This window comes from Micromonospora sonchi (assembly GCF_014646235.1).
GTDB lineage: Bacteria > Actinomycetota > Actinomycetes > Mycobacteriales > Micromonosporaceae > Micromonospora > Micromonospora sonchi.
Window position 1 is genome coordinate 168,240 of sequence record NZ_BMNB01000003.1, and the last position, 52,023, is coordinate 220,262.

General features: G+C 68.8%; 84 protein-coding genes (2 of these 84 running past the window's edge). 81 read left to right on the plus strand and 3 right to left on the minus strand.

What is annotated here, in order from left to right; genetic code table 11:
* The 8 genes from IEY61_RS04595 to IEY61_RS04630 all read left to right on the plus strand — a co-directional run.
* Positions 1-154, plus strand: partial view of a hypothetical protein gene (locus tag IEY61_RS04595; protein WP_189040966.1) — the 3' portion only. Its footprint begins 50 nt before the window's first position; only the last 154 of its 204 coding nucleotides appear in the window; its start codon lies off the left edge, out of view; the stop codon is at positions 152-154.
* A complete protein-coding gene (locus IEY61_RS04600) occupies positions 151-336 on the plus strand; it encodes a hypothetical protein (RefSeq protein ID WP_189040967.1) in 186 nt (61 codons plus the stop codon). The genes IEY61_RS04595 and IEY61_RS04600 overlap by 4 nt, the downstream gene beginning before the upstream one ends.
* A gap of 217 nt (positions 337-553) precedes the next feature.
* On the plus strand, positions 554-1,093 hold the full coding sequence (locus IEY61_RS04605; protein WP_229705686.1) for an XF1762 family protein: 540 nt from the start codon (positions 554-556) through the stop codon (positions 1,091-1,093).
* Positions 1,090-1,452: a hypothetical protein gene (locus tag IEY61_RS04610; protein WP_189040968.1), complete on the plus strand. Its 363-nt coding sequence runs from the start codon at positions 1,090-1,092 to the stop codon at positions 1,450-1,452. The genes IEY61_RS04605 and IEY61_RS04610 overlap by 4 nt, the downstream gene beginning before the upstream one ends.
* Positions 1,453-1,509: 57 nt before the next feature.
* On the plus strand, positions 1,510-1,737 hold the full coding sequence (locus IEY61_RS04615) for a hypothetical protein (protein WP_189040969.1): 228 nt from the start codon (positions 1,510-1,512) through the stop codon (positions 1,735-1,737).
* An 18-nt stretch (positions 1,738-1,755) separates the two neighbouring features.
* The gene (locus IEY61_RS04620; protein ID WP_189040970.1) at positions 1,756-2,310 is read left to right on the plus strand and encodes a hypothetical protein; all 555 of its coding nucleotides are present in this window, start codon (positions 1,756-1,758) and stop codon (positions 2,308-2,310) included.
* Complete coding sequence (locus IEY61_RS04625; protein ID WP_189040971.1) at positions 2,307-2,702, plus strand: hypothetical protein; 396 nt, start codon at positions 2,307-2,309, stop codon at positions 2,700-2,702. Before IEY61_RS04620 ends, IEY61_RS04625 begins: the two co-directional genes overlap by 4 nt.
* Complete coding sequence (locus IEY61_RS04630) at positions 2,686-3,006, plus strand: hypothetical protein (protein WP_189040972.1); 321 nt, start codon at positions 2,686-2,688, stop codon at positions 3,004-3,006. Before IEY61_RS04625 ends, IEY61_RS04630 begins: the two co-directional genes overlap by 17 nt.
* 297 nt (positions 3,007-3,303) lie before the next feature.
* On the opposite strand, the gene IEY61_RS04635 is transcribed toward IEY61_RS04630, so the two are convergent.
* Positions 3,304-3,546 (minus strand): type II toxin-antitoxin system Phd/YefM family antitoxin, encoded by a 243-nt coding sequence (locus IEY61_RS04635; RefSeq protein WP_189040973.1) that lies wholly within the window; start codon positions 3,544-3,546, stop codon positions 3,304-3,306.
* A gap of 95 nt (positions 3,547-3,641) precedes the next feature.
* On the opposite strand from IEY61_RS04635, the gene IEY61_RS04640 reads away from it, so the two are divergent.
* The 27 genes from IEY61_RS04640 (at position 3,642) to IEY61_RS04770 (ending at position 18,077) form a co-directional block, all read left to right on the plus strand.
* The gene (locus tag IEY61_RS04640) at positions 3,642-4,484 is read left to right on the plus strand and encodes a BRO family protein (RefSeq protein WP_189040974.1); all 843 of its coding nucleotides are present in this window, start codon (positions 3,642-3,644) and stop codon (positions 4,482-4,484) included.
* 3 nt (positions 4,485-4,487) lie between these two features.
* Entirely contained in the window at positions 4,488-4,886 is a 399-nt protein-coding gene (locus IEY61_RS04645) for a hypothetical protein (protein ID WP_189040975.1), read from the plus strand.
* Positions 4,883-5,146, plus strand: coding sequence for a hypothetical protein (locus tag IEY61_RS04650; RefSeq protein WP_189040976.1), 264 nt, complete (start codon positions 4,883-4,885; stop codon positions 5,144-5,146). The genes IEY61_RS04645 and IEY61_RS04650 overlap by 4 nt, the downstream gene beginning before the upstream one ends.
* 109 nt (positions 5,147-5,255) lie before the next feature.
* On the plus strand, positions 5,256-5,474 hold the full coding sequence (locus IEY61_RS04655; RefSeq protein ID WP_189040977.1) for a hypothetical protein: 219 nt from the start codon (positions 5,256-5,258) through the stop codon (positions 5,472-5,474).
* Entirely contained in the window at positions 5,474-6,517 is a 1,044-nt protein-coding gene (locus IEY61_RS04660) for a hypothetical protein (protein WP_189040978.1), read from the plus strand. The genes IEY61_RS04655 and IEY61_RS04660 overlap by 1 nt, the downstream gene beginning before the upstream one ends.
* A 16-nt stretch (positions 6,518-6,533) precedes the next feature.
* Positions 6,534-7,757, plus strand: coding sequence for a recombination directionality factor (locus IEY61_RS04665; RefSeq protein WP_189040979.1), 1,224 nt, complete (start codon positions 6,534-6,536; stop codon positions 7,755-7,757).
* A complete protein-coding gene (locus IEY61_RS04670; protein ID WP_189040980.1) occupies positions 7,754-8,152 on the plus strand; it encodes a hypothetical protein in 399 nt (132 codons plus the stop codon). The genes IEY61_RS04665 and IEY61_RS04670 overlap by 4 nt, the downstream gene beginning before the upstream one ends.
* Positions 8,152-8,679: a hypothetical protein gene (locus IEY61_RS04675; protein ID WP_189040981.1), complete on the plus strand. Its 528-nt coding sequence runs from the start codon at positions 8,152-8,154 to the stop codon at positions 8,677-8,679. Before IEY61_RS04670 ends, IEY61_RS04675 begins: the two co-directional genes overlap by 1 nt.
* An 11-nt stretch (positions 8,680-8,690) precedes the next feature.
* Positions 8,691-9,023: a hypothetical protein gene (locus IEY61_RS04680; protein WP_189040982.1), complete on the plus strand. Its 333-nt coding sequence runs from the start codon at positions 8,691-8,693 to the stop codon at positions 9,021-9,023.
* Complete coding sequence (locus IEY61_RS04685) at positions 9,020-9,661, plus strand: hypothetical protein (protein ID WP_189040983.1); 642 nt, start codon at positions 9,020-9,022, stop codon at positions 9,659-9,661. Before IEY61_RS04680 ends, IEY61_RS04685 begins: the two co-directional genes overlap by 4 nt.
* Entirely contained in the window at positions 9,658-9,870 is a 213-nt protein-coding gene (locus IEY61_RS04690) for a hypothetical protein (RefSeq protein WP_189040984.1), read from the plus strand. The genes IEY61_RS04685 and IEY61_RS04690 overlap by 4 nt, the downstream gene beginning before the upstream one ends.
* Entirely contained in the window at positions 9,867-10,331 is a 465-nt protein-coding gene (locus tag IEY61_RS04695; RefSeq protein WP_189040985.1) for an ASCH domain-containing protein, read from the plus strand. Before IEY61_RS04690 ends, IEY61_RS04695 begins: the two co-directional genes overlap by 4 nt.
* Entirely contained in the window at positions 10,328-10,642 is a 315-nt protein-coding gene (locus IEY61_RS04700) for a DUF4031 domain-containing protein (RefSeq protein ID WP_189040986.1), read from the plus strand. Before IEY61_RS04695 ends, IEY61_RS04700 begins: the two co-directional genes overlap by 4 nt.
* On the plus strand, positions 10,639-11,079 hold the full coding sequence (locus IEY61_RS04705; protein WP_189040987.1) for a RusA family crossover junction endodeoxyribonuclease: 441 nt from the start codon (positions 10,639-10,641) through the stop codon (positions 11,077-11,079). Before IEY61_RS04700 ends, IEY61_RS04705 begins: the two co-directional genes overlap by 4 nt.
* A gap of 7 nt (positions 11,080-11,086) precedes the next feature.
* Positions 11,087-11,404 (plus strand): hypothetical protein, encoded by a 318-nt coding sequence (locus IEY61_RS04710; RefSeq protein ID WP_189040988.1) that lies wholly within the window; start codon positions 11,087-11,089, stop codon positions 11,402-11,404.
* Positions 11,401-11,619: a hypothetical protein gene (locus tag IEY61_RS04715; RefSeq protein ID WP_189040989.1), complete on the plus strand. Its 219-nt coding sequence runs from the start codon at positions 11,401-11,403 to the stop codon at positions 11,617-11,619. Before IEY61_RS04710 ends, IEY61_RS04715 begins: the two co-directional genes overlap by 4 nt.
* Entirely contained in the window at positions 11,612-12,538 is a 927-nt protein-coding gene (locus tag IEY61_RS04720; protein WP_189040990.1) for a DUF5131 family protein, read from the plus strand. Before IEY61_RS04715 ends, IEY61_RS04720 begins: the two co-directional genes overlap by 8 nt.
* Complete coding sequence (locus tag IEY61_RS04725; protein ID WP_189040991.1) at positions 12,535-12,891, plus strand: DUF4326 domain-containing protein; 357 nt, start codon at positions 12,535-12,537, stop codon at positions 12,889-12,891. The genes IEY61_RS04720 and IEY61_RS04725 overlap by 4 nt, the downstream gene beginning before the upstream one ends.
* A complete protein-coding gene (locus IEY61_RS04730) occupies positions 12,888-13,184 on the plus strand; it encodes a WhiB family transcriptional regulator (protein WP_189040992.1) in 297 nt (98 codons plus the stop codon). Before IEY61_RS04725 ends, IEY61_RS04730 begins: the two co-directional genes overlap by 4 nt.
* A 59-nt stretch (positions 13,185-13,243) precedes the next feature.
* A complete protein-coding gene (locus tag IEY61_RS04735) occupies positions 13,244-13,498 on the plus strand; it encodes a hypothetical protein (RefSeq protein WP_189040993.1) in 255 nt (84 codons plus the stop codon).
* Positions 13,498-14,259, plus strand: coding sequence for an FAD-dependent thymidylate synthase (thyX, locus tag IEY61_RS04740; RefSeq protein WP_189040994.1), 762 nt, complete (start codon positions 13,498-13,500; stop codon positions 14,257-14,259). The genes IEY61_RS04735 and thyX overlap by 1 nt, the downstream gene beginning before the upstream one ends.
* Entirely contained in the window at positions 14,259-14,855 is a 597-nt protein-coding gene (gene dcd, locus IEY61_RS04745; protein WP_189040995.1) for a dCTP deaminase, read from the plus strand. Before thyX ends, dcd begins: the two co-directional genes overlap by 1 nt.
* The gene (gene dnaN, locus IEY61_RS04750; RefSeq protein ID WP_189040996.1) at positions 14,852-16,027 is read left to right on the plus strand and encodes a DNA polymerase III subunit beta; all 1,176 of its coding nucleotides are present in this window, start codon (positions 14,852-14,854) and stop codon (positions 16,025-16,027) included. Before dcd ends, dnaN begins: the two co-directional genes overlap by 4 nt.
* A complete protein-coding gene (locus tag IEY61_RS04755) occupies positions 16,024-16,788 on the plus strand; it encodes a hypothetical protein (protein ID WP_189040997.1) in 765 nt (254 codons plus the stop codon). The genes dnaN and IEY61_RS04755 overlap by 4 nt, the downstream gene beginning before the upstream one ends.
* A complete protein-coding gene (gene ssb / locus IEY61_RS04760) occupies positions 16,785-17,261 on the plus strand; it encodes a single-stranded DNA-binding protein (protein ID WP_189040998.1) in 477 nt (158 codons plus the stop codon). The genes IEY61_RS04755 and ssb overlap by 4 nt, the downstream gene beginning before the upstream one ends.
* A gap of 82 nt (positions 17,262-17,343) precedes the next feature.
* Positions 17,344-17,865 (plus strand): hypothetical protein, encoded by a 522-nt coding sequence (locus IEY61_RS04765; RefSeq protein WP_189040999.1) that lies wholly within the window; start codon positions 17,344-17,346, stop codon positions 17,863-17,865.
* Positions 17,865-18,077, plus strand: a complete 213-nt coding sequence (locus IEY61_RS04770) for a hypothetical protein (protein ID WP_189041000.1) — start codon at positions 17,865-17,867, stop codon at positions 18,075-18,077. The genes IEY61_RS04765 and IEY61_RS04770 overlap by 1 nt, the downstream gene beginning before the upstream one ends.
* A gap of 41 nt (positions 18,078-18,118) precedes the next feature.
* On the opposite strand, the gene IEY61_RS04775 is transcribed toward IEY61_RS04770, so the two are convergent.
* A complete protein-coding gene (locus IEY61_RS04775) occupies positions 18,119-18,328 on the minus strand; it encodes a hypothetical protein (RefSeq protein ID WP_189041001.1) in 210 nt (69 codons plus the stop codon).
* 120 nt (positions 18,329-18,448) lie between these two features.
* Between IEY61_RS04775 and IEY61_RS04780 the strand changes: the two genes are divergently transcribed.
* From IEY61_RS04780 to IEY61_RS04985, 42 genes are all read left to right on the plus strand, one after another.
* Positions 18,449-18,646 (plus strand): hypothetical protein, encoded by a 198-nt coding sequence (locus tag IEY61_RS04780; protein WP_189041002.1) that lies wholly within the window; start codon positions 18,449-18,451, stop codon positions 18,644-18,646.
* A 77-nt stretch (positions 18,647-18,723) separates the two neighbouring features.
* The gene (locus IEY61_RS04785; protein WP_189041003.1) at positions 18,724-19,701 is read left to right on the plus strand and encodes a hypothetical protein; all 978 of its coding nucleotides are present in this window, start codon (positions 18,724-18,726) and stop codon (positions 19,699-19,701) included.
* Positions 19,702-19,712: 11 nt separating this feature from the next.
* On the plus strand, positions 19,713-20,381 hold the full coding sequence (locus tag IEY61_RS04790; protein WP_189041004.1) for an ATP-binding protein: 669 nt from the start codon (positions 19,713-19,715) through the stop codon (positions 20,379-20,381).
* On the plus strand, positions 20,378-21,754 hold the full coding sequence (locus tag IEY61_RS04795; protein WP_189041005.1) for a replicative DNA helicase: 1,377 nt from the start codon (positions 20,378-20,380) through the stop codon (positions 21,752-21,754). Before IEY61_RS04790 ends, IEY61_RS04795 begins: the two co-directional genes overlap by 4 nt.
* Positions 21,751-22,047 (plus strand): hypothetical protein, encoded by a 297-nt coding sequence (locus IEY61_RS04800; RefSeq protein WP_189041006.1) that lies wholly within the window; start codon positions 21,751-21,753, stop codon positions 22,045-22,047. Before IEY61_RS04795 ends, IEY61_RS04800 begins: the two co-directional genes overlap by 4 nt.
* The gene (locus IEY61_RS04805) at positions 22,044-22,226 is read left to right on the plus strand and encodes a hypothetical protein (protein WP_189041007.1); all 183 of its coding nucleotides are present in this window, start codon (positions 22,044-22,046) and stop codon (positions 22,224-22,226) included. The genes IEY61_RS04800 and IEY61_RS04805 overlap by 4 nt, the downstream gene beginning before the upstream one ends.
* The gene (locus tag IEY61_RS04810) at positions 22,223-22,654 is read left to right on the plus strand and encodes a hypothetical protein (RefSeq protein WP_189041008.1); all 432 of its coding nucleotides are present in this window, start codon (positions 22,223-22,225) and stop codon (positions 22,652-22,654) included. Before IEY61_RS04805 ends, IEY61_RS04810 begins: the two co-directional genes overlap by 4 nt.
* A gap of 67 nt (positions 22,655-22,721) precedes the next feature.
* Positions 22,722-22,883 carry a hypothetical protein gene (locus tag IEY61_RS04815; RefSeq protein ID WP_189041009.1) on the plus strand — a complete coding sequence of 54 codons (162 nt, stop codon included), beginning with the start codon at positions 22,722-22,724 and terminating at the stop codon, positions 22,881-22,883.
* Positions 22,880-23,224, plus strand: coding sequence for a helix-turn-helix domain-containing protein (locus IEY61_RS04820; protein ID WP_189041010.1), 345 nt, complete (start codon positions 22,880-22,882; stop codon positions 23,222-23,224). Before IEY61_RS04815 ends, IEY61_RS04820 begins: the two co-directional genes overlap by 4 nt.
* A complete protein-coding gene (locus tag IEY61_RS04825; RefSeq protein WP_189041011.1) occupies positions 23,221-24,213 on the plus strand; it encodes a hypothetical protein in 993 nt (330 codons plus the stop codon). Before IEY61_RS04820 ends, IEY61_RS04825 begins: the two co-directional genes overlap by 4 nt.
* A gap of 14 nt (positions 24,214-24,227) precedes the next feature.
* Complete coding sequence (locus IEY61_RS04830; protein WP_189041239.1) at positions 24,228-24,548, plus strand: hypothetical protein; 321 nt, start codon at positions 24,228-24,230, stop codon at positions 24,546-24,548.
* Positions 24,545-24,955, plus strand: coding sequence for a hypothetical protein (locus IEY61_RS04835; protein WP_189041012.1), 411 nt, complete (start codon positions 24,545-24,547; stop codon positions 24,953-24,955). The genes IEY61_RS04830 and IEY61_RS04835 overlap by 4 nt, the downstream gene beginning before the upstream one ends.
* Positions 24,952-25,287, plus strand: a complete 336-nt coding sequence (locus IEY61_RS04840; protein WP_189041013.1) for a hypothetical protein — start codon at positions 24,952-24,954, stop codon at positions 25,285-25,287. The genes IEY61_RS04835 and IEY61_RS04840 overlap by 4 nt, the downstream gene beginning before the upstream one ends.
* Complete coding sequence (locus IEY61_RS04845; protein ID WP_189041014.1) at positions 25,284-25,535, plus strand: hypothetical protein; 252 nt, start codon at positions 25,284-25,286, stop codon at positions 25,533-25,535. Before IEY61_RS04840 ends, IEY61_RS04845 begins: the two co-directional genes overlap by 4 nt.
* Positions 25,532-25,702: a hypothetical protein gene (locus IEY61_RS04850; RefSeq protein ID WP_189041015.1), complete on the plus strand. Its 171-nt coding sequence runs from the start codon at positions 25,532-25,534 to the stop codon at positions 25,700-25,702. The genes IEY61_RS04845 and IEY61_RS04850 overlap by 4 nt, the downstream gene beginning before the upstream one ends.
* Positions 25,699-26,007: a hypothetical protein gene (locus IEY61_RS04855; protein ID WP_189041016.1), complete on the plus strand. Its 309-nt coding sequence runs from the start codon at positions 25,699-25,701 to the stop codon at positions 26,005-26,007. The genes IEY61_RS04850 and IEY61_RS04855 overlap by 4 nt, the downstream gene beginning before the upstream one ends.
* 292 nt (positions 26,008-26,299) lie before the next feature.
* A complete protein-coding gene (locus tag IEY61_RS04860) occupies positions 26,300-26,557 on the plus strand; it encodes a hypothetical protein (RefSeq protein ID WP_189041017.1) in 258 nt (85 codons plus the stop codon).
* Positions 26,554-26,769, plus strand: coding sequence for a hypothetical protein (locus IEY61_RS04865; RefSeq protein ID WP_189041018.1), 216 nt, complete (start codon positions 26,554-26,556; stop codon positions 26,767-26,769). Before IEY61_RS04860 ends, IEY61_RS04865 begins: the two co-directional genes overlap by 4 nt.
* On the plus strand, positions 26,766-27,218 hold the full coding sequence (locus tag IEY61_RS04870; RefSeq protein WP_189041019.1) for a DUF6221 family protein: 453 nt from the start codon (positions 26,766-26,768) through the stop codon (positions 27,216-27,218). Before IEY61_RS04865 ends, IEY61_RS04870 begins: the two co-directional genes overlap by 4 nt.
* Complete coding sequence (locus tag IEY61_RS04875) at positions 27,215-27,535, plus strand: DUF6221 family protein (RefSeq protein WP_189041020.1); 321 nt, start codon at positions 27,215-27,217, stop codon at positions 27,533-27,535. The genes IEY61_RS04870 and IEY61_RS04875 overlap by 4 nt, the downstream gene beginning before the upstream one ends.
* Before the next feature lie 295 nt (positions 27,536-27,830).
* On the plus strand, positions 27,831-28,667 hold the full coding sequence (locus IEY61_RS04880; RefSeq protein WP_189041021.1) for a hypothetical protein: 837 nt from the start codon (positions 27,831-27,833) through the stop codon (positions 28,665-28,667).
* Between the two features lie 109 nt (positions 28,668-28,776).
* The gene (locus IEY61_RS04885) at positions 28,777-29,607 is read left to right on the plus strand and encodes a hypothetical protein (protein ID WP_189041022.1); all 831 of its coding nucleotides are present in this window, start codon (positions 28,777-28,779) and stop codon (positions 29,605-29,607) included.
* A gap of 129 nt (positions 29,608-29,736) precedes the next feature.
* Complete coding sequence (locus tag IEY61_RS04890) at positions 29,737-29,991, plus strand: hypothetical protein (protein WP_189041023.1); 255 nt, start codon at positions 29,737-29,739, stop codon at positions 29,989-29,991.
* Between the two features lie 22 nt (positions 29,992-30,013).
* The gene (locus IEY61_RS04895) at positions 30,014-30,649 is read left to right on the plus strand and encodes a hypothetical protein (protein WP_189041024.1); all 636 of its coding nucleotides are present in this window, start codon (positions 30,014-30,016) and stop codon (positions 30,647-30,649) included.
* 168 nt (positions 30,650-30,817) lie between these two features.
* Positions 30,818-33,397 (plus strand): hypothetical protein, encoded by a 2,580-nt coding sequence (locus IEY61_RS04900; RefSeq protein ID WP_189041025.1) that lies wholly within the window; start codon positions 30,818-30,820, stop codon positions 33,395-33,397.
* A 59-nt stretch (positions 33,398-33,456) separates the two neighbouring features.
* Positions 33,457-35,133 carry a hypothetical protein gene (locus tag IEY61_RS04905; RefSeq protein ID WP_189041026.1) on the plus strand — a complete coding sequence of 559 codons (1,677 nt, stop codon included), beginning with the start codon at positions 33,457-33,459 and terminating at the stop codon, positions 35,131-35,133.
* 67 nt (positions 35,134-35,200) lie between these two features.
* On the plus strand, positions 35,201-35,524 hold the full coding sequence (locus tag IEY61_RS04910) for a hypothetical protein (RefSeq protein WP_189041027.1): 324 nt from the start codon (positions 35,201-35,203) through the stop codon (positions 35,522-35,524).
* Between the two features lie 71 nt (positions 35,525-35,595).
* The gene (locus IEY61_RS04915; protein WP_189041028.1) at positions 35,596-36,681 is read left to right on the plus strand and encodes a putative phage head morphogenesis protein; all 1,086 of its coding nucleotides are present in this window, start codon (positions 35,596-35,598) and stop codon (positions 36,679-36,681) included.
* 16 nt (positions 36,682-36,697) lie between these two features.
* The gene (locus tag IEY61_RS04920) at positions 36,698-38,650 is read left to right on the plus strand and encodes a RodZ family helix-turn-helix domain-containing protein (RefSeq protein WP_229705687.1); all 1,953 of its coding nucleotides are present in this window, start codon (positions 36,698-36,700) and stop codon (positions 38,648-38,650) included.
* Between the two features lie 2 nt (positions 38,651-38,652).
* Positions 38,653-39,009 (plus strand): DUF2190 family protein, encoded by a 357-nt coding sequence (locus IEY61_RS04925; protein WP_189041030.1) that lies wholly within the window; start codon positions 38,653-38,655, stop codon positions 39,007-39,009.
* A gap of 15 nt (positions 39,010-39,024) precedes the next feature.
* Positions 39,025-40,263 (plus strand): phage major capsid protein, encoded by a 1,239-nt coding sequence (locus IEY61_RS04930; protein ID WP_189041031.1) that lies wholly within the window; start codon positions 39,025-39,027, stop codon positions 40,261-40,263.
* 23 nt (positions 40,264-40,286) lie between these two features.
* A complete protein-coding gene (locus tag IEY61_RS04935) occupies positions 40,287-40,709 on the plus strand; it encodes a hypothetical protein (RefSeq protein WP_189041032.1) in 423 nt (140 codons plus the stop codon).
* Positions 40,710-40,715: 6 nt separating this feature from the next.
* Complete coding sequence (locus tag IEY61_RS04940) at positions 40,716-41,099, plus strand: phage tail fiber protein (protein ID WP_229705688.1); 384 nt, start codon at positions 40,716-40,718, stop codon at positions 41,097-41,099.
* A 2-nt stretch (positions 41,100-41,101) separates the two neighbouring features.
* The gene (locus IEY61_RS04945; RefSeq protein ID WP_189041034.1) at positions 41,102-41,941 is read left to right on the plus strand and encodes a DUF4082 domain-containing protein; all 840 of its coding nucleotides are present in this window, start codon (positions 41,102-41,104) and stop codon (positions 41,939-41,941) included.
* Between the two features lie 95 nt (positions 41,942-42,036).
* Positions 42,037-42,585 carry a hypothetical protein gene (locus IEY61_RS04950; RefSeq protein ID WP_189041035.1) on the plus strand — a complete coding sequence of 183 codons (549 nt, stop codon included), beginning with the start codon at positions 42,037-42,039 and terminating at the stop codon, positions 42,583-42,585.
* Between the two features lie 3 nt (positions 42,586-42,588).
* On the plus strand, positions 42,589-43,026 hold the full coding sequence (locus tag IEY61_RS04955; protein WP_189041036.1) for a DUF6093 family protein: 438 nt from the start codon (positions 42,589-42,591) through the stop codon (positions 43,024-43,026).
* A 2-nt stretch (positions 43,027-43,028) separates the two neighbouring features.
* Positions 43,029-43,403, plus strand: coding sequence for an HK97-gp10 family putative phage morphogenesis protein (locus IEY61_RS04960; protein ID WP_189041037.1), 375 nt, complete (start codon positions 43,029-43,031; stop codon positions 43,401-43,403).
* Positions 43,404-43,427: 24 nt separating this feature from the next.
* The gene (locus IEY61_RS04965; protein WP_189041038.1) at positions 43,428-43,886 is read left to right on the plus strand and encodes a hypothetical protein; all 459 of its coding nucleotides are present in this window, start codon (positions 43,428-43,430) and stop codon (positions 43,884-43,886) included.
* A 14-nt stretch (positions 43,887-43,900) separates the two neighbouring features.
* Positions 43,901-44,233: a hypothetical protein gene (locus IEY61_RS04970; protein ID WP_189041039.1), complete on the plus strand. Its 333-nt coding sequence runs from the start codon at positions 43,901-43,903 to the stop codon at positions 44,231-44,233.
* On the plus strand, positions 44,230-44,742 hold the full coding sequence (locus IEY61_RS04975; protein ID WP_189041040.1) for a phage tail tube protein: 513 nt from the start codon (positions 44,230-44,232) through the stop codon (positions 44,740-44,742). Before IEY61_RS04970 ends, IEY61_RS04975 begins: the two co-directional genes overlap by 4 nt.
* Before the next feature lie 105 nt (positions 44,743-44,847).
* Positions 44,848-45,411 carry a hypothetical protein gene (locus IEY61_RS04980; RefSeq protein ID WP_189041041.1) on the plus strand — a complete coding sequence of 188 codons (564 nt, stop codon included), beginning with the start codon at positions 44,848-44,850 and terminating at the stop codon, positions 45,409-45,411.
* A 32-nt stretch (positions 45,412-45,443) separates the two neighbouring features.
* Positions 45,444-45,842 (plus strand): hypothetical protein, encoded by a 399-nt coding sequence (locus IEY61_RS04985; protein WP_189041042.1) that lies wholly within the window; start codon positions 45,444-45,446, stop codon positions 45,840-45,842.
* Between the two features lie 53 nt (positions 45,843-45,895).
* Here the strand turns inward: IEY61_RS04985 and IEY61_RS04990 are convergent, their stop codons facing one another.
* Positions 45,896-46,579 carry a hypothetical protein gene (locus IEY61_RS04990; RefSeq protein ID WP_189041043.1) on the minus strand — a complete coding sequence of 228 codons (684 nt, stop codon included), beginning with the start codon at positions 46,577-46,579 and terminating at the stop codon, positions 45,896-45,898.
* A gap of 1 nt (position 46,580) precedes the next feature.
* On the opposite strand from IEY61_RS04990, the gene IEY61_RS04995 reads away from it, so the two are divergent.
* The 4 genes in view from IEY61_RS04995 to IEY61_RS05010 are tightly spaced (at most 32 nt apart) and all read left to right on the plus strand, a layout consistent with a single transcriptional unit that may run on beyond the window.
* The gene (locus tag IEY61_RS04995; protein ID WP_229705689.1) at positions 46,581-49,745 is read left to right on the plus strand and encodes a hypothetical protein; all 3,165 of its coding nucleotides are present in this window, start codon (positions 46,581-46,583) and stop codon (positions 49,743-49,745) included.
* A 32-nt stretch (positions 49,746-49,777) separates the two neighbouring features.
* Positions 49,778-50,650, plus strand: coding sequence for a phage distal tail protein (locus IEY61_RS05000; RefSeq protein ID WP_189041045.1), 873 nt, complete (start codon positions 49,778-49,780; stop codon positions 50,648-50,650).
* Positions 50,651-50,653: 3 nt separating this feature from the next.
* Positions 50,654-51,841 carry a Gp37-like protein gene (locus tag IEY61_RS05005; RefSeq protein ID WP_189041046.1) on the plus strand — a complete coding sequence of 396 codons (1,188 nt, stop codon included), beginning with the start codon at positions 50,654-50,656 and terminating at the stop codon, positions 51,839-51,841.
* A gap of 13 nt (positions 51,842-51,854) precedes the next feature.
* Positions 51,855-52,023, plus strand: partial view of a hypothetical protein gene (locus IEY61_RS05010; protein WP_189041047.1) — the 5' portion only. 878 nt of this gene lie beyond the right edge of the window; 169 of the gene's 1,047 nt are visible here — the first part of the coding sequence; it begins with the start codon at positions 51,855-51,857; its stop codon lies beyond the right edge, outside the window.

Here is a 52,023-nt window from a genome sequence, read left to right on the forward strand (position 1 = left end):
CCGTGACAGCCCGGCCGAGTGGGCGCGTGTCGAGTCCCGGCACGCGTGGCTGCTGCTGGCGGTTGTCGGCCTGCTGGGTGCGCTGCTAGTGGGTGCCGGCGTGGTGGCGGTCGACCACGGCTGGCTGCCGCTGCCGTTGGGGGGTGGCCGGTGAACGGGCAGGTGTTACGTCTGGCCCCGACGTCGCCGGGCCGCCCGGTGGTGGAGGTGCCGATCGGCCCCGGTGATCTGCCGGATGCGGAGCTGCGGCTGGTCCGGTGGGCCAAGGAGTTGCCGTCGGTGAAGGCCGGTCGCCGCACGGTGGAGATCGTGCCTGTGGGCGGTGATGCGGCGTGAGGACTGTCGTCAAGGTCGCCACGTGTGGCTGTGGTGAACCGATCACCCGCCCCAACCCGCTCAACCCCGGCGAGTGGCTGCACACCGACGGGCGCACCGGATGCGTTGACTCCCTGACGCGTGAGCCGACGGGGGCTGATGCATGGCCGCGTAAGGAGTCGCCGCGTCTCGACCCGACCATCCTGTCCCGCAGCCTGCGCCGGGCGGGGGTGCGGCGGTGACCCTGCACATCGTCCCGGTCAACCGCGACCAAGCTGTCGCGTTCATCGCAGACTGGCACCGCCACCACACCCCACCCGTTGGCTACCGATTCGCTGTCGGCGTCGCATCCGCCGACCTGCTCGTTGGGGTCGCAACCGTAGGGCGTCCGGTGGCCCGCCACTACGACGACGGGCTGACCGTTGAGGTGACCCGCGTCGCCACCGACGGCACCCCGCACGCCTGCTCCGCCTTGTACGGGGCGTGTTGGCGTACCGCGAAGGCGATGGGTTACCGGCGGGCGATCACGTACACGCATGCTGACGAGTCGGGTTCGTCGCTTCGCGCGGCGGGTTGGTTACATGCGGCAACTCGGGCTGCCCGGTCTGGTTGGGACATGCCGGGTCGCCGTCGGGACAACGGTTCGTATGTGCCGGTTGAGCGGCTGCTGTGGCTTGTCGAGTCTGGTGCCGAAGCGTCTGTTCCTGTGCTGGTGTCTCGGCGTGGCAACGATGTTCAGCCGGTGGACTTGTTTACGGCGGCGGGGGTGGCGGCGTGACCGCCCGGGTCGGCCTCGCGGTCGGCGGTGGGGCGTTCGCCGTGTCGGTTGCGTTCGCGCTCGCCGACGTGTGGTTGGCCGCTGCCGCCTTGCAGATGGTGCCCGCCTACGTGGCTGGCCGGTGGGATCGCCGCCGGGACCGGAACGCCGAGTTGGTTTCCCTCGCCGCCGAGCTGAGGCGGGCGGAGGCCCGGATCGCCGCGCTCGAAGACCACATCGATGAGCAGTACGACCGCCGTGGCGCGGGCCGGTGGCTGGACGAGTCCCGGTTTGTGCCGGACGACCGTGACTGGCCCGAGCTGAACCGCAAGCCCACCCCTGCGGACGTCGCCTCACCGCGTCCGTTCTCCACCGCTTAACCACCACCCCCGAAGGGAGACACCCTCATGTCTCTGCGCTCCCGTATGCAACGCATCTTGCATCTCGCAACCCGCAACACGCCGGCTGCTGTCCGTGACGTTGCCGTCGGGCGGGCCAGCGTCCCCGCCGCCAACCTGATCCGCCTCGGTGAGTGCGACGGCGACACGGTGTGGCTGCCCCGCCCCGGCGCCGCCACCAACCCCGGCCCTTACCGGCCTCGCCGCCGCGTCGCTGACCGCAACCGCATGCCCGCCGCTTTCGCCCGCCACCGGATCGCCGCCTAGCCCTGACCTGATCGGAGCGTGACCATGTTCGAGCAGTTGACCACCGCACAGAAACTCGGCGTAGCGATCGTCGTGGTGGCCGTGATCGGCCTCCTGATTCTGCTGTTCGCGGGGGCGTGGCATGTGACCCGGATCGCGCGGGGGCCTGTCGCGGTTGGCCCGGACCCGACGTTGGAGGCGGCGCGACGCTGGCAGGCGAGTGCGGCCGGTGTGCGCCCGTGGTATCTGCCGCAGCCGCAGCAGCGGTCGGATCCGGAACCTGAGCCGCGAGAGGAGCCGCAGCCGGAGCCCGTACCCGAGGAGGAGACACGCCCGGCCCAGGTGGCCAAGGTGCCCGACGACATGAGCGCCGTGGACGCCGAGTTCGCCCAGCACTTCCGGAACCTGCGGACTCCCCCGGCCGTGCCGACACAGAAGGTGTCCACGATCGGCTGGCCCAACAACCCGCACGCCCCGGCTGTGCCGTTCCCGGTCGAGATCGACCGCCAGAACCGCGAGCTGCGGGAGCGGCTGGACGACCCGGACCGCACCGAGCTGATCCCGCCCGTCCCGTCTCGGCGAGGTGCCGCATGAGGTGGCTGCACCGTGTGGCGATTTGGTGGCGCAGCCGGTCGTGGCTGGCCGCGCGAGTCCGCGAGTTGGAAGCGCTGGAAGCCCGCCGGCTGCGCGAGCAGCGCGCCGAAACCGAACGCCGCGACGCGAAAGAGGCCGAGTTGCGGGATCGAATCATGACGCTGCTCGAAACCCAGGCGCGGCAGGAACACACCCACGTCGTGTCGGCCGCCGAGCTGCTCGCCGACTTGGAGCAGGAGCGGGTGTGGGGCAACGGCTACATCGCCCGCATCAACGCCGCCCACCAGTGGGCTGGCGTCCACCTTCCCGCCGATGTTGCGGCCGAGTTGTGTGCCGTGCTGTCCCCCACCATGCCTGACGTTGAGGAGTCGCCGAATGCCGTTGTCGTCTGACCGCCCGTACCGGCCGATTGAGGTGTACGGGATCACCGCCGCCGACTACGGGCAGGCGTTCGTGGTGATGCTCGCGCTGGTGCTGTTGGCGATGGGACTCGTGTATCTGGTGATGCGGCCCGACCTCGCGGACGGCTGCCAGGCGGACGTGGACGGGCCCGAGGCGGATTCGGTCGAGTCGGCGGAGACGGTGGAGTTGCCTCGCCGCACCGGCCCGCGTACCGGCACGGTGTGTGACCCGCGCAACCGCAGCGTCGACCCGGACGAGCTGACACGGGTGCTGGACCTGAGGTCGCTGCGGTGAGGGGCTACGTGCTCGGCGCACTGCTGATGGCGGTCGCAGTCGGGCTATCGGCGCTGCTGGTGGTGCGTGTCCGCCGGCAGCGCCGCTGGCGTCGGGACGCCGCCGTGCAGGGCCCGGTCCGGGCAGCGTTTCAGGCTGCGCCGGGCCGTTGGCATCCGTGTGATGGGCCGCAGCGGGGCTTTGCGGTGGGGCGGGCGAGGGTGCCCCGACAGCGGGACGGTCGGCGTGGCTGACCGGGTTCGCGCAGTTGGGGCCACTGTGGGGGTGGCCCCTACCCGTGTCAGGGCTGGCAGGCCGTCAGGTGTTGGGCTGGCTGCCTTCGGTGGGCTCCGGGTTGAGGTGCGCGCGCAGGATCTCGGCGGCGCGGTCGACGCCGCCGACCTGCTGGACGAGTTGCGCCAGGCCGTAGGGGATCACTGCCGCGACGGGTTCGCCGTGCCGCTCGATTGCGGTGGGCGTGTTCCGGATCAGGGCGTCGTCCACGACGGTCCGGAACTTGTCGCGGGCCGTTTGGATGCCCATCTTCGGCCACTCAGTCATGTCGTCACCTTACAACTCCCTAGACTCTGGAAGGTCTGTAAGGTAGCGTAAGGGTTGGAAGTGCTGGAAGCCAGAGCAAGCTAGGAGCGCACCCCTTGACCACCATCGAGGTGTTCCAATTCCCGGCCACCGGCCACAACATCCGCACCATCCTGCGGGGAGCCGAACCGTGGTTTGTTGGCCGCGACGCGTGCGCCGTGCTGGAAATCGCCAAGCCGGAGAACTCGCTGGCACTCCTGGATGCGGACGAAAAGGACACCCACAGTGTGGGTACCCCCGGTGGAGCGCAGAACGTCACCATCATCAGCGAATCCGGCCTCTACTCGCTGATCCTCCGCAGCCGCAAGCCGGAAGCGAAAACCTTCAAGCGGTGGATCACCCACGACGTGCTGCCGGCCATCCGCAAGACCGGCCGGTACGACGCACTCGACACCAACGACGGTCGCCACCAGATTCCGCAGTCGTTCGCCGACGCACTACAGCTCGCCGCCGACCAGGCGCGGCAAATCGAGCAGCAGCAGACCGCCATCGCCGAACTGGAACCCCGCGCCCAGCAGGCCGACCACTTTCGGGCCGCCGACGGGCTCGCCGCTATCGCCAGCTTCTGCAACGACCTTCAACTGTGGGCGCACGAACACCACGGCCTGCGGCTGCGCCATGACGAGATCCGCGACTTCCTCGGCGACATCGGCCTGATCATCCGGTCGGACAGTCTCCGCCGCAACGAACCGTACGCGGAAGCGATCAAGGCCGGGTTGGTGCGGCCGAAGCACAGCACCTACGAGACGAACACGCGCGGCGACCAGGAAACCACGTCGGCCCGGCTGACCCCGAAGGGCTGGGGCTACGCCTGGGATCGGGCGGTGCGGCGTATCGCCGAGCACGGCTCGCTTGCCCCGATGACTGCCGTCGCCCAAACCAACTCGGATCGGAGTTGACCCATGACCATCACCGCTGACACGGCTGCCGCATCCGCTGGCTTCGACCTCGTTCAGGCCCGCCGCGATACCCCCAACTGGCCGCCCCTCGACGGCGACCGGTGGGCCGACCGCCACGGCGACCAGTGGATCGCCTACATCGCCGAGCACGGCGACACTGCCACCCTCGCCTTCCTCAACGTCGGCCGGGACGCCCGCTGCCTGGCCCGCTACGCGCTAGAGAAGCACGGCCCGCTGACCCTGGTGGCGGCGGGTGCGGAGCGGCAGCGTTTCGAGCGGCTACCGGCCGACGCCCGTGAGCGGTACACCGCCTATCTGGCTGCCGCCTGCTGGCTGTGCGGTCCGGAGGGTTCGACCGGCGTGTACTGCGGCACCTGCGATGAGTCGGAGGTGCAGCCGTGACCGACGTCGACATGCTGCGTGAGGCAGCCACCCACCTTCGCGCCCTCGCCGCTGTCGTGGGCAACCCGAACCCGTACGCCCGCCCCGACCTGAACGCCGCGTTGGCGGACTGGCTGGAAGCGGAAGCCGACCACCACGAGGCGCGCGACCGGGTGGTGGACGCTGCCACCGACTCCGGCGAGTGGTACGTGCGTCTGTCCGCTTCGACGTTGCCGCAGGCCGTGGCGGTTGCCCGCGTCGTGCTCGGGGGCCAGCCGTGACCGACCCGCGCTGCACCTGCATCCCGACGCCCGAAGGTGACATCGACTCGGACGGCTGCGTCCTGGACGACTTTCCGCTGTGCGGGCTGCTGGTTGGGGAGGACGGCCAGTGACCGCCGTGCCGCTGCTCGCTGACCGTCCGCTGCCGCCGATGCCTCACCCCACCCCGGGGAACCCGTTTCCGTCGCCGATGCCGCCGCCCAGCTACCAACCGGCATGTCCGACGTGCGGCGGGCCGGTCGCCTCACTGCTGGCCGGCTGCTCGCGGCGGGCGTGCCTGATCGCCGACCTCGACTACGACGCCCGCTTCGACAACCAGGACTGGTGATGACCGACACCGCGCCGCGCACCGGCCCCACCTTCCACGGCGTCACCGAAGACGGCGACCGCCGCTTCTACATCTTCGGCGACCACCGGCTGGTGTCCTGCACCGCCGTTACCGGCGTCATCGCCAAAGACGCCCTGCTGCGGTACGCCGCCAACCAGGCCGTTGCCGCCGTGTTCGAGGAACTGCCGGCCATCGTCATCGCGTCGCGGATCAAGCCGTGCGGCAACACCAGCCACCGCTGCGACCACGACAACACCATCCGCTGCGACGCTTGCGCTTGCCGTGAATGCAAAACGTGCATCGCCAACTGGCTGGCCGAACGGCACATGGCGAACACGGCCCGCCGCGCCGACGAAGGCACCCGCGTACACGACGTGATCGAGTGGTGGGCGCTGCACGGCGAGATCAAGCCCTACGACGACGACATCGCCCCCTACGTGAAGGCGTTCCAGGCGTTCGTTGTCGAGTACGGGCTGACCCCCGATTCGTTCCTGCTGTCCGAAGCGCTGGTCGTCAACCGGGGCGCCGGATACGCCGGCACCACCGACGGCGTGATCCGCATCTACGCCGCCGCGTCGCAGGCTGCCGCGAAGCTCGTCTCCCGCGTGACCGGTGTGCCGTGGAAGAAGGCCGCCAAGCTCGGTCTGACCGTCGACCTGGTAATCGATTTCAAGACCCGTGAGGGCGAGAAGCCCCGCTTCTATCCCGAGCAGGCGTTGCAGCTCACCGGCTACCGGCATGCCCCGATCGTGCGGATCAAGAACAGCGACGAAGAGTTCCCGATGCTGCCCACCGACGGCGGCATGCTCGTCCAACTTCGGCCTGACGGTGTGACCGTCCGCCTGGCCGTGACCACTGAACGAACCTACCGGCGCGGGTTTCTGTACGCGCTCGGCTTGACGAAGTGGCTGATCGAAGAAGGCCCGGCCGCCGTCAGCGCGCACACGTTTGTGCTGCCGGAGACGATCGCCGCCCGCAAGCGGAAGGCCGCCAAGGAAGCCGCCGCCGCTGTCCCCGCCGAGCCGGCCCCGGCCGCCGCCTGACCCTGAGGAGACACCCATGCCTCTGAACGATTTGAAGGAACGCCAGAAGCAGCTTGCCGAGGTTGGGCGCATCCGCCTCGGACAGCGCGTGCCCGGCAACAACGGCCGGATGCGCCCGGAGAAGTTGCAGACGCTGCGGTTCACGTCCGCCGCCCGGCACCTCATCGAGGAGGTTGCCCGCCAGTACGGCGGCGAGGTCCGCAACTGGCAGGGATCGTCCGGCCCGGAGTTCGAGGTCATCACCAACGTCTCCCAGGTGCCCGTCTACGTAGCACGCCAGAAGATCGACCCCTGGTATGAGATGTGGGGCGGCGGGGTGATGCAGCGCCGCTGCGACGGCATCACCGAGGCCAAGCGGAACACCCCGTGCATGTGTGCGCCCGTCAAAGAGTCCGCGTACGCCGCTGGCCGTGACCTCAAGCCGGGCGAGGTGTGCAAGCCGACCGTGCGCGCGTCGGTGATGCTCGCCGACGTTCCCGGCTTCGGGGTGTGGCGGGTCGACAGCCACGGCATCAACGCCGCCACCAAGGGGTTGGGCGGGCACGTCGCGGATTGGATTGCCGCGCTGCCTGACAACGCCCGTGTTCCGGCTCAACTGATGATGGTGCCCCACAAGGAGAAGCACCTGATCATCAAGAACGGTCAGGAGAAGGTCGAAACCTACGAGTTCATGGTGCCGATGCTGTTCATCGACAGCGTCACCACCCGTCAGATTCAGGGCGGCACCGAGGCGATGTTGGAGGCGTTCCGCGCCGCCGACCGCCGCCAGGTTGCGGCCCGTCAGCTTGCCGCCATCGAGGCCACCGCCGCCGAGCATGATGGGGAGAAGCTGACCGAAGCGGACGTGATCCGGCTTGCCGACAAGGTGGAGTCGATCCCCCAGTTGCAGACCCTCTGGAATGAGGCCCGCGACGACGGGGTGTTGACGGAGGCGGCGAAGCGAAAGCTGCAAGACCGGGCCGCCGCCTTGGGTGCCACCCCGAAGCAGCCCGCGCAGGAGCGGGCCGCCGCCGACACGCCTGCCGCGCCTGCCGCCGAACCGGCGGTGGAGGCCGACGTTGACGAGCCGAACGCCGACGCGCTGTGGGTGCAGATCCAGGCCGCCGCCGGCAAGCGGAAGTGGAATTCGGCGGCACTTGAGGAGCGGATCTGCGCCCGGTTCAACAAGCCGTCGGACGAGATCAACGGCTGGCAGATGGCGACGTTCCTCGCCGAGGTCGAGAAGGGCCAGATCCAGTGAGCTACGCGTGGGAAGAAGCGGAATACGACTCCCTGTCGCTGCTGGAAGCCCAGACCTACATGCGCTGGGTGCTGCGCGCCATGCACGACACCGCCCGAAGCCTCGCCACCCTCCGCGACGCCGAGGTGGACGCCAAGAAGGAGTACGAGGCTGCCCGCCGCCGGCTGATGTTGTCGCCGGAGTGCCCCCGTGTCGAGCGGGGCGGCTACACGGTCGCTGACCGGGATGCGTGGGTGGACGAGCGGTGCGCCGATCAGCGCACCGCGTACGAGGTGGCTACGGCGGCGAGGGAGACGGCTAGCGACCAGTTGCGGACGTTGAACTCGCAGTCTGTGGTGATCACGGCCCTGTCGAAGAATGTGGCGCAGGTTCACGGCGTGCTGGGTGAGCGGTGATGGAGCGCCGTACCGGGTTGCGTCCGTTCTCGGCGAAGCGTCTTGCCGCGCTGGCCGAGCAGGGTGTGTCGCGCCCGTGGTCCACGCTGGTCAACAGCGGCGCCGGACTGTCCCGCACCGTCGCCAAGGATGTGAAGCCGAAGCCGCGCCGAGACACCGGCCCCACCCGCGCCGTCAAAAACCTCGTGGATGCCCGCTCCGGCGGCATGTGCGAGTGGCCTGCCTGCCCCCGCCCTCAGCAGGAACGCCACCACCGCCTGAACCGGAAGCAGGGCGGCCGGCATGGTGCCGCCCACGACCGGATCAACGGTGCCGCCTGGCTGTTAGGCGCCTGCCAGTTGCATCACCGTCGGGTGACAAACCCGGTCGGCGAGGCGCGCGCCGAAGCCGAGCGGATGGGCTGGATTCTCCGCGAGCACCAGGACGCCGAGACGGCGCCGGTGCTGATTCGCCGGGGTTGGGTGCTGCTGTGCCCGGACGGCGGCATGACTTCCCTCTCCCCCAACCACGACCACACCCCAGCCTGAGGAGGCAAACCATGACCAACCAGCAGACCAGCAACGACAGCCCGTGGGTCGCCTACCTGGCGTCCGTTGACGGCTGGGTGTACCAGAGCGCCGAGGACGCCGCCGATGACCTGGGCGGCGACGGTGAGGTCCGTATCGGTGTCGCCCGTGGCACCTGCGCCCCGATCGAGGACGACGGCGGACTGCGGCTGCCGGACGGCGTCCACATGGCCGGCGATCAGGTGTTCGAGTTGGAGTTATACATCGACGGCGAGGGGAACGAGGCCGAGTCGGCTGCGGTGCGGTTCGCGCAGGCGAAGGCGATGGCGGCCGGGCTGAATGCGGCGGCGGGGGTGGCGGCGTGACCGCCAACCTCGTGCACGGCGATGACTTCACCGCCCTCACCATCCACGACACCGCCGGAGCCAGCCTCAACATCGAGCGCACCGACGACGGCCACGTCAGCGCGTGGATTGCCCCGCCCGGCGGCAACGACGGCCCCTCGGTGCAGCTCGATGAGGCGGACGTGGCCGCGCTGGTGGCGTACCTGTCGGCCGGTACGCCCGGTGCGCTGGTTCCGGCCGCCGAACTGGCGGAGGTACGCGCCCAGAACGAGAAGCTGACCGCGCTCGCCGACGCCGCCAGCCGGTGGCGGGCACAGTTCAGCAAGCCCGCCAACACCAAGTTCCCGCGCATGGCCGCGCTGATCGCCGCTGTGGACGCCCTGCCGAACATGCAGGAGCCGTGCGACATCTGCTCCGGCTACGGCTGCCCTGACTGCCGGGAGCAGGAGCCGTGCTCATGGTCGGCGGTCCCGGAGCCGGACATCGACCGGGTGGTTGGCGGCACCACCGGCACCGTGTACGTCCGCACCACCTTTCCGCAGGCTCCGCCGTGCTGGTGGGCGGGTGAGCCGGGTGCGGGTGTGCCGTTGGGGTGGGCTGCGCTGCTGGCGGGCGAGGGAACCCTGACCGAGGTCGCGGACGAGCAGGTGACCGCATGAAGCATCGACTGTTCCTCTTCATCTCCGGGTTCCGCTCCCGCGTCATGTGCAAGCACTGCGGATGGAGCACGTCGGGTCGCGGTGACGCGCAGAAGGTGTTCGACCGCAGCATCGGTCACGAATGCGCGGGGGTGGAGAGCTACGCCGACATGCTGGCCCGTCACGCCGCCGAGCGTCGCCTGGCAGACGCCGAGGCGGTGAAGCCGTGAAGGCCATCACTGTCCGCGAGCCCTGGGCCTCGTGCATCGCCTCCGGCGCGAAGACGATCGAGAACCGCGCATCCGGCACCAACTACCGGGGTCCGCTGCTCGTCCACACCAGCCAGCAGATCGACACCCCCGCCATCTTCGACCCGCGCGTTCAGAAGGCCCTCAACCTTCGGCAAGGCAGCGTCTCCCACTTCGACCACGGCATGGTCATCGCCGTCGCCGACCTGGTTGACGTGCACGACGCCGACACGATCCCCACCCTCACCGGCGAGCCGGGCACCTGCTGCGAGCCGTGGGGCCAGCGGATGCACGGGGTCAGGGTCGCCAAGCATCTGGTGTTGGCGAACGTGCGCAGGCTGGCGAAGCCGGTTTCGGCGCGGGGCGCTCTCGGGTTGTGGACGCCGGACGAGCACGTTGTGGGTCAGGTGCGGCACGAACTGTCTGAGGCGGTGGCGTGGTGACCGTCTACGTCGACAACTTCCGCCGTCCCGCCCGCGTCGGACGTATCTCCGGCCGCTGGTCACACCTAACCGCCGACACCGAGCAGGAACTACACGACTTCGCCGCCAAGCTGGGTCTGCGCCGCGACTGGTTCCAGACGTGCAAGCGGCCCTGCCACTCGTTCCTGCCGTGCGTGCACTGGCACTACGACGTGGTTGACGCGAAGCGCGAAGAAGCCATCCGGCTCGGCGCGAAGGGCATCGACATTCGGGAGTTCGGGGCCATCACCTCGGGTCGCCGTCAGGCGCTGCTGGCAGGTGAGGGCCAGTGACCACCACCCGTATCGAGGTCGTCGGCATGCCCAAACCGAAAGGCAGCCTCAAACACATCGGGCGGGGCCGGCTGGTTGAGCAGGTCGCCGGCTCCGGCACGTGGCGGCAGCAGATGGCGTGGGCGGCCCGTCAGCAGCACCACGGCAACCCGCTCAACGAGCCGGCCACGGTGGCATTCGAGATCCGGGTTCCGGTGCCAGCCTCCGCACCGAAGCGGCGCATCACCTGGCCTGCCACCCGCTCGTCCGGGGACATCGACAAGCACGCCCGCAACGTGCTCGACGCGCTCGTTGACGGCGGGGTGCTCGCCGACGACTCGCGGGTGGTCGAGATCCAGGGACGTAAGCGGCACTGCCGCCCCGGTGAGCAGCCGGGCGCGACGATCGCCGTTCGGGCTGCGGGTGCTGCGGATCTGCTGGCGGCAACCCATGCCTAGCCTCGCCGTGCTGGACGTCGCCCGTGTGGCGCTGCCGTACGCCAGCCCCGTCTTCACGGTGGCGGTGGTCGACGGCGCCATCCGCCTGGACGGCATCGCGTTGCCCGCCACGGATGCCCTGGACCTGTCGATCGCGCTGCTGGCTGCTACCGATCTGTGCCGCTGGCATCGCTTGCCGTATACCAGCCGCGCCGGCCACACCGTGTCCATTTTCGCCGGCCGGATCTACCTGAACGCCCGTCCGCTCGACCGCACCGACGCGCTCGACCTTGCGTGCGCGCTCGCCCACGCCCTCAACACCACCACCGTAAGGAGCCCCCGATGAACGCCGCCACCGTCCTCAACCTCACCGACGCGCAGATCCTCACCCTCGCCGCAGCCCAGCGCGAAGCCAGCGAGAAGGCGTACCGGCGGAACACCGGCTGGATTGTGCCGCCGCTCGCCGCCGCGCACGTGTCCGCCGCCAAGCTGCGCGCCTGGCAGCTCGCCATGAACCCCAACCCGACCCCCATGCCCGTCAAGGAGTACGCCAATGGCTGACACCAGCATCGAATGGACCCAGCGGCCCGGCACCATCGGCGCCGTCTGGAACCCCACCACCGGCTGCGACAAGATCAGCGCCGGCTGCGACAACTGCTACGCCCTCGGCATGGCCCGACGCCTCAAGGCCATGGGGCAGGCCAAGTACCAGAACGACGGCCACCCCGTCACCTCCGGCCCCGGCTTCGCGCTCACCGTCCACCCCGACGAGCTGGGTACGCCGCTGTCGTGGCGCAAGCCGCGCACCGTGTTCGTCAACAGCATGTCCGATCTGTTCCACGCCCGCGTGCCGCGTGACTTCCTGGCGCAGGTGTTCGCGGTCATGGCCGCCACCCCGCAGCACGTTTTCCAGATTCTCACCAAGCGGCCCGAGCGGATGGCGCGGATCCTCACCGACCTGTGCGGCTGCGGTGCCGGGCATCGCCCCGGTGTGCACTTCAAGTCGGCGATGGAGTGGGCGACCACCCCGTATGCCCCCGCCTACGTGCCGGGTCTGAGTCGGGACATGGGCCGCCTGCCGCAGTTGTGCACCGACGAGATGCTGCCCCTTCCGAACGCGTGGTTGGGCACGAGTGTCGAGTCCGACGAGCACGTCCGCCGGGCCGACGCCCTGCGTGACACCCCGGCCGCCGTCCGGTTCATCTCCGCCGAGCCGCTGCTGGGACCGCTGCCGTCGCTCGACCTGGCCGGCATCGACTGGCTGATCATCGGTGGCGAGTCCGGTCCGGGTTCCCGCCCGATGGAGATCGGTTGGGTTGAGGATCTGATCGGCAAGGCCCGTGCCGCCGACACGGCGGTGTTCGTCAAGCAGTTGGGGAAGGTGTGGGCCGGCTCCGGTAAGGGCGGTGACTGGCTGGACTGGCCGGAGCACCTGCGGATCCGGGAGTACCCGGCCGAGCGTGTGGCGGTGGCCGCGTGAGCCCGCAGCGGATCCAACGCAAGCGTGTCGCCGGCTGGCGCAGGCCCGACAACGCCGTCATCGTGGACCGCACCAGCCGGTGGGGCAACCCGTTCACCCTCGCCGACTGCCTCGACGCCGAGGTCGCCGACAACGAAGCCGACGCCCGCAAGGTGTGCGTGACCGCCTACGACGCGTGGCTCGACGGCGACTACGCGCACGTTGAGCCGGCCCGCCGCCTGCGGATCCTCGCCGAACTGCACACGCTCGCTGGAAAGGATCTCGCCTGCCCGTGCGAGCCGGGGCTGCTCTGCCACGGCGACGTCTTAATCCGCCGGGCAGCCCGTCACAACGTTGGGGCGGTGGCGTCGTGAGCCGCTTCAACTTCACCACCGACCGCCGCAGCAGCATCCGGCCCCGCGACTGGCGGGACGACGCCGTCTGCCGTGACGAAGATCCGGGGTTGTTCTGGCCGATCGGCAGCAGCGGCCCCGCCCTCGCCCAAGCCGAGCAGGCCAAGGACGTCTGCCGCCGCTGCCCCGCCTTCTCCAAGAACGGCTGCCTCAACTACGCGATCGAGGCCGGCATCGATGACGGGATTTTCGGCGGCATGGACGCCGACGAACGCCGCGCCCACAAGGCCAGCCCCACCGAGGTTGCCGCGTGACCACCACCAGTCTGGCCCGCCCCACCATCGGGGCGGGCCCCACCCCCCAGGAACAGCCCATGGACGACATCGACCTGCACCACCTGCTCGACCTGATCCGCGACGACCGAATCCGCTTCACCAACTGGCGGCACACCGACATTGCAGGCAACGACATCGATGACCTCGTGTACGCGGCAGAAGACGGCGGCCACATCACCGTCTACCCCGGCGGCGTCCTCAAACCCACGCGCAAAGGGCAGGAGTGGCGGGCCAGCAACCACCGCCCCGGACCGGCCGTCAACATCGTGTTCCAGGATTCGGCGGTGTCCTGATGCCCGAGTTCGTTCAGCCGGCCGTCCACCTGCTCGCGTGGACCCACTTCGACGCCGACCTTGCCCGCGACCTCACCGGCTGGGAAACCGACGCCGACGGCGGACAGGCGCTATGCGAATTCGGCGGTCGCGCCTGCTACGAGGCGTGGAAGAAAGGCCGACCCGCCACCGCCACCAACGCCGGCTACCTCGCCCACATCATCGAAGTCGGCCACCTCAGCGTGCTCGAACACGGGTCGGTCAGCTTCTACTTCACCGGCGTGTCCCGGTCGTTCACTCACGAACTGATCCGCTCACGCCACCTTTCTTACTCACAGTTGTCGCAGCGGTATGTGCCGGAGCGGGACGCGGCGATGGTCGAACCCGACGTGATCGCTGCTAACCCGGAGCTACACAAGCGGTTCGCTCAGGCCGCAGCCGACGCGCAGGCCGCCTACAACGACCTGCTGGCGGGGCTGGAAGTCCACTTCACCGAGGTGGCAGACCCGACCCTGCGGCGCAAGCAGGCCCGGCAAGCCGCGCGGGCGGTGCTGCCCAACGCCACCGAGACACGGATTTTGGTGACCGGCAACTACCGGGCGGTCCGCCACTTCATCGACATCCGCGCCACCGAGCACGCCGACGTGGAGATCCGCCAGTTGGCGGTGGAGATGCTGCGGCAGGTTCGCCGGGTCGCGCCGAACGTGTTCGCCGACTACGTGATCACGCTGCTGCCGGACGGCACCGAGGTTGCGGCCAGCCGGCACGCGGAGGTGTCGTGATGCTGCTCTGCGACGAAGACTTGGCCCGCGCCATCGGCGCCCGCCGGCTCATCATCGAGCCCCACGAGCCGCAGCTACTCCAACCATCCAGCATCGACGTCCGGTTGGATCGGCATCTGCTGGCGTGGCCGCACGGCGGTGTCATCGACCCGGCCGCCGACAACCCGATGATCCCCATCGACATGGCCGACAACAACGGCACGTATCCGCTCGGTTCGGGTCAGATGGTGCTCGCTTCCACGGTCGAGCGGGTCACCCTGGACGCCACGTTGGCGGCCCGCGTGGAAGGCAAATCGAGCGTCGGGCGTCTCGGCCTCGCCACCCACGTGACCGCCGGCTTCATCGACCCCGGCTTCTCCGGACACATCACGTTGGAGCTGGTCAATCTGGCGCCGCGTCCGCTGCTGCTGCACGCCGGCATGCGCATCGGCCAGTTGTGCGTGTTCCAACTGTCCGGCCCGTCCCGCTGGCCGTACGGATCAGCCGGCCTGTCGTCGCACTACCAGGGGCAGCGCGGCCCGACCGCGTCCCGCTCCCACATCAACTGGCGCACATGGCCCACCACGACCGCTCCCACGGAAGGAGCCGCCTCATGAAGCTCACCATCGGCCGGGACGAGTTCGCAGACATCGTCGCCTGGATCGCCCGCAGCCTCCCCCAGAAAGCATCCGTGCCTGTCCTCGCCGGCATCAAACTCACGTTCGACGGCGACACGTTGACCGCAGAAGGCTTCGACTACGAGGTGTCCACCCAAGTCGCCGTTGCCATCGGCGGCGGCGGTGACCCCGGTTCGGTGCTGGCTTCCGGCAGGCTGCTAGCCGAGATCGCCAAGGCGCTGCCGGCCAAGCCCGTCGAGTTGACCACTGTCGGCGCCCTTCTGGAACTCGTGTGCGGGTCCGCCCGGTTCACGCTGCCGACGATGCCGGTGGAGGACTACCCCACCCTGCCCGACATGCCGGAGGGCGTCGGCACCATCGACGCGGCTGTGTTCGCCCAGGCCGTCGCGCAGACCGCCATCGCCGCCAGCCGGGACGACACGCTGCCGCTCATGACCGGCGTCCGCATCGAGATCGACGGCACCAAGCTGTCCATGCTCGCCACCGACCGGTACCGGCTGGCCGTCCGTGAGATCGAGTGGCAGCCCGCCGACCCGGACATCTCGACGCAGATCCTCGTGCCAGCGAAGACGCTGACCGAGGTGGCGAAAACGCTAGCCGTCGGCTCCGACCCGATCACCCTGGCCCTGTCCGCTGCCAGCGCCGGTGAGGGCATGGTCGGGTTCGAGGCGGCCGGGCGGCGCATGACCTCCCGGCTGCTCGACGGCGCCAACTATCCGCCCGTCCGCAGCCTGTTTCCCAAGGAGGTCGCCGCGTCAGCGGTCGTTCCGGCAGACGAACTGGTGCAGGTCGTCAAGCGGGTCGCGTTGGTGGCCGAGCGCACCACGCCCGTGCTGCTCACCTTCACCCCCGGCTCCGACACGCTCTTGGTGGAAGCGGGCGGCACGGAGGAGGCGCGGGCGTCCGAGTCGATGCAGATCAGCCACTACAAGGCCGGCGACCAGATCACCATCGGCTTCAACCCCGACTACCTGGTTGGCGGCCTGTCCAGCATGGGTGGCGGTCACGCCCTCATCGAAATGTTGGACGCGTTCAAGCCCGCTGTCATCTCCCCCGCCGTGACCAGCGGGCAGGCGGACGACGGAGAGCGGGACGAGCAGGACACCTACCCCCACCGGTATCTGATCATGCCCATCAGGGTGTCCCGATGACCACCCTCACCATCGTGCGGGGCGGCGCCATCCGCCGCCCCGCACGCCCCCACACCAGCAAATGCGACCAGCACCCCCGCTACACCGCAGGATGCCCCGCCTGCCAGCAACGCGGACGCATCCGCCAAGCCGCACGAGAGAAAGCCGCCATCCTCGGCGCCCTCACCGACTACTACGTGCCCGCCATCGGCACCGCACGCCGGCTCCAAGGACTCACCTACGCCGGACACAGCGCCCCCACACTCGCCCGGCACCTCGGCATCAGCATCAACCCGGTCAAAGAATGGCGAGCCCACTGCACCCAGCTGATCACCCGCCGAACCCACCACACCATCGCCCGGCTCGCCGCCCAGCTTGAGGCGACGCCCGGCACCTGCCGCAAAGCCCGCACCTACGCCATCCAGCAGGGGTGGGTGCCGCTCGCCGCGTGGGACGACATTGATGACCCGGACGGGTGGCCGGTGGAAGGCAGCCTGACCGGGCCGATACCGGAGCGGCCTGTGTCGCTGCGGTATGTGGGCTGGGCGTTGGACGGCGACATGCCGGTCGGTCGGCTCACTGCCGCCGAGCAGGCGCACCTGTACCGGGTGTGGTGTGACCGGGAGCAGGCGGCCGGGCGGGTCGCCGGTCGGAAGCCGTTCGCCCGAGAGTTCGGCATCACGGAGTGGCAGGCCCGGCAGATCGCCGCGCAGGCCGCCCAACTCGACATCAACCCCAACCACGCGGCCACCGGCCGCACCAACGAGAGGACAGCAGCATGAGCCTTCCCCCGATCTTCGGCACCGCCCGGCTCTTGGATGATCCGGAACTCAGATTCGCCCCCTCCGGTGTTGCCGTGTGCCGGGTACGTCTCGCCTTCAACAGCCGCCGCAAGAATCCCGAAACGCAGCAGTGGGAAGACGCGGACACCCTGTTCGTTGACGGCACCGTCTTCAAGCAGGAAGCGGAGAACGTCGCCGAGTCCCTGATGCGGGGCGCGGAGGTCGTCGTGTACGGCCGGCTCAAGACGGAACGCTACGAGACCCGCGAGGGTGAGAAGCGGTCCGCGATGAAGCTGATGATCGACGGCATTGGCCCTTCGCTCAAGTTCGCCACGGCGAGGCCGCAGAAGCTCGCGCGGTCGAGCAACGGCCAGGGCAACGGCGGCGGCGATGACCCGTGGTCGACGGGCGCGCCGGCTGCGAGCGGCGCCCGGTCGGGTGGCGGCAACTTCGATGAGGAACCTCCTTTCTGATCCCTGACCTGCGGAAACGGGGCGCGGACCTGCCTGCCGGTGGGCCGCGCCCCAACCCGTTCCCCGCCGTCCATCGATCGGAATGAACGTGACACGTCTCGCCGACGACACCACCCTCGTAGAGTCGCTGCGCCTCGCCGTCCCCCTGCACCTGGCCGACCTGCTGGCCCGGCCCGCCGCCGACCGGGATGTCACCGCCCGCTGGTGGGCTGCCGACGCGGCACGCGCTGTCGGTGAGCGGGGTGACCTGTTGCAGTTCGTTGACGCCAACCGCAACGGCGCCAAGCGCACGCGGGTCGCCAACACGTTCGACCAGATGGCCCGAGGATTAGCCGCGCTGGTGGTGATGCACGAGCCGGGTGTTGACGTCGCCGGCCTCCACTGGTGCCTGCGCGACAAATGCGACCGCTGCCGGCCCGCCCGCCCTCAACCGGCCGTCACGCTGGCAGACATCAACGCCCAGTTGGAGGCGTTGGACGACGACTATCGGCGTCTCGCCGGCCTGCCCCCGTACACGCCGCCGCCGGTCGAGCCGTCGCCACCCACGCCGCTGCCGGCGCCGCGCCGCCCCGTGACCGTCGTCAACCTGCCGGAGGTGGCGTGATGGGCGGGCGGCACATGCTCATGCACGTCATCCAACACCCCGACGGGTCGGTCACCACCCGCCAATGGACCCCGCTCGCCGCCGCGCATGTCGATGTGGTGGTGGGCGTGCTGGGTGAGCCGTCTCGTGTGACGTATCTGCCTGCTGAGGCGCGGGAGCGGTTGGGGCCGGTGGTGGATGCGGCGACGGTTGTGGTGGACGGTGCGCCGTGAGTGGGGGTAGCGCGAAAGCCCGACGCTGCGGGGGCGCCGGGCTAGTCGACTGTCTCTGGCTTGTCCGGGCGTCGCGCGGGGGGACGTTCGGGGAGGCGTGCGCCGGGCTGCCGCAGGTACCAGGCGATGAACTGGCGGATGATCCCGGACCGGTTGCGTTCGCCCGCGACCTTGCCGAACGGCTTCCACAGCTCGTCCTCGACCCGTATGGGTCGGTGCGGCGTGTGGGTCGGCCGGTTGGCGGGCGTCATGTGCAGAGGGTAGCGGCTGGATATCCAGCGGATCAAACGCTGGCTTGCGTGGATATCCACGGTCAACTAGTCTTTGGATATCCACGTGTACATCCACGCAATCGACCACGGGAGATCAGTGTGCCCAACAAGACCCTCTACATCCCCGACCGCGACGTGCCCCTCTGGGAAGCCGCGCAACGCGTCGCCGACCGGCAGAAAGTCAGCCTCTACCGCGTCGTCAGCGACGCCTTGGAGAACCACCTGCCGACCGCCGTCAGCGAGCCCGGCCCCCGCGACCGGTGGCGCCACATCGCCGCCGACCAGAACGCCGCCTAGCCACCCCTCAACCCCTGGAGCCAGCACGCATGGTCGCTCGCAGCGAGGCACCCGCCGATCCACGGCCCTACGTCCGCGTGTCCGTGGACCTGCCGACCAACCCCAAGCTCTACTCCATTGACGACCCGGCCGCCGGCTGGGCGTACGTGGTGGCGCTCTGCTACAGCGCCCAGTCGCTCACCGACGGGCATTTCCCGCTGCGTGGCGTGATGCGGATGGCGAACGTCGGAGAGTCGGTCGCCGAAGCGCTCATTGAACAGGGGCTGTGGCACGTCGCCGGGCACGACTGTGAACGCTGCGAGCAGCCCAAGGCGGGGCACGGTGTCGTCCACGACTACCTCCAGCACCAGCGGTCGGCGGGTGAGGTTCGCGACCTGACTGACAAGCGTCGGGCCGCAGGCAGGCGCGGCGCGCAGACCCGGTGGAGCAAGCCGGGCGGCAAGTCGAAGGGCGGGGAGCCGAAAGGGGAGGCGGAGCCCGAACCGGACCGAGAGATGGCAAGTGCCATAGCAAGTGCCATGCCAAATGCTATGGCAAGTGCCATAGCAAACGCTGAGCAAGTGCCATGGCAAAACGATGGCAAACCGATAGCAGATGAGATGAGAGGAGAGGAGATAACCCTTCCTACGGAAGGGGTCGCCCCCGGCGTAGCCGACGACGACGGACTCTTCCCCGAGCAGCCCTCCGAACGCACCCCGACGCCTCCCCGTCCTCGAAAGCCATCAAGCAGCAGCGGCGTAACCGCCAGCGACGTGATCAAGGCGTTCATCGACGCATCCCGCGAAGCCGGCCTGGACGATCCCACCTCGGGGATCCGCAACAGGGTCGGCCGAGACGCGAAACGTCTCCTCGTCGAAGACAAGGTCGATCCCGCGAAGGTGCTTCGCGCTGCCGACATCATCGGCCGCAACGGCTGGACAAGCCTCGATAACCAGATCCGCCGCTTCGACGCCGAGCGCGTGCAGCAGGGACGCATGAATGGCGGCATGAGCCCCAACCCGCGCATCTTGCGCAATAGCCACGAAAACCAAGACCGCTACGACATCAAACTCTGAGAGGAGGGCCAGTGGACATCCGCAACAACGACCTCGGCGACCTCGCCCGCGAAGTCATGGCACGACACGGCATCGACCCGACCACCGTGCCCCCACGGCCCGCGTTCAACCTCGCCGACCACCTCACCGAGCAGGCCGAAGCAACGTTGGCGATGCTGCTGCCGCCCCGCTTCCGCAAGGCGGACGCCGACCTGCCGCAGGTACGCGAATGGGTGCGCAGGTATCTCGCCAACCCGGCCGACTGTCCCGGGCTGCTGCTGCTCGGCCCCGTCGGCACCGGCAAGTCCCACGCCGCGTTCGGTGCCCTGCGGCGGGTGGTGTTGGAGTCGGCCCGCCGCTGCCGCCGCATGACCTACACGGTGACCAGCCACCCCGACTTCAACGCCGCCATGCGACCGCAGCCCGACGACCAGCACCTGCGCGCGTTGGCCGACTTTCAGACCGTGGATCTGCTCGTCTTCGATGACCTGGGGGCCGGCAAATCATCCGACTGGACCGAGGACACCCTGTACCGGCTGATCGACACCCGGTGGGCCAACCAGCTACCCACCATCGCCACCACCAACCTGGACGCCCAAACGCTTCGTGACGTGGTGGATGAGCGGGTGGTGTCTCGCCTGTCAACCAGCATGCAGATCGGGTTGAAGGGCACCGACCGCAGGCGTGGGGTCGACCAGTGACCGACGTGGAGGAGCGGCCCGCGCCGCCGGTGACCGTGTTCTACGACCACGGCGCCGAGCAGGTGGTGTTGGGGTCGATGCTGCACGACCCGCTGCTTGTCGCCGAAGTTGAGGCGATCGTGTCGGCGCGGTCGTTCCACAAGCCGTGCCACCCGATCCTGTTCGAGACGATCACCGAACTGCGGGAGAAGGGCCGCAAAACCGACCCGGTTAGTGTCGCCGGGCATCTGGCTGACAAGGAACTGTTGGGCCGGCTGCCGGGCGGTGTCGACTACCTGCGGGAGTTGCTGGCGGCGGTGCCGTTGACCGCCACCGTCGGTGAGGCCACCCACTTTGCGCGGACGGTCGCCGACAAGGCGGTGCTGCGTGACCTGGATGCGGGGTTGGCGCAGATCCGCACGGCGATCCGGTCCGGCGAGGCCACCAGCCCCGCCGAACTGCTGGAACGCACCCGCGTCATGGTCACCGATCTGGCGCAGCGGGCGGCCGGTGAGGGTGGGCCGAAGCGGTGGCGGGACATCATCCGCCCTGCCCTGGACGAGATCGAACGCATCTCGGAGGAGGGTGCGGGTCCGCCCGGTATCCCGACAGGCATCTCCGACTTGGATCGGCTGATCCACGGCCTGCAACGACAAAAGCTGATCATCATTGCGGGTATCCCCGGCGGCGGTAAAACCACCCTGGGTGCGGGTGACTTCGTCCGCTCGGCGGCGTTCAAGCACCGTCGGGCTACCGGCGTGTTCTCGCTGGAAATGACCGAGCAGGAGTTGTTCAACCGGCTGATCTGCGCTGCCGCGCAGGTGCCGTCGGACAAGGTCACCGAAGGCACCCTCGACTTGGACGACTGGACGGCGATTGCCCGCATGTGCGGCGACACCGAAGACGCGCCGCTGTGGATCGATGACAGCAAGGGTTTGACGATGGCCGACATCAGGGTCCGCGCCCGCCGGTTGAAGCAGCAGCATGACCTTGAGTTGGTGGTCATCGACTACCTGGGGTTGATCGAGTCGACGTCGTCGGCGCCCCGCAACCAGCAGATCGATGAGATTGCCCGGTCGGCGAAGAACCTGGCCGGTGAACTGGATTTGCCGGTGGTGCTGTTGGCGCAGATGAACCGCAACTACGCGCAGCGCGCCGACAAGCGGCCGATCCTGACGGACTTGAAGGAGTCGGGCGGTATCGAGGCGCACGCCGACGTGGTGATTTTCGTGCACCGCGAGGAGCAGTTCGACAAGACGAAGCGTGTCGGCGAAGCCGATCTGATCGTGGAAAAGAACCGTGGTGGGGCTCGCGGGACGGTGGAGGTGGCGGCGCAGCTGCACTTGAACCGGTTCATGTCGATGGCCCTGCCGGAGGAGGTGGGGTCAAGGTGACTGTGTCGTTTGAGATCGCCCGCGAGCACATGGACAAGTGGCCACCGTTCAGTGACGGCTGCGAAACCTGCCTGATGTCGGGGTTCACCGGCACTGTGGTGCCACACGCGACGATGACGCAGGGGGACACCCTGGTGGCGTTCTACCACCACGCCCGATGCGGCCGGCATTGGTTTACGTCGTGGAGCGCGTCGTGGGACTGGACGTGGCAGCGGATCGGCCCCGCCGGCACCCCGATGGTTGCCGGCCGCCGCGAGCTTCGCGCTCTGCCCGCCCCGGAGCGGTCGGCGTGACGGGGATGGACGAGTCGCCGACCGGCGCCGCGACGGACGCCGGAGCGCCGGAGCCGCGTCGGCTCGAACCGGACGAGCTGCACCGCTGCCGCCGCTGCCGGCGTGAGGCGTGCCGCTGCCCATCGCTGGAAGACGCACCGTACGGCAGCCTGCCCGGTGAGCCGGGGTACGTGCCGTGACCTACGACGACGCCGAGCGGTACGGGCGGGCCGGCGATCAGCCGCCGCCGCAGATGACCCGCGAAGAGTGGCGCGACTACTGGCAGCGGGCGCTAGCGGATCCGGATCGGATCTGGCCGGAGGATGTTCTCACCGAGGACGAGTGGAATCGGGGCTGGTTCGACCGGCAGGTGATCCTGGGCCGGATGCGGCCGGAGGACCTGGCCAACGTTGAGCGAGAATTCGGCGGCGACCTGGACGGGGCGACGCTCACCGATGAGCAGGTGCGTGAGCAGAATCGGCGGGCCGCGCGAGAGTCGGCCGACGCGCACCGGCGTGCTATTGCGGCTCGGGTCGCTGAGGAAGGGCCGGTCGGGCGCTGCTTCTGCCGCCCTATCTGCGGTGAGCGCGGCGGCGACATGCGCGAGGGGCTGCCCGGTGGAGTGTGACTACTGCGGCCTGGCGACGGGTGCTGTCGCCCGCTGGGAAGTGTCGGCGGGGCATCCCGGTGACGGCATGACCCGGTATGTGTGCGCCCGGCACGAGAACGCGGCCCGCGCCCAGGTGGGGATGGTCGGTGAGGTGCAGGTGATTGAGACGAATGTCGAGTATTGGCGGCGGCTCGCGCAGGTTGTGGTGTTGCCGTTGCGGCCCGAGCCGGTCGGGGAGGCGGCGTGACCGCGCCTGCGAGCAGTGGCCTGCGTGCCCCGTGGTGGGCGGACCCCGATCTGGGGTGCCGCGTGTACCGGCATCCGCGTCGCCTCGCGGTCGTGCACGACGGACCGCCGCCGGCCCGGCCCAAAACCGAACGGCATCTGTCGCTGCTGCCGCCCGGCGCGCGTCCGGCGCTGCTGCGCGAGTGGCGGATCGGGCAGCGGCTGTCGCAGGCGCAGGTGGCCGGTCTGTTGCAGGTGCCACCCGGGCGGGTGGCGTTGTGGGAGCGGGGGGATGTGGTGCCGCCGGTGGAGGTGCTGGCGGCGCTGGGGGTGGACACGGACTGGATGGAGGCAAGCAGATGAGCGACAAGTTGTACACCGACGCCGACGTGGCGATCGCCGTCGCCGCGATCGCCCGATCCTGGGGCTACGACAGCGTGGCCGCGATGGATGCCGTCCCCGACCAGGACGCGCCGATGGCCCGCGCCGAGGCCCGTGCCGTGCTGGACGCGCTAGTTGCCGACGGGTGGCGGCGGGCCGGAGCCGCCCCTGACACTGCGGCAGCCGGCACCACCGGCCCCAACTGGTCCCACGAGATCGCGTTCGACGACACCGGCGACTGGTCCATCGGACACCCCGACGGATGCCCCGGCCAAGCTGGCGGAGACTGCGACGTGCAGCGGCTCGCGTTCGGCCAGGTCGATGCGGGTTTCTTCAACCGTTACGCCGGCCACCGCTACCGCTGCGACGTCAACGACTTGCGCGACCGGTTCCTGTTTGGTGCCCGCATCGAAAACGAGCCTGCCGGGCTGGCCCCGTGGGACCGGTACGACGACTGCGGGCGGTGTGTGCTTGTGGCCGCGCTCGGCGGCCCGGTGCGCGTCACCCAAGCCGACTGCCCGACACACGGAATCAACCCGACCACCCAGCCTGAGGAGACGACCATGACCCCCATCGACCTGATCAACCAGGCCAACAAGATCGCCCCCATTCCTGCCGTCGAAAACGACGCCACCCGCACCGCATGGATCCGCCACTACGCGGCCCTCGCCCTGGCCGCGTACGCCGCACTGCGGGCCGAAACCAGCGACCTGCCCCGCAACCCGCAGCCCGGCTCGCGGCCCGACATCGGCTACCTGGCGGTGCTCGCCAACTCGGCCACCGCCGCCACTGCCGCCCTGGACGACAGTGGCGACGCACCCAACCTCATCTGGGATCTCACCCCAGAGGCCGGCGCCCTGAACGGGGAGTGGGAGGAGTGGCTTGCTGAGGTGCTGGTGAAGCGGGGCATCAACCCGGGCCACATCGACCCCGACCTGGACCCGGCCGACTTCACCCCCGCCACCGTCTGACCTGAGGAGACGCCATGCCCGACACGACCAACTGCCCGTCCCGCTACGCATCCACCGAAGGCACCACAGCGGGGGCCGTAGTCGAATGCCGCCAGACCGGACGGCACATCATCCACAGCAACCTCGCCGACCTCACACCCGACCGGGTCGTGTGGATCACCGGCGACGACGGCGAGCTGATCCGCCTCGGCTGCGACTGGTGCCGCATGCCCGGCGCGACCCACACCGCCGACGAGCATCCGTTGCCGAAGGGTCATCCCGACTACGACGCCACCGACACCGACCTCGCTGGCATGACCTCTGCCGCGCTCAACGACTTTTGGGGGAACCGATGACCGACACGACCATGCCCGCCCGGCAGCTCGCCGACCTGGTCGGCGACGACAACGCCCGCAGCGCCATCCAAGCCGGATGGGACGCCATCCGGCACCCCGAAACCGGGCGCCTCATCCCGCTGGGGTTCGAGCAGGACTACATCGCCATGATTCTCCTGGCTGCCATCCCCGGGCTGGCAGCCACCACCGGCGAGAACGCCCACACTGAGTGGGCGGTGCAGGTCACCACCCGCGACGGCCGGACCAGCCTGCGGCACGCCGACGACCCGTACACCGACCGGCAGTCCGCCGAACACTATGCGACCCACGCCCGTCTGGCGCCGCAGGTGCAGTCGGCGACGGTGGTGTCCCGGCAGGTGTGGCGCGGATCCTGGATTGGCGCCGACGGCCGGGAGGTGACCGAGTGACCGCCACAACCATGCCGCCGGTGGAGCGTTTCCGCCGCCGCCCGACCACCGTCGACACGATGTTGTGGGACGGCACCCCCGCCCGCGCCCAGCAGATCCGGGCGTGGGTTGGTGACCACCGCTTCTGGCTAGACGACGCCACCCCGACCGCAAGCGTGTGGAACGACCAAGAGCACGAGTGGTTCCCGGTGCCGGTCGGGCATCGGGTGGTGCGTGGTGTGCTGGGCGAGTTCTACGCGGTGTCCCCGGACGCCATCCAGGCCACCTACCGGCGGACGCTGGTGGGGGCTTTGGTGGCGCTGCTGCGGCGGATCTTTGGAGGCAAGCCGTGACCGACACTACGTTGCGCCGCTGGCAGGACATCGCACCCGCCGACGCCACAAAACTGGACTTGTCCAAGGATCTGACCATCACCGCACCGCTCAACGAGGAAGGCGAGAGGTGCCCGTGGCCTTGGGAGCCGCAGCTACGCGCCAGTGAGCCGATCGGGCAGTTTCACTGCGGCTACTGCGGGGCGATGGTGCTCGCCGGCATGCCGCACATCGACTACGGGGACGAGCCCGCCGAGGTGAAGCCGTGACCGGCGGCCCGTCTCTGGCTGAGGTTGTGTCGGCGGCTCGTGTGCTGCTCAACGCGCTCCTGTACCAGCCCGGCCAGACCAGCGACGTGGTGGAAGCCAGCGAGGTGTTGGGGAAGGTCGTCGACCGTCACGACCGCAGCCAACCGCCCGTCAAGGATCGCCCGTGACTGTGACCCGCCAAGGCAAGACCGGCAGCGGCGGCGGCCCGTGGGTAGAACTCGAAACGCCGAAACCACCACGCGTCCCCGACCACTACACGTACTGGGCTGAACCGCCACCCGAGTTGTCGGCCCGCTGCGTCTACTGGCTGCGGCAGATCGAACGCGGCTGGCTGCCCAACAAGTCGATCGGCGGCAAGGGGTACGACTGCACGGCGCAGTGGTTCGGCGTGTACCTGTGGGAGTACCTGAACGTCCTGTACCCGCGCATCAGCGAGGCGGAGCAGGCGCCTAGGAGGCGGGAAGTCGGATGACGTTGCCGCTGCTGCCGAGTCCTGGCCTGCCGCCCCGCTGGTGTCGGGCATGCCACCGGCCGGTGCCGAAAGGGCCGCTGGTTGGTGGGCTCGGCAGCAGTTGCGCACGTGACCACGGCCTCACCCCACCACCGCAGCCGCGCATGCCGAAGGCCGCGCCGCAGGAAGGGCCGACGCTGCTCGACTGGCAGACGGAATGTCCGAACGGAAACGACATAGAGACAGCGGGTGGCAATGGTCAACAATGAGCCGGCCCGCACTATATGCCACACGACTCACGTATGATCAAAGGGTGCCTGCCAGCGAAAACGCCACCATCGCCGCGCTACGGCGGGTCGCCGATCCGGTAGAGCGGGCAGCCGCCTGCCAAGCGTTCATCACCAACGGGCGGGAGACTTTGCGGCTGGTCATGTTGGAGCGTGACAACGCCATCCGGGTCGCACGGGCGGCAGCACATCCGGAGGCGCGCACCATCGACGGGCTCGCCGCCCGTGTCCGGGCCAAGAGGAACGTGATCGTGGACGCACTCCGAAAGCGGGGAAGCAAGTGACCGAGCCCGAAGCGGTAGTCGAGCGGCTTGGTCGATGGTGGTATCTGGTGTACGTCCGGCACGGCGCCAGCCGGTGGGCGCCGAACGGAAACGGCTGGTATGTGTTCGGAGCCGAACGTGCAGACCGGAAGGCGCGCAAGGTGCTCGCAGCCTACGTGCGCAAGTTGGAGAAGCGGGTGATTCGCACCGAGCAGAAAGGGCTAACCTCATGACCGACGAACGGCTGGCTTGGCTTCACGCCCAGATAGACGACGACGAACAGGCAGCGAACGCCGACCACGTCTTGTGGACTGTTGTGTATGGAAACTATGAGCCAGCGGAGGTGGACAGCCATCACTGGACACGTCCTGACGCCGAGCTGCGCGCCGAAGCGTTGAACACTGAAGGCGATGACGATCGGTGGAATACGGCTGCCTGGCGGCTTCCGCCGAACGCGGCGCAGCGTAGCCGGGATGTCGCCGAGGCGGGGGCCAAGCGGCGTGTTCTCGGCCGCCACACCCCGCACGCCATGGGTGACTGCCGGGTGCGCACCGCACCACATTGGGATGTTCTGGTCTGCAACCACTGCCACGGCCAGTCGTGGCCTTGCCCGGACGTACAGGATCTCATCACGCTGTACGCCGACCGCCCCGGCTATCAGGAGATGTGGGGGCAGCAGTGACCCACGAACTGGTGACCTGGCTTGTCGGGGTACTCGACCGCATCGAACAGCAGGCACCCGAGGTGCACGCCGCGAGCTGCCCCGCCGTGGACTCGTCAGGCATGTTGTACGCGGTCAGCCTCGACGCATGCTCATGCGGGTGGCCGCAACGCATACGTACGGACATCGCCGCCAAGCGGAACATCCTCGGGCTAGTCGTCGACAGCGGGCCGGGGTGGCACGACGGTTACACCGAGGCGTATCGGGACGTTGTTCGCCTGCTCGCCGCGCCGTTCGCCGCCGAGCCCGGTTACCGCGCCGAATGGGGGCCGCAGTGACCTGGCCGGCGCTACCCAGCCCGACGGCCTTTTGGCACCGGCTCACCCACCGGCACAGCGAACAACGTAAGCCCAACGCCGGCACCATCACGCTCTGCGGACAGCGGCTCACCGGCCGCATCTGCTGCGCCGTGGTTGACGTAGACGGCAAACCTCGCTGGCGCGTACGCCAACCGAGAGCCGAACAGGTTGCCCGCCTAGCCGCCGCAGCCACCGCAGCCGAGCTACGCCGGGTCGCGTGGGCCGTCTCCCTGGATATCCCGAAACCGCCTGACGGACAGATATGGAGCCGCCGGTGAGCTACATCGCCTTCCACACGGTCGAGCAGACCGGCTATATCTCCGGCGCCGAACGCGCCCACGTCGACATCCTCGTACGCGACACCGCCGCCCAACACCGGCGCAACCTGTTCGGGCATGACAGCCCCGAACGGCCGTCGCTGCTGCGCAAAGCCGTCAATTGGCGCACTGACATCCTCGACGGCGACGACTTCGACCAGTGGTCCGACACCGCCATCGCCGTAGACGACGGCCAGCTTCACGCCATCCTGCCCGGCGGCCCAACAGCCGAACGCACACTCAGCATCGACCTCAACACGGTCATCACCCACGGAACGCCCGCCGTCCAATTGGCGGCCCACATCTCCGCGCACTGCGAAGTCCACGCGTTCATCGAGGGCGAAGACCGAGCCTGGTTCGCCGACCAGATCGACGCCGCCGTACAGGCTGGCGTCCTTCGGCAGGGCATGTCCTGCTACCGGCAGCGCGCCGGCCACCCCAACGGCTGGGCTGAGGTTGCAGAGTTGGCCCGCTCGACGGACAGCGGCCCCATCGTCATGTCCTACTCGGTGTGCGACTGGTTCCCCAACAAAGACATCGCCGCATGGCCCGACAGCCTGCCCGACCAGGACGAAGACCCTGACGGCTTCGACGCCGCCGAGCAGTCGTGGATTGCCCTCACCCCGGCCGAGCGGTGGGAGCAGGCCGTGGCCGGGCTACGCCGCAAAGCTGAGACGGCGTGGCTGTTGCGCATCAGCCCCGACAACCTCGCAGCGGCGGCGTTCGGCACGGAAACCCCGCTCACCTGGCACGACATCGCGGCGGCGTGGCGAGGCCAAACCGTGTCTGCATAGACGGTGGCGGCCCGATTCCCTCCCCAGGTCCGGACCGCCACCCACCAGCATCCCACGCAGCCGCCGCGTGGTCACCCCGCCAGACTAACGCCACCGGGGGGACCACATCATGCACGACACCACCGACAACGAATGCACGTTGTGCCCGACGTTTCGCTCCAACCTTGACCCGCGCACACCCGACCGCTGGCCTGTCTGCGAAGGCTGCCGGCTGCGGCTCAGCCGGTTGATCGGCGAACTCCACGACCTGCACGAACGGCTCGCCAACCCCGAACCCGCCGAAGCAGGCCGGCGCCGCTACCAACGCCTCGACACCCAAGGCCGGGCAGAAACCGTGTGGGCCGACCCGCTCGCCACGATCGGCGGCTCCGGCCCCATCCCCTCCAAACCCGACCAGCCCCACGTGTCCGGCACCCCCTCCAAGTCCACGCCCGCCAACCTGGACCACATCGACCTCACCAACGAGGCCCGCATCCCCAACCCCACCCCCCAAGCCCGCAAGCACCCCTGGGACCAGATCGGGAACCTGTCCGTCGCCACCCGCCTAGACGAAGTGGTACGCGACTGGCGCGACACCCTGTGGCCCGGCCACCACCTACCGCCGCCGACCGTCCCCGAACTCGTCATGTGGCTGCGCGCAGGCCACACCCCCGAATACGCCGGCAACCGCGTGGATGAGGCATGCACCGGCCACCCGGGCATCGCCGACACCGCCGCCGAACTCCACCAACTACGCGGCACCCTCCGCGCAGCGTTGGGCGAAACCGACCCCCGACCCCGCCACTGGCTCGGCGTCGACTGCCCCCACTGCCACGAAATCTCCACCATCCAGCAGGCGCCCGGCGACGACTACGCCGAATGCGGCAACTGCGGGCGCATGTACACGGGTGATCAGATGGCCGAGATCGTGCACGAACAAGCCGCCGCAGCCCGCACATAACCCCACCACTTGCCAAAGATCGAACTCCTGTGGGAGCATGCGCGCGAGGACAGCAGTGTCCCCAAAACCCGACGAAGCCCCCGAGCCCCAGCGGCCGGGGGCTTCGCCCACTCCCCAAGGGGTGCTGCCGTGAACCGCGACGCCTACGTGCCCCGACGGGTAGCCGCAGCCGCAGTTGGTGTCACCACCACCACCTTCAACCACTGGCAAGAACGCGGCTGGGTCACCCCCGACGGACAACGCCGAACGTTGACCACCCGGCCCAACAAGCGGCGACGCGGCCATCTCGAATACCTGCTCGGTGACGTGCTCGACGCCGCCAGAGACACGAAGCTGAACCCGCGTAACCCTGGCCGGCAAACCCGCATCCTCATCACCGTGTAACTGGGAAGGCGGGTGATTGGTCATGGCAACAGCAGACCAGCCCGCCGAACGTGGCAAACCCAAATGCGGCGGCAAGCGGCGCGGCGAGGGCGCTGGCAAGTTGTGCACCCGCCCCGCAGGCTGGGGCACCGATCACCCCGGTACAGGCCGGTGCAAGATGCACGGCGGATCCACCAAGTCCCACAAGGTGGCTGGACAGAAAGCGCTTGCCGAACAAGCGGTGAAGACGTTCGGCCTGCCGCGTGAGATCGACCCCCGCGACGCCCTGCTCGAAGAGGTGCACCGCACCGCCGGGGCTGTCGCATGGCTTCACGAGCAGGTGCAGGCGCTCACCCCCGATCAGGTGGTGTGGGGCAAGACCGAAGAAGTCGACAAGCAGGCCGGCGAGTTCCCCGGCGTCGACACGAAGCATGCGGCTGAGGTCAACGTCTGGGTTCAACTGTGGAGGGCCGAGAGAGCCCACCTCGTGAAGGTGTGCGAGAAGGCCATCGGGGCCGGGCTGGAAGAACGGCGTGTGCGGCTGGCCGAGCAGCAGGGGGCGATGCTCGCCGGAGTCATCAAAGCCATCCTCGGGGACCTGGACCTGTCGCCCGAGCAGCAGACGAAGGCCGCAACGGTGGTGCCATTCAGACTTCGAGCAGTAGCCACCGCAGGGTAAGATCGAGGTACAACGAAATAGGACCCCGGCGGGTGCGGGAACACCCCCGGGGCATGGCCGACTGGTAGGAGTCGACATGGCCAATGTTATGCCCGCGACCACAGGTCGGGCTGCACCGCCCCGCCCCTGCGCGAGAGGCGCCGTCGCGCGCAACCGCAGGAGGTGCGCGTGACCAGCCTCTACAGCACCAGCCTTTCTCCCTGGGAAGCCGCAGCCCGACTGTTCGAGCCGACGCCCGTCTCCCCCTACCTCCACGACCCTGTCGGCTGGTGCCAAAACCGGCTCGGCGAGTTCTTGTGGAGCAAGCAACGGGAGATCGCCGAATCTGTCAGGGATAACCGGCGTACGGCTGTCAAGAGTTGCCACAATGCCGGGAAAGGGCTGCCACTCGATACGCCCCTTCCCACCCCAACCGGCTGGACGACGATGGGCGAGGTTCAGCCCGGCGACGAACTGCTGGACGAGAATGGGCAGCCCTGCAAGGTTGAGGCGGTCACGCCCGTCTGGAACGAACCCTGCTACCGGGTTCGGTTTTCCAACGGCGAGGAGATCGTCACCGACGCCGGGCACCTGTGGTCCACGATCCGCCTAGACGAGCGCCACGCGCTGAGGGAACGGCGGCGGCAACGCGGCCTGGCAGCCCCGTCCGACTGGCGCGAGCACTGGACTCTCGCCAAGACCATGTCAACCCCGGAGATCGCGGCGACACTCCGAACCGGCATCGGCCAACTTCGCCACGCTATACCGGTCTGCCGGCCACTCGATCTCCCCGAGGTTAATCTTCCAGTCCACCCGTATGTCCTCGGCGCCTGGCTTGGCGACGGCACATCGATCCAACCAGAGATCGCGTGCGACGAACCTGACCGGGAGATCGTTGACCGGATCGCCGCGCTCGGCGAAAACGTGCGCAAGACCGCGAGCCGGATCAACTGGTCGATGGCTGGTGAGGTTCCCGATCGGCCGCTGCTTCGGCATCGGCTCCGCGACTTGGGTGTGCTCGGGAACAAGCACATCCCGATGGTCTACCTTCGGGCATCGCTTGAACAGCGGATCGAACTGCTACGCGGGATCATGGACACCGACGGCTTCAACAGCCGCAACAGCGTCGGTGCGGACTTTTGCTCGGAGCGTCTTGCTAACGACCTTGCCGAGTTGGTGCGGTCGCTCGGGTGCATCGTGCATGTCAACCCGGGCAGGGCCACGTGCAACGGCGCGGACGCCGGCACCCGGTATCGGCTGATGTGGCGGTCACCGTTCAACCCGTTCCACCTCGCGCGCAAGCGTGCGGCGTGGGTAGCGGACAACGTCAGCCGCCGGACGATCCGAACCATTGCCAGCGTTGAGCCGGTTGACTCGGTGCCGACGAAGTGCATCCAGGTGTCGTCGCCGAGCGCGCTGTACCTCGCAACAGAACACTTCATTCCGACGCACAACAGCTGGATTGCCTCCCGGATAGCCGCGTGGTGGCTCGACACCCACCCGCCCGGTGAGGCATTCGTTGTCTCCACGGCGCCCACCTACAAGCAGGTGCACGCGATCCTGTGGGAAGAGATCCGCGCCGCCGCGAAGAAGGCCGCGAGCCGTGGCGAGCCGCTACCGGGCCGGGTGTTGCAGTCGGATGAGTGGAAGCTTGACGACGGAACCCTGATCGGCTTCGGACGCAAGCCGGCCGACACGGACGAGCACGGGTTTCAGGGCATTCACCGCCGCTACGTGCTGGTCATCTTGGATGAGGCGTGCGGCATCCCTGCCCAGTTGTGGACCGCCGTGGAGGCGATCACCACCAACGCGGACTGCCGCATCCTCGCCGTCGGCAACCCCGACGATCCGGCCACCGAGTTCCATCAGGTGTGCAAGCCCGGATCCGGGTGGAACGTCATCCGCATCTCCGGCCTCGAAACGCCGAACATGACGGCCGAGCGGATCGCCGCAGAACCCGGCCTAGCGGAACTGTTCGACAAGTTGGACCTCGGTCCGTCGACCGAGTTTGTGCCCGACGGTCTGCGTCCGCTGATGCTTGACGCCGGCTGGGTGGCGGACAAGATTCGCCGGTGGGGTGTCGAGTCACCCAGGTTCACTTCCAAGGTGCTCGGCGAGTTCCCCGACATCGGCGAGGACGTGCTGATCCCGCCGTCGTGGATCCGCGCCGCGCAGGAACGCGCGTGTGAGCCTGGCCCCCGGTCGATTCTCGGCGTGGACGTGGCCCGGTTCGGATCCGACCGCACCATCTTGTGTTTGCGGCGCGGTCCGGTCGCGCGGATCATCGGGGACTACTCGAAGCAGTCCACCACCGAGACAACCGGTTGCGCCGTCCGCGCCATCGCCGAGCATGGCGTGAACGAGACGCGGGTAGACGGTGTCGGTGTCGGCGGCGGCGTTGTCGACCAGCTTGTGGAAGCCGGCCACGACGTAATCGACATGCAGGCTGGTGCCGCCGCGAATGACCGGGATGCGTTCGCTAACGCGCGAGCCGAGTGGTCGTGGGCAATCCGCCAGTTGTTCGAGGACGGGGATATCGACCTCGATCCGGACGATGACGAGCTTGCCGCACAGTTGGGGGCGATCAAGTACCGGTACACAGCGCGCGGGCAGGTGCAGATCGAGTCGAAGGACGAGATGCGTAAGCGCGGCCTGCCGTCGCCGGACCGGGCGGATGCGCTGATCCTGACGGGGGCGCCCTCGCCGCCGTTGACGGAAGACGTGTACGAGGACGCCGACGACGCCGATTTCAGCATCTCGCTGGTGTGACCGATCGGGGGTGGCCGGTGTCTGATGCTGCTGTCGCCGAGGTTGCCCCGTCCCGCGAGGTGGACCTGCATGCCGAGGTGGAGAAGCTGGTCACCCGGTTGGAGCAGGAAGCCAACCAGAACGAACTCTTGCAGGAAACCGTCGCCGACCTGCAACGGGCACTGTACGAGCCGGGTTGGATTCGCCTGACCGCCTCCGGTGAGCACGAGTTTTCGCCTGAGGCGATGGTGCAGATGCGGGCGATCTGCCGCCTGTACGCCATCAAGTCTCCCCTGTTCCGCTCCGCGTTGAACCTGCGCAGCTCGTATGTGTGGGGTCAGGGTGTGGAGATCACCGCCCGCGCGAATGGCCGGCAGGACGGTCAGCAGGATGTGCAGGCTGTCATTCGAGCGTTCCTGGATGATCCGAGCAATCAGCGGACGTTGACGGGTGCCGGGGCGCGGGACCAGTTGGAGCGGTACGGGCTCGGCTGCGACGGCGAGGTGTTCTTCGCACTGTTCACGCGGCCGGCGACCGGGCGGGTGCAGACGCGGATTCTTCCGGCCGACGAAATCGCCGAGATCATCTGCGATCCGGAGGACGCCGACACCCCGTGGTACTACCGGCGGCGGTGGACGCATGTCGGCCGGGATGCCCGAGGCAACGCGGTGCGGGAGACGCGCGAGCAGTTGTATCCGGCCATCGACTACCGGCCCACCTCGAAGCCCGCCACCTATGCGGGCAGGCGGGTGGATTGGGCGGCGCCGGTGCTGCACATGCCCGTCAACCAGCCGTTGGGCTGGCAGCGTGGCATCCCCGACACGTATCCGGCGGTGGACTGGGCGAAGGCGTACAAAGAGTTCTTGGAAGACTGGGCGCGTTTGATGCGCAGCCTGTCCCGGTACGCGTGGAAGGCCAGTGCGCCCGGCGGCCGGAACGCCGCAGTTCGTACCCGGCTCGCGTCGCCGCCGTCACGGGATCCAGCATCAGGTGAGGTCAACCACGCCGGTGCGACGGCTGTGTTGCCGCCCGACGTGCAGTTGGAAGCCGTGTCGAAGTCGGGCGCGACGCTCGACTCCGACTCCGGCCGCCCCCTCGCCGCGATGGTGGCTGCGGCGCTCGGCATCCCGGTGACGATGCTGCTCGGCGATCCCGGCATCACCGGTGCACGTGCGACCGCCGAAACGTTGGATGATCCGACTGAGCGGGCCATGACGCAGCGGCGTGATCTGTGGGCTGCCGTGCTGCACCGGGTGCTCCGCTATGTGATCGCCGCGTCGGTGCTGGCGCCGAAGGGCCGCCTGTCGGGCAGTGTGACGGTGGACGACTGGGGTCAGCAGGTTGTCGCCCTGGACGGGGACACGGATCCGACGATTGACATCACGTGGCCGCGTCTGGACGACGTGGACATGGCGAAGCTTGTGACGGCGGTCGTGGAAGCCAGCTCGACGCAGACGCTTCCGCCCGAGGTGGTGGCGCGTCAGCTGCTCACCGCGTTGGGTGTGCGGAACGTCGACAAGCTGATCGAGCAGATGGTCGACGCGGACGGCAACTTCATCTGGCCGAACACGCCGCCGCTCGGCTCGCCTGCCGCCGCGCAACGCCGTGGCGGTGATCCGGCTGCTACCGGGCCGGGGCCGATGGTGCCCGACGAGCCGGACGAGCCGAACACTGACGATGACGAGCCGGTGGTCGAGCAGCTTGCGTTGAATCTGCCCGACCTGCCGAGGAATAGCCGGCGACGCAGGCGGGCATAACCTCCGCTGCTGGGGAGCGCCACCCGCGCAGCGCCATGTGCGCGGACCAACCCCAAAGGAAGTGGTCATGGGCAAGCTGAGTGACGAACTGGACGACCTGAACCGCCGCTACACGGGTGTCCGTGACGCCATCGACGGCTCGCACACCTCCACCATTCAGGCCGTCGACCTGGCCGACAGCGAGGTGCAGGCGCTGCGGGACGGTGACCTGTCGGACGAGCAGCGCAGGCACGTGGACCGGCTGACGGAGCTGCTGGGCGAGATCCGCACCGCCGCCGACGGCGTGGGTGACGGGTACAAGGCCCCGACGCGGGAGCCGGCCCCGGTGAAGGGCCAGAAGGGCAAGCCGGCGCCGGGTTCGGTGGCGGACCGGGAGCGCGGCGGCATCTGACCGCGAAGTCGTGTTGGGGTGGTCGGGCGGATCGGCCACCCCAACACCATGTCTGGGTTCGGGGGTGACGGGTGGCTGTCACCTCCCGCACCCTCCAACTCCTACGGGCGATGCGAACCGCCGTGGGCGGGTACGCAGACGACGCCGTACGTGACCTCGCCGAGCAGTGGACGCACGCGTGGCGGCGCATCGCACCCACCTGGCGCGAAGCCGTCGATGTGCTGGTGGCGTGGGCAGCACAGCACGGACGCTGGCCGACACCAGTCGAGATCGGCCGCATCGAACAGGTGCCCGCCGCGCTCGACGCCACCACCGCCGAACTGGACGCGCTGACTGCTGCGACCATCGCCACTGTCACCGCTGCTGCCGGGCTGGCGATAGCGGCCACCGCAGACGGCGAGCCGCGCATCATTGCGTCGCAGGTGCCAGCCGCGTACCGCAACGATCTGCAACGCCGGGCAGCGCAGCGGATCCTGCCGTCCGCCCTGGACGTGATCCGCATCCGGGTGGGGCAGGCCATCACCGCCCAGTCCCGGCCGCTCGGCGCCGACGCTGCTGCGGCGATCCGCCGCGAGCTGGTGCGCGGCGTGAAGGTAGGCGCGAACCCGATCGAAACAGCACGGCGGGCAGTCGCGGCGGTGCAAGGCGCGTTCGAGGGTGGCAGCCAGCGGGCCGCCGTGATCGCTCGCACGGAGACCCTGGACGCGTACCGTGTCGCTTCCCGGTACGCGCACGAAGCCAACGCCGACGTGCTCGGCGGCTGGATCTGGCTGGCGACAGTCAACGGCAAAGGCGCCGCCCGCACCTGTAGTAGCTGCTGGGCGCTCCACGGCACGGTGTGGCCACTCGGCTCCGCTGGCCCTCTCGACCACCAACAAGGCAGGTGTGGGAGGGCACCACACGTCCGGCCGTGGCGGGAACTCGGCATCAACATCGACGAGCCCTCCGACGCCATCCCCGACCGGCAAGCCGCGTGGGACGCCCTCACTCCCGCCCAGCAGCGGCAGGTGATGGGAGCCCGCCGCCTCGCGTTGCTTCGCTCGGGCCGCATCGGGTGGGACGACATCCCGCAGCTTCGTACCAACACCGCATGGCGAGATAGCTACACACCCCGCCCGGTGTCTGACCTTGAACGGATCGCCGACCAGAGGCGCTAACGATGGGAGGCGAACCGTGACCGCAGTTCGTGTGCGCGGGTTCTCCGATGAGGCGTTCCGGCGCGCGGTGGCCGAGTCTGCGCCGGCTGCGCTGGACGAGCCAGCAACGGAAGCCGAGGGTGCGGCGGAGTCGACTTCCCCGGTGATGCCGGAGGTCGACGCGCCGCCGGCCGCCGAGCCGGATTCGGTCGGTGACGCGGATGACGATGAGGAACCTGTCACCGAGGCCGACACGATCGCCGCGCGTGGTCTGAGGTACTGGACGACGGGGCAGGGTGGGACCGTCAAGATCCGCTGGAATACACCCGGTGATCATGGCCGGTGCGTAAGGGCGCTAACAGGCAAGGTCCGCGATCCCGCCGCATATTGCGCGAAGCTACACAAAATTGCTACGGGAGTTTGGCCCGGAGACAAGCGCAACGTCGGCGCAGGCGAAACCGACGCCGGACAGCCCGCGCAGACCAGCGTGCAAGAGGCCACCGTCGGCGGCGCCACCGTCACTTCCACCGGCCGTATGCTCGTCCGTCTCATCCGCGCCGGTGTCTCACTCAACGGCAACGCCTACCCCGCCCACGTGCTCCGCGCCGCCGCCGAAAACCGGGCATGGGCGCGAGGCTGCCTCACGTTCGTTGACCACGCCACCGACGAAGAGGACGCCGCCCGCCCCTCCGGGTCGATCAAAAACCTGGCCGGCGCGCTCACCGAAGACGCCCGCTGGGACGAAGAAACCCAGTCGCTGGTGGCTGAGGTTCAACTGTTCCACCCGTGGCGGGAAACGTTGACGAGCATGGCCGAGCACATCGGCATGTCGATCCGCGCGTGGGTGGTCGGAGACCGTGGCGAGTACGAGGGCCGCGAATGCTTCGTCGTGGAACGCATCGAATCGGGAAGGTCAGTCGATTTCGTGACGAAGCCAGCAGCGGGCGGCGGCATCATCTCGGTGCTCGAATCCGTCGGCAACCAGGTGCCGACGGAGGAAGCCGAGAACGTCGGCGCGTGGCTGGAATCGCGGCTACATCTGGCGTTGACCGAACTCGCCGACAACATGTACGGCAACGGCCGGCTCACCCGCGAGGAACGCATCGCCTTGTCGGCTGCCGTCGGTGACGCATTGCAGGCGTGGGTGGCGCGCGTCGAGCAGGACGCGCCGCAACTCTTTCAGCGGACCCGCTGGGATGACCCGCCCGAGCCGTCGACCGCGCAGGCGCAGGAGACGGCCCCCGACACCGGCCCGGCCGATTCCCCGCCCCCATCCACCGCCCCGGAGGCCGAGACGCCGCCGGACGGCAACACCACCACCGATGACGTGTCGGACGGCACCCCGCCGACCGCACCCAACCCACCAGATGAAGGAGGGCCCGACATGTCGGGTACCACGACCGGCAGTGCGCCGGTTGAGGCGGGGACGGCACCGGTCGCCGACACCGCCACCACCCCGCCCGCCCCGGCCGCCGAGTCGGCGCAGCCGCGTGTGGACGTGCAGGCGCTCGTGTCCGCTGCGCTCACCGAGGCCCTGGCCCCGGTCACGCAGCAGCTCGCCACCGTGCAGCAGGCGCTGACCGCCCAGCAGGCGGAGAACGCGGCGCTGCGGAACCGGTCCGCCGCGTCGGAGGCTGTCGCCGCCGCGCTGCGTGCCCCCGAGTACGCCGACGTGGCCGCGCAGATCGGGCCGCGTGTCCAGTCGCGGATCCTCGACAGCATCCCCACCACCGCTGAGGGCGCCGTCGACACGACCGTGCTCGGCGAGCGCATCGGCCAGGTGGCTGCCGACGAGGCCGCCTATGTGCGGCAGGCGCGGGCGGAGGCGCTGGAGGCTGCCGGTGTCGGCCAGCCGTACGGCCTCGGCCAGCGCGCCGACGAAGCCACCCAGCAGGATGAAGGGTTCTCTGCCGAGCTGGACGACTTCTTCACCAACACGCTCGGGCTCACCTCTGAGGCCGCGAAGATCGCCGCGAAGGGACGTGCCTGATCATGGCGAAGAACACCGTGCACATGTGGACCGAGTCCCTGCCGCTCGTCTGCACCTCCCCCGCCACCCCGCAGTCCGGTGACCCGGTGCTGTTCGGGCAGCTTCCCGGCGTCGCCCTCACCACCGAGGACACCAACGGTGTCACCACCTGCGCGCTCAACGGCGTGTTCGACCTGCCGGTCAAGGGCGAAGGGTCCGGCGGCAACGCGGCGATCACCGCCGGAGCGAAGGTGTACTACGAGGCCGGGCAAACCCCGCCGCTGAACGTGGACTCCACCAACGGCGTCTACTTCGGCATTGCCATGGCCGGCGTGTCCTCGGGAGCGACCGCCACCATCCCTGTTCGCGTCGGCTACTGAGGAGACCAGCGCATCATGTCTACCGCTCTGCTCGACGCTGGCACCGCCACGCTGGGCCAGCTCGATACCTACCACGCCGGCACCGAGAACGCCGCCACCTCCGCCATCTTCGGCGGCGACGGCGTCCTCCTGTCCGGCAACCGCCGTCAGCGCCGCCAGGAGTCCCGCGACTATCAGCGGCGGCTGCTCGACCTCACCCGCCGGTACCGGGGCATGATCGAGGGCGACCGGCGGGCCGCCCTCGCCTTCCAGGAGGCCATGTCCCGGGGCGACTTCACGCACCTGTTCGGCGACATCATCGACCGGCAGCTGCTGGCTGCCTACCAGACGCGGCCGGTGCAGTGGCCGTCGTACGCGAAGCGGGGCCGGGTGCGGGACTTCCGCACCGTCAAGCGGTTCACCCTGGACGGCGGCGAGGCCACCCTCAACCAGGTGAAGGAGTTGGCCCCGTACAAGGTCCGGGCCGTCACCGACAGCCACTACGAGTACGCGGTCGCCAAGTACGGCGACCAGATCGCCGTCTCGTGGGAGACCATGGTCAACGACGACCTGGACGCGCTCACCGACCTGCCGACCCGTCTCGGGAACGCGGCCCGGCGGACGGAGGAGAAGTTCGCGGCGCAGATGTTCTCCGACGCGTCCGGCCCCAACAGCACGTTCTTCTCCACCGCGAACCGCAACATCATCAACTCGACGGTGGTCGGGTCGACGGTGACCGCGAACCCGGACCTCACCATCGGTGCGCTTCAGCACGCCATGCAGGTTCTCGGGCAGCAGAAGGACAGCGACGGCGGCCCCATCTACGTCGAAGGCGTCACGCTGGTGGTGCCCCCGGCGCTGGAAGTCGCCGCGAACAACATCATCAACGCCACCGAGATCCTGGCCGCGACCGGCGGCGGCGACGGCACCGCCAACGACCAGCTTCGGGTCACGAACTGGATGCGCAACCGCGTCCAGGTGGTGGTGAACCCGTGGCTGCCGATCGTGAACACGACCAGCGGCAACTCGGCGTGGTACGTGTTCGCGAACCCGAACGTGGGCCGCCCCGCGATGGAACTCGGTTTCCTCATCGGGCACGAGACGCCGGAGCTGTGGGTGAAGTCGCCGAACGCGATGCGGGTCGGCGGCGGGCCGGTGGCGCCGGAGGAGGGTGACTTCGAGCACGACGCGATCCAGTACCGGGTTCGCATGGTGCTGGGCGGCACACTGATGGACCCGAAGTCGGCGGTCGCCAGCACCGGACTCAAGAGCTGACGGTGGGACGGAGCCGCCCAGTTTTGGGCACCCCGTTCGGCACTGACGGGCCGTGGCTGGCGGCGATCCTCGACACGCTCGGCGACATCGCCGACATGCTGGACGCTCGGCTTCCTGCCGCCGCTTCGGCGGACGGTGGGGGGCCGGGCCGCCCGGTGCCGGTGTCCGAGCCCGCCCCAGAGTCTCGCCCGAAGCGGGAAGCGGTTCCGGTGTCGGAGCCTGATCCGGACAAGCCAGACGACGAAGACGACGACGGCGAACCGGTGAAGGTGACCGAACCCGCGCCGTCGCTGCCGCCTTCCCCGCCGCGCTCCGGCAAGGGGTCCGGCCTAGACGCATGGCAGGCGTACGCCAACGTGGCTGGGGTCAGCTACCCAGCCGATGCGTCCCGCGCCGACATCATCGCCGCGTGCGTGGATGCGGGCGTCATCGACAGGGAGGAGTGACCTGCGGTGGCGAGTCTTGCTGTAGCCGAGGCGAACCGGCTGCTCGACGCGTCGCTCGGAACCGCCGGGCATGTGGCGCCGACGCCGCCGATGACGCTGGCCCTGATCACCGCTGCCGGTGATGGGGTGACGCCGGGCACGGAGGTGGTGGGCGGCTCGTACGAGCGGCAGCCGGTCACGTTCGGTGCCGCGTCGGCAGGTGAAGCGTCCAACAGCACACCCGTGGTTTTCGCAGGCATGCCTGCGGTGACGGTCGTTGGTGTGGAAGTGTACGACTCGGCGGATCCGCCGCGCCGCTGCTGGCATGGCCCCCTCACCGCGCAGCGCACCGTCCAGAACGGTGACGCCGTGCAGTTCGCGGTCGGGCAAATCGTCGCGACCATCACCTAGCCGTGGCGTCCATCTTCGCCGGCAGCCCCGGCCCGGCCACCACCTACGACGACGGCACCACCCTTGAACTGGGCATGGTTTGGCGCACCGCCGCCGATGGTGTGTGGACCGGTGTGCGGGTGTGGGGGCCGTCCCCGTCGCCGGGTTCGGTGGTGGTGTCGGGGTGGCGGATGGTGTCGGATGTGACGGGCGCCCTGCTGGCTGAGAGCGGTGCCGCGCCGGTGACGTCTGGTGTGTGGACGGATGTGCCGTTCACCGAGCCGGTGCCGGTGACAGCGGGTGTCTACTACTGCGCCCAGTACCGCACCGGCTCCTCCTACACGGCCACCCCCGGCTTCTTCACCTCAGGCGAGGTGGCGGCCGGCGATCTGACGGCGATCCAGCACAACGTGGAGCCGCCCGGCGACCCGTTCAACAACGGCCGGTTTCTGGCCGGTGCCGGGTTCGCTGCCGGTAACGGCGGCGGCGCCTGGTACGGCATCGACGTGCTGGTGACGGTCGGTGCGCCGCCGGTGGAGGCAGCCGCCGACCTGCCGGCGGTGTCCGCCCTGTCCGCTGCGGCGGGTGTGGGTGTAGCCGGACAGTCGGGCATGTCTGCGGTGTCGGCGTTCGCGGCCACGCCAACGCGGGTGGTGGCGGTGTCGGCCCGCATGACTGCGGTGGGTGTGCTCGACGCCGGGCCGGCGGTCACAGCGGCGGCGACGTCGAGCCTGGACGGGATATCGGGCCTGTCGGCCGATCCGCTGGTGGCGGTGCCGGTGTGGGCTCGCGGCACCCTGCGCCACGGCACCACCAGCACCGTCCGCACACCGGCAGGCAGGTCGGAGGTGAGGCTGCCGTGACAGTGCGGGCTTACTGGATTGGGCAGCAGATCGCCGCCGAATGGACACTGCTCGACCCGTCCGGCCAGCCGGCTGACGGGGCGACCGTGTCAGGTGTGGTCACCACACCGGACGGCACCACCACCCCCATGACCGTCACCTCCGCCGGGCATGTGCACACCGCCACGTACACGCCGGCTGGGGCGGGCGCCTACTCGTACCGGCTCACCGCTATCGGCGCGTTTGTGGATGCGGTGGAGGGCCGGTTTGTGGTGCGCAGCCACGAGCCGTCGGCCGCGCCGATCACGTTGGATCCGGCCACCGATGTGGGCATGGTGCGGCTGCTGATCACGGACGTGGACGAGACAGCACCTTTGTTCACCGACGCCGAGCTACAGGCGTTCCTCGCCGCCGAGCGGGGGGTGAAACGGGCTGCTGCTTTGGCGTTGGAGACGATTGCCCGCTCCGAGGTGCTGATTGCCAAGCACATTTCCACGCAGGACTTGTCGACCAACGGCCCGTCAGTCGGGGCGGAGTTGCGGGCGTCGGCGCGCGCGTTGCGGGAGCAGGCGCAGCAGGATGAGGACGACCTGATCGGCGGCACCGACGCGTGGGGAATCTCTGTCATCGACTTCGATCCGCAGGCCGCATACCGCAGGTGGTGACTGATGCCGTTGCCGAACTCCCGGCTGATCCATCCCCGTTTCGAGGAGCATCACCGGCCGACGGTTGAGGCGTCGATGACGGTGGAGGTGCGGCTGTCGCGTCCCGCTGTGGGTGGCGTCCGCGACAAGACGACCGGTGTGACCTCGTTCGACGGGGAGACGCCGCTGTGGCAGGGCCAGGCCGCGTTGCGCGCCAACGACGGGGGCTCACCGACGGTGCAAGCCGATCGTGTGGTGGCGTTGGGCGGCTATCTGCTGCGGCTGCCCGCCGACGCTCCGGCGCCGCAGGTGCGGGATGTGGTGGATGTGCTCGGCGAGGTATCTGATCCGAGTCTTGTCGGGGCCAGGTTGCGGGTGGTGGACGTGCCCCGCAACGGTTTGTCGTGGCAGCGGACGGTCGGCTGCGACATCGAACAGCCCATCAACCGGCAGGAGGCGTAGTCATGGTGTCGGTGTGGGTTGAGGGCATCGACGAACTCAACACCGTGGAGCTGCGGTTGCGTACCGCGAAGGGCCGCGTCGGGGCCAAGGGTTCCGAGGTGGTCAGGCGGTCCGCGCTCAAGGTTGAGGAGTGGGCGAAGCTTTTCGTGCCCGTGCGCTTCGGTCACTTGAAGGGCAGTATCGGGCCGCCGAGTTTTTCGGGTGACGGCCGGCACGGCGCGATGGAGGCCACTATCTCCGCAACCGCGAATTATGCCCGATTCGTGGAGTGGGGCACGTCCAGGATGGCTCCCCGCGCGTTCATGGGTCCGGCTCTCGACCGCGTGTCACCCGACTTCGCCGCCGCCGTGGCCGCCATGGCCGATCCGCTCGACTAGCTGAACGGTCCGGGGGTGGTCTCCGTGACTACCCCGCTGGTGCCGTCCGTCGAGCCGTCGGTTGACCACGTTGAGGCCATCGCCGACCTGCTGCGCGCCGGCACTGCCTTCGACGTGCACGTCGGCGAGCCTGAGCCGCCCGACGACGAACTCACCTACCCGCACTACGTGGTGTGGGGCGCCCCCGGCAGCCCGGCGTTGCAGCGGCTGTCCGGTGACGGCGGCGAGGTGTGGACCCGCACCCAGATCACGTGTGTCGGGCTGACTGTGCTCGACGTGATCGGTGCCGCCGATCGTGCCCGCCGCGCCCTGCACCGCAAACGCCCCACGATCCCCGGCAGGCGGTGTGGGGACATCGAGCAGGACCCGGAAGCCGCCGTCGCCCCGCCGGTCCCGGACCCGTCCGTGAAGTCCCCACCCGGCCGGCAGGTGTACATCACCGCCCTGTTTTTCCTGCTGCATTCCAGCCCGCTCACCGCATAAGAGAGGACTCTGTCATGCCTGACGACGACCGCATCGGCGGACGGCGGGCACCCCGCACCACCGCCCGCATCCCGTACGTGTGGGTGGAGGACACCACCACCGGCCACCGCTACGACGTGCTCGAAACCGCTCTCCGTGACGGCATGAAGCCGGTGGAGGGCTACGACCTCAACTACACGGGCCGCCCCCGGCGGACGAAGCACCGCACCGACCTGGCCGGCGAGTCGGCCACCGGACAGCGGGCCGCTCACTCTGCCGCGCCGGTCGAGCAGCCGCAGCCCACCGACGGACAGGGCAGTGAGCCCGCCGCCGACAAGACCACGTCTCTGAAGGGTGGCCGTCGATGACTCAGCCCATGCCCATGGCGGTGACCACCAACGGCACCGTCGCCGTTCGGTTCGTGCCCGCGATCGCTGACCCGGCCGCGCCGACCGTCACCGAGGTCAACGCGGTCAGTTCGGTGGACCTGTCGTGCTATCTGACTGGTGACGGCTACAACGCCGAAACGTCGGAGAACACGGTGGAGGACCCGCGTCTCTGCTCGAAGCAGATTTTCGAGGCGCGCGGCGACTACACCGACACGCTGGAACTGACCTACGTGTTCAACCCGGCCAGCCCGGACGACGACGAAGCGCGCACCACCCTGCCGCCCGGCACCGCCGGATTCCTGGTCACCCGGTGGGGTGTCGACTCGGAGGACGCGTTCGCTACCGGCGACATCGTGGATGTGATTCCGTTCGAGTCCGGGGCGCAACGTAAGAACGCTCCGGCGCGGAACTCGGTGCACCGAATCACGCAGAAGCAGTTCATCACCGGCAAAGTTCAGGACAACGTCGCGATCGTGGCCGGCGCCTGACCTTCTTCTTTCTCCCTCGGGGTGGGTTGGCGTGTGCGCCGGGCGTCGCCAGCCAACCCACCCCCTCTTCTTCTTTCTCGCTGATCTTGTTGCTGGGGAGCGACCATGGATTTCGATCTGCTGTTGGATGAGGCGTCGCCGCGCGAAACCGTGGTGCCGCTGTGCCTCAACGGGAAGCTGCGCGCCGAGTACGAGGCGGTGAAGGCGCGTATCGAGGAGCGGGCCGCGCACGCCGACGACGGCGATGACCTGCCAGAGGGCGACGACCGGCTGGCCACCCGCAAGCGGGAACCCGAACCGGACCCGGAACAGTCGCTGCTGGACGACCTCGAAGAGAAGATGCGCGCCCACACCGTGCCGTTCAAGCTGCGGGCGTTGGGCCGGCAGGAGTGGGCGGACCTGTTCTCGCAGCACAAGCCGCGCCGTGAGGGGCAGACCGGCAAGCTGGATCCGCGCGACAGCATGAACGTCAACTCGACCACATTCTTTCCCGCCCTGGTACGCGCCAGCGTGGTGGAGCCGGAGATGTCGCCGGAGCGGTGGGCGAAGCTCGACAAGGTTCTCAGCGACGCCCAGTTCGACAAGCTCGCCACGGCGGCGTGGCTGTTGAACAGGGTGGAGGAGGATGTCCCTTTCTCGCTGAGCGGATCAGCCAGCACCCCGACCTGAGGCGGAAGCTGACCGCAGCCCGCACCCTGGGCGTGAGCCTGCGCCGGTTCGACGGGTGGGAGCCTCGCGAGTACACCGAGGTCACCGCATGGGATGAGCAGGGCCGCCCGCTGCGGTGGATAACCCGCCGCGAACCGGAGTGGGATCCCCGCGAGCGTGGCTGGATGTTGGCCCTGGACTGGCACGAGTCGAGCTTGTGCCGCAAGTGTGGGCAGCCTTTGGCGGAGTGCACCGATCCGGCAAACGATCCGGACAACCCGGCCAGCGAACGCATGTATGTTGCCGAGCCGCCCACCGAGTGTTTCTCGTGCAAGGTGCTGGTCAAGGCGGACGAGAAGTGGCACAAGGACTCCCCCGAAACGTCCGGTTTCGTGATCCACACCGCTGCCCTGGTCGACAGGCCGCAGAGGCGACCCGCACGCAGGGGGTGATCCTCGATGGCTGACCGCACCGTGTCCGTCAAACTCCGGCTGATGGTCCGCGACTACGTGTCGGGGGCCACGGAGGCGGAGCGGGCCACCCGCCGTTTGCGGGACTCGCAGGACGCGCTCGGCAACACGTCCCGCAAGACTGCTGGCGACCTCACCAAGTCGGCGAAGGCGATCGATGACTGGTCGCGTCGGGTCGCTGTCGGCACCGCTGTGGTGGCCGGTGGGGCAGCCGCCGCCGGAGGAAGCCTCAAGCTGCTGCCGCCGCTGCTGGCCGCGACCGCAACCGGGGCGGCTGCGCTGCCGGGCATGCTGACCGGTGCTGCCGCGTCGCTGGGCACGCTCAAAGTGGCGACCATGGGCGTGTCCGACGCGTTGGGCGAAATCTTCGACGTCGATGACCCGTTCGCCCGGTTGTCGCCGTCGGCGAAGGCGCTCGTCAACGAGATGGGCCGCCTCAAGCCGCAACTACTCTCGTTCCAGCAGTCCATCCAGGACGCCGCGTTGGGCTCGGCTGCCGGCAACTTCAACCGGTTGGCCACCACGACTTTGCCGAGGTTGACCAGCGAGGCTGTGATTCTCGGCCGGGCGTGGGACCGCACCTTCACCGCGCTCACCGACGCCGCCACCGACACCACGTTCCTGGACGGCGTGTCCGTGGCGTCCCGCTCGACGGCCCGGTTCATGGACCAGCTCGCGGTCCGCACCGCCGCGTTGGCCCGGTCGTGGGCGATCCTCATGATGTCCGCCGACCCGCTCGTCCGTCTGATCGGTGACCGGCTGGTCGGCTCGATCGACAAGATGAACGCCGCCGCGCAGAAGGCACGGCAGACCGGCTCCCTGGACGAGTTCTTCCGCGCCGGGGTGGAGACCGGCGGCGCGCTGATGTCCATTTTGGGCGACATCATGCGCATCACCGGCCAGGTCGTCGGGGCGGTCAACAGGCAGAACAGCTCCCTGGTGGGGGCCGCGCAGTCGCTGGACGCGTACATCAAGTCGGGCCGGTCCGCCCGCGACGTGGCCGGGATTGTCGACACCCTCACCACGGCGTATGAGGGCATGGCCGATGTCCTCGGCCCGCTCGGCGGCATCGCCCGCGACGCGCTCGCCGACCCGGCGACCCGCGACGCCCTCGCCACCATGTTCGACATCCTGGCTGCCGGGTCGAAGGCGCTACAGGTGGTGTTCGGCCTGTTCCAGGCGCTCCCGGACCCTGTCCAGTCGGTGGTCATCGCCGCCATCACATTGGGTGCGGTCGCCCAAAAGGCCACCACGGCTGTCGGTGCGATGGGGGTTGCCGCCCAGGGTGCGGCGACGAAACTAGCGACGCTCGGCGCTGCCGGGCAGAAAGCGGGACGCGGCCTGACGGGGCTCGCCTCTGCCGCCGGTAAGGCCGTGACCGCTCTGGTCGGGTTGCAGCTGCTGGGGGTGGTGTTCGAGCAGTTCGAGCCGGCTGCCGCGAACGTCGACCGCATGACCGCCGCCGTTAAGAATTTCGCGGAGACTGGGCGGGTCGGCGGCGAGTTGACCCGCATCTTCGGGGACAACCTGGAAGGGCTGAACAAGGCCGCCAGGGGTGCTGGCGATGGAATTCTGGCGAAGACCGGCCGCGCGTTCGAGTCGATGTTTCCGCACGTCAAATCGATCAACGAGATTTTTCAGGGCGGATCGTTCCTCGGCTCGGTGGAGCGATTCCAGGCGCTCGACGCCGCGATGTCGCAGTACGCGCGCACCACCGACGACACGGCCGGCACCACCGCCATGTGGCAGCGGGTGCTCGAAGAGTCGGGTCTGTCGACGGCTGACCTGATCAAGTTGATGCCGTCCGCGTGGTCGGAGTTGGAGCGGCTACAGGCTGCGGCGCACAACGGGGCCGGGTCGGTGGCTGAGCTGGAAGCCCGCACGAAGCTGCTGTCGGGTGGGATGCGGGACGCGGTCCGCAACGGACGGGACCTCATCAGCATTTTCGAAGAGTTGAACGGGGCTGCGATCGACGCCGCCGAAGCGGAGATCAGGGCAGAGGAGTCGATCGACCGGCTGTCGGCGGCGTTGAAGGAAAACGGGCTCGCCATCAACAAGCGGACCGGCGAATTCAACACCAACAACGAAAAAGGCCGCGAAAACCTTCAACTCACCATCGACCTGGCGAAAGCAGCGGCGCAAGCAGCGCAGACGACCTACGCCGAAACGGGGTCGATCGAGCAGGCCAGCGCCGTGTACGACAGCTACATCGGTCGGCTCCGCAAAATGCTGGGCGAGAAGAAGCTGACGGCCGATCAGATTGATGTGCTGATCGGCAAGTTCACGCAGATGCCGGAGCTGAAAGAGGTTCCGGTGACAACGCCGGGCCTGCCTGAGTCGACCGGCAAGGTCGAAAGGTTTGAGGAGGCGTTCAAGCGGATCCCGCCGAGCAAGACGGTCCCGTTTTTCGCCACCACGAGCGAGGCCGAGGCTGCTGTCCGGGTGCTGCAGGGGCGTATCGACGCGCTTAAGTCGAAGCACATCTACGTCACCGGAACGGTCAAGTGGACGTCGACTGGTGATCTGCGGGTGCCCGGCGGCAGGGTCCTCAAAGACAGGTGGGGTGGCGTGCACACACCGGCGGCGATGGCCGCCGGTGGGGTGACGCAGGCCGGTATCTACCCGGCCAGCAACCCGCCTTTGATCATGTTCGCGGAGCCGCAAACGGGAGGCGAGGCGTACATCCCGCGACGGGGTGACCGGCGCCGCAACCTGGAGATCCTGGCTGAGGCCGCCCGCTGGAACAAGGCGGCGATTGTGCCGATGGCGGCTGGTGGGCTGATGCAGGCGACCGCCGCAGCGTCGGGGCTTGTGTCGGTGGCACCCCCACCACCCGCTCCGGCTCCTCGGGAGCGCGGCAGCCGGTTGGACACGATCGACACGTACATCCGTGCCCGCGACGCGGTGATAGAACTGAACAAGTCGTTGAAGGAGAACGGGCGTAGCTTCTCCCTCAGCACGGCGAAGGGCCGGGAGAACCGGTCGGCGTTGTCGTCGGCGATCCGCGCGGCGCAGGCTGCGGCTGAGGCCAAGTACGAGGAAACCGGGTCGGTCAAGGCGGCGAACAAGGCGTACGACAACCACATCGCCAGGTTGAAGGCCAGCCTGAAACAGCAGGGCGTCAACGCGGCGACCATCAAGAAGTTGATGAAGGAGATGTCGTCGCGTCCCGTCTACGACGTGCCGGGCAAGACGCCGAAGGCGCTTCCGTCGAGCGAAAAGAACGTTGCGGCGATGCAGGGTCGGATCGCGGCCGAGGAGTCGCTGGCCCGGCTGGCCGATCACTTCTCGCTGGTGAAACCCACCTTGGACATCAAGGATGAGGTGGGGCGCGAAAACCTGACCGAGATGTTCGCGTTCCTCAAGAACGCCGAAGATGCGGCGCAGGCCGTCCTTGAGCAGACGAAGGACAAGAAGAAGGCCACCGCCGTCTACGACGACTACATCAAACAGCTGCGGCAGGTGCTCGCTCGGTCCGGCATGCCGAAGTCGCAGATCGATTCGCTGCTCAAGACGTACGGGCGGATCGTGCTGCAACCCAACCTGATCGGCGGCGTGTACGGGCCGGGCGGTTCAAGCCTGACCCGACTGTCGCAGGGCGGACTGTACGGCGGCGCTCGAACCTTGTACGGGTTCGCCGAGCCGCAGACCGGCGGGGAGATGTTCTTGCCTCGCCGGGGTGACCGGCGTAGGGGCGAGGATCTGCTGACCGTCGGGGCCGGCTGGTACGGCGGAAGGTTTGTGCCGGCAGCCGGCAAGGGTGACGTGTCAACCACGAACACCAACACCATCAACGTGTACGGCACGCACCGGATGACACTGGCCGACTTCCAGGCGTACCAGCGGCAACTGGACGCGCGAGCCCGGATCCGCCGCCCCCGATAAGCCGCATGCCCGACTCGGAGAGGGGGTGTGTGGTGGCGGAGGTGGATCCGGGCGAGTACGTGCCGACGTGGATCGGCCCGGCGGGCGACGAATGGCCGTTGAACCCGCCGGGCCGCGAACTGTTCACCCTCAACTCGGTGACGGGGTATGGGATCACGCCGGGTGAGGTGGTGACACGGCCCCGCTCGTGGGGTGGTGTCACCGTCACCGGCGTCAAGATCCGGCAACGCACCCTCACCTGGCCGGTACGGCTGCGCGCCCAGACGCACATGGAGTTCCTGACCAAATGGCGGGCGCTCGCCGAATCGTTCGCTGCCACCTGGCACGACGGGCCAGGGCTTTTCCGGCTCACTCGTCCTGATGGCAGTGCCCGTGAGGTGCTGGCCTACTACCAGTCCGGGTGGGATGGTGAGCCCGGCCAGGGCCAGACCGAGGACACGCCCGTGCTCACGCTGTTGTGCCCGGACGGGTTTTGGCGGGACTCCGAACCTGTCACGTGGGAGCGGCGGTACGGCACCAACCTGGACTATCTGAACCCGTTCCCCAGCGTGTCCAGCGGCGATGTGCTCGGGGATACGGAGATGTGGAATCCGGGCAGTGTGCCCGTCTACCCGACGTGGCAGATCACCGGACCACTCACGGCGATCACCGCCACCAACCACACGACCGGCGAAACGTTCACGTTGACCTACGCTCTCGCGCCGGGCGAGTTCATCAACATCACCACCCGACCCGGGCGTGTGACCGGCCCGGCGGGGCAGATGCTCGGCGGCGCGTTGACCAGACCGGGCTCCACGCTGTGGGGGCTGCGGCGGGGCCTCAACCATTTGCAGTTCGAGGCGTCAGGCGGATCGGAGGGCACCTCCGTGACACTCACGTTCCGACCCCAGTACCACACGGCGTAGACGATGGGTGTGTTTGGTGCGGCGCCGACGCAGGCGCGCTACATCCTGTGGGTCACCGACCATAACCTTGTGCCGATCTCGCAGCAGATCGATGACTGGACGTCCATCAGCGTCACGTTGAGGCACAACGAGCCGTCCTCCGGCGAGATCACGGCCCCGTCAACCCGCGAACTTGTGGAGGCGATCCGCACACCCCGGGCCCGCATCGTCTTGGAACGCAACGGCGAAATCCTGCTGGCCGGGCCGATCGAATCCACGCCCCACCAGTGGACAGCCGACGAACACGGCTTCGATGGTGCGGGTGATCTGACGGTCCGGTGGGCCGACGACCTCGCGCTGATCGCAGGAAGGCTCAGCTACCCGAACCCCGCCCAGGCGGCGACAGCGCAAACCATCGCCAAGTGGACGGCCACGGGCAACCCGGAAGCGCTGATCCGCGATCTGGTCAACCTCAACGCGGGACCGGGTGCCCTGACGGCGCGGCGGATTCCCCGACTGGTGCTCGGCCCGTCGGCCGGTGCCACCGGGTCGGTCACGTGGTCGACCCGGTTCCAGCCGGTCACCGACGACATGCGCGGTATTGCCGCGATCTCCCCGACCCGCATCGGGTTCAGGACGCAGCAGGTCGGTTCGAGCATCGAGTTTCAGGTGTACCTGCCCACGGACAGGACCCAAGGCATCTGGTTCAGCCGGTCGATGGGCAACGTGGTGTCGATCGAACATGAGCCGGAGATCGCGGCAGCGACGGTGGCGATCTGCGGCGGCAAGGACGCCGGAGCCAACCGGCTGATTTTGGAACGGGGTACGCCGGGTGACCAGCACCGCATCGAAGTTTTCGTGGACGGCTCCGGCGCCGACAACGCCACCCAGCTTTCCGCGCTCGGCGATGAGGAACTAGCCAACAGCGCAGAAGTGCAACGCCTTGCGGTGGTGGCCGCCGACATCGACGGGCAGCGGTACGGCGACTACCAGCTCGGCGACGTCGTCGCGGTTGAAGCCTATCCGGGCATGCCCGACGTGCCCGACATCGTGGCGGCGGTCGAAATCTCGGTCGACCCCGACGACGGCGAAACCGTCCGCCCCATCATCGGCGCCAACAGCGCGCAACTACTCAACCCGGCGGCAGCCGTGCAGCAGCAAATACTGCGCGCCCTCGCCCGCCGGGGTGCCCTGGTCGAAATCCCCGCCTGAGAGGAGGTGCCTCGTGGCGCAGTACGCCTACCCGACGACCGCGTACAACAACAGGGCTGTCACGCCCCGCGAGTACGAGGATTTGATGCATCCGATGGCCCCGGACGGGCTGATCGGCACCCCCGACCTGTCGGACCTCGTGTACGCGGATTCGTCGCTGCTGGGGGTGAAGATCCGCGCCA

Coding starts and splice junctions, on each gene's coding strand:
- IEY61_RS04625 (WP_189040971.1), top strand. CDS start 2,307: ATGAGGTGGCTGCACCGTGTGGCGATTTGGTGGCGCAGCCGGTCGTGG.
- IEY61_RS04630 (WP_189040972.1), top strand. CDS start 2,686: ATGCCGTTGTCGTCTGACCGCCCGTACCGGCCGATTGAGGTGTACGGG.
- IEY61_RS04635 (WP_189040973.1), bottom strand. CDS start 3,546: ATGACTGAGTGGCCGAAGATGGGCATCCAAACGGCCCGCGACAAGTTC.
- IEY61_RS04645 (WP_189040975.1), top strand. CDS start 4,488: ATGACCATCACCGCTGACACGGCTGCCGCATCCGCTGGCTTCGACCTC.
- IEY61_RS04660 (WP_189040978.1), top strand. CDS start 5,474: ATGACCGACACCGCGCCGCGCACCGGCCCCACCTTCCACGGCGTCACC.
- IEY61_RS04665 (WP_189040979.1), top strand. CDS start 6,534: ATGCCTCTGAACGATTTGAAGGAACGCCAGAAGCAGCTTGCCGAGGTT.
- IEY61_RS04675 (WP_189040981.1), top strand. CDS start 8,152: ATGGAGCGCCGTACCGGGTTGCGTCCGTTCTCGGCGAAGCGTCTTGCC.
- IEY61_RS04680 (WP_189040982.1), top strand. CDS start 8,691: ATGACCAACCAGCAGACCAGCAACGACAGCCCGTGGGTCGCCTACCTG.
- IEY61_RS04690 (WP_189040984.1), top strand. CDS start 9,658: ATGAAGCATCGACTGTTCCTCTTCATCTCCGGGTTCCGCTCCCGCGTC.
- IEY61_RS04715 (WP_189040989.1), top strand. CDS start 11,401: ATGAACGCCGCCACCGTCCTCAACCTCACCGACGCGCAGATCCTCACC.
- IEY61_RS04720 (WP_189040990.1), top strand. CDS start 11,612: ATGGCTGACACCAGCATCGAATGGACCCAGCGGCCCGGCACCATCGGC.
- IEY61_RS04735 (WP_189040993.1), top strand. CDS start 13,244: ATGGACGACATCGACCTGCACCACCTGCTCGACCTGATCCGCGACGAC.
- thyX (WP_189040994.1), top strand. CDS start 13,498: ATGCCCGAGTTCGTTCAGCCGGCCGTCCACCTGCTCGCGTGGACCCAC.
- dcd (WP_189040995.1), top strand. CDS start 14,259: ATGCTGCTCTGCGACGAAGACTTGGCCCGCGCCATCGGCGCCCGCCGG.
- dnaN (WP_189040996.1), top strand. CDS start 14,852: ATGAAGCTCACCATCGGCCGGGACGAGTTCGCAGACATCGTCGCCTGG.
- IEY61_RS04755 (WP_189040997.1), top strand. CDS start 16,024: ATGACCACCCTCACCATCGTGCGGGGCGGCGCCATCCGCCGCCCCGCA.
- ssb (WP_189040998.1), top strand. CDS start 16,785: ATGAGCCTTCCCCCGATCTTCGGCACCGCCCGGCTCTTGGATGATCCG.
- IEY61_RS04765 (WP_189040999.1), top strand. CDS start 17,344: ATGAACGTGACACGTCTCGCCGACGACACCACCCTCGTAGAGTCGCTG.
- IEY61_RS04770 (WP_189041000.1), top strand. CDS start 17,865: ATGGGCGGGCGGCACATGCTCATGCACGTCATCCAACACCCCGACGGG.
- IEY61_RS04775 (WP_189041001.1), bottom strand. CDS start 18,328: ATGACGCCCGCCAACCGGCCGACCCACACGCCGCACCGACCCATACGG.
- IEY61_RS04815 (WP_189041009.1), top strand. CDS start 22,722: ATGACCCGGTATGTGTGCGCCCGGCACGAGAACGCGGCCCGCGCCCAG.
- IEY61_RS04825 (WP_189041011.1), top strand. CDS start 23,221: ATGAGCGACAAGTTGTACACCGACGCCGACGTGGCGATCGCCGTCGCC.
- IEY61_RS04830 (WP_189041239.1), top strand. CDS start 24,228: ATGCCCGACACGACCAACTGCCCGTCCCGCTACGCATCCACCGAAGGC.
- IEY61_RS04835 (WP_189041012.1), top strand. CDS start 24,545: ATGACCGACACGACCATGCCCGCCCGGCAGCTCGCCGACCTGGTCGGC.
- IEY61_RS04870 (WP_189041019.1), top strand. CDS start 26,766: ATGACCGACGAACGGCTGGCTTGGCTTCACGCCCAGATAGACGACGAC.
- IEY61_RS04885 (WP_189041022.1), top strand. CDS start 28,777: ATGCACGACACCACCGACAACGAATGCACGTTGTGCCCGACGTTTCGC.
- IEY61_RS04895 (WP_189041024.1), top strand. CDS start 30,014: ATGGCAACAGCAGACCAGCCCGCCGAACGTGGCAAACCCAAATGCGGC.
- IEY61_RS04910 (WP_189041027.1), top strand. CDS start 35,201: ATGGGCAAGCTGAGTGACGAACTGGACGACCTGAACCGCCGCTACACG.
- IEY61_RS04925 (WP_189041030.1), top strand. CDS start 38,653: ATGGCGAAGAACACCGTGCACATGTGGACCGAGTCCCTGCCGCTCGTC.
- IEY61_RS04930 (WP_189041031.1), top strand. CDS start 39,025: ATGTCTACCGCTCTGCTCGACGCTGGCACCGCCACGCTGGGCCAGCTC.
- IEY61_RS04955 (WP_189041036.1), top strand. CDS start 42,589: ATGCCGTTGCCGAACTCCCGGCTGATCCATCCCCGTTTCGAGGAGCAT.
- IEY61_RS04960 (WP_189041037.1), top strand. CDS start 43,029: ATGGTGTCGGTGTGGGTTGAGGGCATCGACGAACTCAACACCGTGGAG.
- IEY61_RS04970 (WP_189041039.1), top strand. CDS start 43,901: ATGCCTGACGACGACCGCATCGGCGGACGGCGGGCACCCCGCACCACC.
- IEY61_RS04975 (WP_189041040.1), top strand. CDS start 44,230: ATGACTCAGCCCATGCCCATGGCGGTGACCACCAACGGCACCGTCGCC.
- IEY61_RS04980 (WP_189041041.1), top strand. CDS start 44,848: ATGGATTTCGATCTGCTGTTGGATGAGGCGTCGCCGCGCGAAACCGTG.
- IEY61_RS04990 (WP_189041043.1), bottom strand. CDS start 46,579: ATGAGGATCGCCCACGACCGGGCCAACGCGGCGGTGCGGACCGCGAGC.
- IEY61_RS04995 (WP_229705689.1), top strand. CDS start 46,581: ATGTCCGCCGACCCGCTCGTCCGTCTGATCGGTGACCGGCTGGTCGGC.
- IEY61_RS05005 (WP_189041046.1), top strand. CDS start 50,654: ATGGGTGTGTTTGGTGCGGCGCCGACGCAGGCGCGCTACATCCTGTGG.